Below are 57,671 nucleotides of genomic sequence, written 5' to 3'. Positions count from 1 at the left end.
CATAGAGCATGAGAGCTGCGTACGGGTAAGTAATAGTAAGATAGTGGTACCCTGAGTACCGCGAGGTCGGAGACGCCTTGTGGGAATCTGCCGGCACCATCCGGTAAGGCTAAATACTCCTGAGAGACCGATAGTGGACCAGTACCGTGAGGGAAAGGTGAAAAGAACCCCGAACAGGGGAGTGAAATAGAACCTGAAACCGTGTACTTACAAGCGGTCGGAGCACTGTAAAGTGTGACGGCGTGCCTTTTGCATAATGAGCCTACGAGTTACTCTTCTCTGGCAAGGTTAAGTGCTTCAGGCACGGATCCGAAGCGAAAGCGAGTCTGAATAGGGCGTATAGTCAGAGGAGGTAGACGCGAAACCTTGTGATCTACCCATGGGCAGGTTGAAGGTGCCGTAACAGGTACTGGAGGACCGAACCGATAAACGTTGAAAAGTTTCCGGATGACTTGTGGGTAGGGGTGAAAGGCTAATCAAACTGGGAAATAGCTCGTACTCCCCGAAATGTTTTTAGGAACAGCGTGATGGTAAAGTTATATAGAGGTAGAGCTACTGATTGGGTGCGGGGGAGTCAAATCCTACCAAATCCAGACAAACTCCGAATGCTATATAATATACATTGCAGTGAGGCTATGGGTGCTAAGGTCCATGGCCGAGAGGGAAAGAACCCAGACCATCAGCTAAGGTCCCCAAATTAACGCTAAGTTGAACTAACGAGGTCCGGCTGCACAGACAGCTAGGATGTTGGCTTGGAAGCAGCCATTCATTTAAAGAGTGCGTAACAGCTCACTAGTCGAGCGGCCGGGCATGGATAATAAACGGGCATTAAGCGTTATACCGAAGCTATGGATTACAATTAATTGTACTGGTAGGGGAGCATTCTAATTGCCGGAGAAGCAGGAAGGACAACTGACTGTGGAGGAATTAGAAAAGCAAATGTAGGCATAAGTAACGATAAGGCGGGAGAGAAACCCGCCCACCGAAAGACTAAGGTTTCCTGATCAACGCTAATCGGATCAGGGTTAGTCGGGGCCTAAGGTGAAGCCGAAGGGCGTAGCCGATGGACAACTGGTTAATATTCCAGTACTTTTTATAATTGCGACGCAGTGACGGAGTAGTGAAACTGGCGCGTGCTGACGGAATAGCACGTTAAAGGCTGTAGGTATAGGTTTGGTAGTTAAGTACGCCAGATTTGCTGAACGCTGATAGTACACCGAGCCTTCGGGTAAGGTGATAGCCCAGGTAACCAGGCTTCCAAGAAAACCTGCTAAGCTTCAGATTATAAAAACCCGTACCGTAAACCGACACAGGTAGTCGAGGAGAGGATCCTAAGGTGCTCGAGTGAATCATGGCTAAGGAACTCGGCAAAATGGCCCTGTAACTTCGGGAGAAGGGGCGCTGGTAGCAATATCAGCCGCAGTGAAAAGGCCCAGGCGACTGTTTAACAAAAACACATGGCTATGCAAAATCGAAAGATGACGTATATGGCCTGACACCTGCCCGGTGCCGGAAGGTTAAGAGGGGATGTTAGTCGCAAGGCGAAGCATTGAATCGAAGCCCCGGTAAACGGCGGCCGTAACTATAACGGTCCTAAGGTAGCGAAATTCCTTGTCGGGTAAGTTCCGACCTGCACGAATGGTGTAACGATCTGGGCGCTGTCTCAGCCATGAGCTCGGTGAAATTGTGGTATCGGTGAAGACGCCGGTTACCCGCAACGGGACGGAAAGACCCCATGCACCTTCACTACAACTTAACATTGATATCGGATACAGGATGTGTAGGATAGGTGGGAGGCTGTGATCTGGATTCGCTAGGATTCAGTTAGCCAACGTTGAAATACCACCCTTTCTGTATTTGGTGTCTAACTCTGCAAAGCGGAGGACATTGTTTGGCGGGTAGTTTGACTGGGGTGGTCGCCTCCAAAAAGGTAACGGAGGCTTTCAAAGGTAAGCTCAGTACGCTTGGTAACCGTACGCGGAGTGCAATAGCATAAGCTTGCTTGACAGTGAGGCAGACAAGCCGAGCTGGGTCGAAAGACGGATATAGTGATCCGGTGGTTCTGCATGGAAGGGCCATCGCTCAAAGGATAAAAGGTACGCTGGGGATAACAGGCTGATCTCCCCCAAGAGCTCATATCGACGGGGAGGTTTGGCACCTCGATGTCGGCTCGTCACATCCTGGGGCTGGAGAAGGTCCCAAGGGTTGAGCTGTTCGCTCATTAAAGTGGCACGCGAGCTGGGTTCAGAACGTCGCGAGACAGTTCGGTCCCTATCTGTTGTGGGCGTTGGAAGTTTGAGTGGGGCTGACCTTAGTACGAGAGGACCGGGTTGGACTAACCTCTGGTGAATCTGTTATGCCGCCAGGTGTACTGCAGAGTAGCTACGTTGGGAATAGATAAGCGCTGAAAGCATCTAAGTGCGAAACTAGCCACAAGATGAGACTTCCATTGAGGATCGTAGCAGACTACTACGTTGATAGGTTACAGGTCTAAAGATGGCGACATCAAAGCCGAGTAATACTAATAATCCGAAGCTTTCTCATAGCAGGTAAATAGGGTGGCGGCTCTGCCGCTGCCCGAACACAAAGCTGTTGTTTTCTCTCGAAATTACTTCTTTCAATAATATGTCAAGTTATAGTGAATGGAGAATACTTGATTGAGTGGGTAGTTATTGAACTCTACAACCACTCACCGCTTAACCCCTCACTACTAACTAAAAATATTCAGGTGCCTATATCGGCGGTGTCCACCTCTTCCCATTCCGAACAGAGAAGTTAAGCCCGCCAGAGCCGATGGTACTGCAGTAAAATGTGGGAGAGTAGGTCGGTGCCAACCTTTAAACAAGCCTTATGTAGAAATACATGAGGCTTTGTTGTTTTATACCCTTTTTTCATTCCTCACCGCTACCGCAAGCGTCCCCAGCTTGTGGGCAGTATGCAAGGTAGATAAGCAAGCATTACCGCTAAACATTCCATTCTTGTCCGTCTTTCATGGCTGTGGGCATATCTGACATTCGCACGTCTGTATCATCTCAATTTTGTTTATCTTTAACATATGAACCTCATCACAGATAAGCAAACCTTTCTCTTTGTAAAAGAACCCGATAACAAGTGGTATATCGACTTGCCCGATTATCCAGGACCGCACGCCGATTTGGAAATGGTAGAGGGTGCCGACACTATGCTGGAGTATGTGGGTAAAGGCAGCCCCGAGGTCAAGCTGACACTTTCGGAAACTCCGTTCGACGGAGCAAGTCAATTAACTCTTAAACATTCTTATTCGGAAGAAACCGGCGGGGGCGGTATTTATCTTTTAGCCGACTATGGAGGCGTACAGCTGGATCAGGAGATGTGGCTTTGCGACGTAACAGCCTGGTTGTTTGGCAAACTCCCGGCAGTTATTTTCTTCAAGCACGTAAGTTGATTCTTCGTTAGTATCAATTCCTATCTGTCGCCTAAGCGGTTAAATCCAAATAAATCAGAACCAAACACAAAATGGCGTGTTAGTTATAAAAACAACGTCATGAAAAATCCATTCAAAAAGCAAGATAACAGTAACAAACTTATTGCCGGTTTAGCACTTGGCGCAGTTTTCGCCGGTGTTATTACCTATCTGTACATCAAAAAGAAAGCTGTAATAGACGCTGAAGCTGCTGAGCTTAAAGAACACGCACAGGATTACCTTAAAGCAAAAGCCAAAAGAATTAAGAAGTTGAAAAGCGACGTAAGCGAACTGGCTGATTCTATTAAAGGTTAATAGCCTTCAAAAATCGTGTTGTATCGGCCTGTTTTCGCACTTGTCCAATTCTATTAATTGGAAAGGCTAAGCTGTTGGCTACACTTCGCAGCTCTATCGGTGAAATCAATCTTCATCGGTGTAATCATAAAAAATACTATCTTAACGGCAATTACAAACCTCACAAATTACCGTTATGAAAATTGCTATGCTGGGTACGGGCTTCATTGCGCGTTTCTATGCCGATTCGTTAGTGGCGCACCGCCGCTCCGACATTTTATATTCCGTTTACGGGCGTAGTGCCGATAAGGCAAAACAATTCGCTGCTGATTACAAATTATCGCATTACAGCACAAGTATGAAAGACGTGATCAACCACCCCGAAGTGGATGTGGTGGTTATTTCTCTTCCCAACGATTTGCACCTCGATGCTGTTAAAGCTTGCGCTGCTGCCGGTAAACACGTACTGTGTACTAAACCCCTTGGACGTACTGCTGCCGAGGCCAAACAAATGCTGGACGCTGTTGAAGCTGCCGGTATAATGGGCGGCTACCTGGAGGATCTTTGTTATAACCCCAAATTCCTGAAATCATTAGCCAGTGTTAAGGCTGGTGCCTTGGGACGTATCTTGTGGGCTAAAAGCCGTGAGGCTCACCCTGGCCCGCACAGTAATTGGTTTTGGAACAAAGAGCAAAGTGGTGGCGGCGCTATTGTTGACCTGGGCTGCCATTGCATAGAGATCGCCCGTAATTTTATTGGTAAAGATATTCGCCCGGTAGAAGTAATGTGTTGGGCGGCTACGCAGGTTCACCCTATTGATGCGGAGGATAATGCCATTGGTATGGTGAAGTATGCTAACGGCGCCATCGGGCAGTTTGAGGTGAGCTGGTGTTTCCGCGGTGGTATGGATTTGCGCGACGAAGTAATGGGCACCGAGGGCACCATCTGGCTAAACAATTTCCTGCGTACTGGTTTCGACATGTTCAGCACCGGTAAAGGCGGTGGTTATGTGGCCGAGAAAGCAGAGAGCAGTAGCGGTTGGCTATTCCCGGTCGGCGACGAAGTGAACGAACTGGGCTATAACCATATGTTTACCGATATGTTTGAGGCTATTGAAGCTAAACGCGAGCCTGCCGAAACATTTTATGACGGCTATGTAGTAAATGCTATTATTGATGCCGCCTACGCATCTGCCAAAAGCGGGGTTTGGGAGCCTGTAAAACTGGATGACTGGCGCGGCAGTACCGATACTAAAATAGCTTCCGAATTTGCCGTATACGACGAGCAGTATTATCTAATTAAAGAAGAGATACTGCCGCACGGAGATAAGAAGCTTATCCTGAAAGATAAAATAACTGGGGAAGTTATAGTGAGGGATCTTTAGCCCCCTAACCCCCTAAAGGGGGGACTAATAAACCATTTTGTCATTTCTTATGAGCGGAAGAGAAATCTCATTATACAGGACGGTATTGCTAAGTAGTAATACAAAACGTTCATGCGTAGTCGAACAAGATATCTCGCTTCGCTTCGATATGATATAGCTGTTTTAATATTTACAGTCAATGAATAGAAGAAACTTCCTATATAATAGCACTCTATTTTCCGCATCCGCTTTACTCCCGGCAGAATTGTTAGCTGCGTCCTCTAAATACGGCATCACACCCGGTATACAACTTTATATGCTGCGCGATGAAATGATGAAAGATACTAAAGGTACCCTGAAACAATTAGGCGCTATGGGCTACAAACAGCTGGAAAGCTATGGTAGTGATAAGGGCATCTTTTGGGGTATGAGCAATAAGGAATTTCAGAAACTTACAGCCGGTTACGGTATGCAATTGGTATCGGCACATCATAACCCTATGCCGGCAAAAGCGTTTGAAACCCTGGCAGCGCAGGCAGCAGAAATTGGGATGAAGTATTTGGTATGCCCCTGGCTTGGGCCACAAAAGTCGATAGACGTATTTAAACGCGCGGCCGATGACTTTAATTCCAAGGGCGCGATTTGTAAAAAGCACGGACTGCGTTACGCCTATCACCCTCACGATTATCCTTACAAACCCGTAAACGGGCAATTACCAATCAATGTTCTACTCGCAAATACTGATAAAGCGCTGGTGGACTTCCAAATGGATGTTTACTATACCGTAAGCGAGGGGCAAGACCCCTACGCTTATTTTAAGAACCATAAAGGCCGGTTTAAACTGATGCACCTGCGCGATGTATTGAAACAACGCCTGCCCAAAGGAAGCGAAGAAGAATCGGCCTGCGATATGGGCGAAGGCATCATCAATTTCCCTAAACTATTAACGGCAGCAAAGTCCGAAGGCGTAAAGTATTTTTTTGTGGAACAAAGCCGCTATTACCATGAAACGCCGATGCAAAGCGCAAAGAAGAATATTGTATTTTTGAAATGAGCCTAAAGCAAAAAGTCCAAAGCTTTAAGCATTTAATAGGTAAAAACTATTGCTGGCTTTTCGCTTTGGACTTTCTGCTTTGAGCTTAAGGCTCTACAACAAGTATATCTTAAAGAACTTCTTCCCGTATTCGCCCCAATCCTTCATAACGGTAGTTAGGGTGCTCAGCAAGGTTTTATAGTTTACAGGCTTGCCTTTGGTTGGCGCTTTTAGCGTTGTTTCGGCAACGGGCATATCGGTTACTTTGGTGGCAAACCAGGTAACGTTCTCGTGCGGCAGGGCAACGCCTAATATCATACCAGGCAGGCCGGTGAACGATTCGGGGCCACCCGATACCGGTATCTCATCCGAATAAAAGGCCACCACGTATATCGAATCCATCACAATAGCATTAGCACGGCGGCAGGTGTAGCCGGCAATGTCACGTGTTTCATCTGTTATTTTCCAGTTTATTCGGCGGGCGGTATCTTTTACCAGGAAGGCCTCGTCGAACACTTTTTTATTGGTAGTGCTAATATTAGTATTCAAATCGGTATAAACAGTGTTTATTTGCTGGGCAAGCGGCATATCGCTAAACCAGCTGTTGCTTGGCGGATCGTCAGACTCTATGGGTGTATAAAGTGTTTTGTTATTGCCGAAGGCCATTTGGCTTTTTAGTACTTTAAATTGCGGGTTATTCTTTTTGTACGATTCGAAGGCCGGGGTGTACCAGCTTTCGTTATCCTTATTAATAACCTTTTTTATTACTGCATACATGTTCACCCTTTTTTCGTACTCAATAGTGCCCGAGGTGGTGAAGTGCGCGTTTTGTGCCGATACTATGCTGCTGCTAAACAGGCAGGCCAGCATTATGAACAGGTACTTTTTCATGTTTCTTATATCTTAAATATCGTTTAGGTATCAATTATTTTTTTGGTGCACCGCCGCCCATGCCGCTAAAATCCCAGGTTACCGATAGCAGGAAGTAACGGCGTATGGTATTGTATTGGGTTTGCGTGATCAAATTGCTTGATGCACTGCGGCTAAAGCCCGAGTTTTGGTTCAGCAGGTCGTTCCCTCTTAGTATAAGCTTCAGGTTTTCGGCCTTGAAGAACGATTTGGTGATGCTGGCGTTAATGATGGTTTGGTTAAAATCGGTAGCGAACGATTGTGTTGCTGCCTTGTATTCGTACTGGCCATCGCTGCTTATTTGTATTTTAAATGGCAGGTATACGCTTATGTAATAATCGGCATTAAAACCACGGCCATTGTTGTTGATCTCGGGCTGTAGCGACGATTGGCCAATAGTATAATCGGGGCCGGCGTTAATATATACCTGGAATTTTTTCTCCTTGTATTTTGATAACGAAAGCTGGCCCGAATAACGGTTGGTGTGGGTGCGGTTAAGCGCCGAAGGGACAGACGGGGTGCTAACCATACTGTAGTAAACCTGGCCATTTGTAGATAGCCTTGCACCCAAGTTAAGCCCTATGGCCGTTATTTTGCGCCCCATATCAATGTTAATATTATAGTTATGTGGACGCTCGTTATTAAGGTTTATGGCCTGTATGGTGCTTTTACCTTGTTGTGTATCGGTAAATACATTGTTAACTATAGGGTTGGTAGTAAAGCTGTAATTACCGCTAAACCAGATAGATTGTTCGCTAAGCACTTTGTACATATTATACCATGCACTTACGCGGTGAGTGAATGATGGCTTCAATAACGGGTTACCCAGTACAATGTTCAGCGGGTCGGTGTTTACACGGATGGGTTGCAACTGATCCAGCGTGGGTTGCGTTTGGTTACCATAGTAATTAAAGCTGAAAGAGCCGTATGTAGAGATCTTGTACTGGTAATTAGCGCTGGGGTTCCAGTTGGTAAAGCTGCGTTTGCGCAGGCTGCCACCTATCAGGTCTTCCTGTTTAAAAGTTACATCGGCAACGTTGGTACCAAAGCGTAAGGTACTTTTACCACGCTTGTAGTTAAAGTTAAGCCCCCCACGGTTAGATACCTGGTTGAAGATGTAATGGTTGCTTAACGAATCGTTCAGGATATTATAAACACCCGGTGCCGATTGATCGTAAGAACGGCGGTCGGCGTTGCTATTGTTGAACGATAAGCCGTAGCTTACTATGGCCGAAAGGTATTTTGATAATGGCTCAGTATAAGTAGCTACCGTGTTTACCCTTGATGTTTTGGTATCATCGGTCTTCAACTGGTCTATCTTTTGGCTGGTAGTGGGCTGGCCCTGCAGGTTGTAGATCTCCAGATCTGATCGCAGGTAGCCGTTGGCATCGCTGTTATTAAAGCCGGTATTGAAATTGACAGATAAGGTGCGCCCTTTCTTTTTTAGCTTTTTAGTGTAAAAAACAGTTGCATTAAATTGCTCATTGTCTACATCATTATCAACATTACGTAGGTTCATGTTAAGCAAACTGCCATCGCCGCGGCGGCTTTCGGTATTGCTCCTGCTGTGGGTGGTACTGTTTTTAACGGTACCATCCACCGAGAATTTGATGTTTGATGTAGTATCTATCGCCAGGGTGAATGTTGCGTCCAGCTTCTGCCTGAACATATAATTGTTGCTGGTTTGGCTATTGTTGCTGTTGATGATATCTACATTACCTGCAGCATTTGCCGGCAGGTTTTGTTGCGATATGGTGTTACGTGTACCATCTATCGTTATCGAACCAATTTTGTAGTTGGTGTTCAGGGCATATTTGTCTTTATTCCATTTATTATCAAAGTGCAGGCCGCCACTGCGGGTAACCGGTATACCTTCTCCATAATATTGGCCGCCGAAAGAGTCGAGCCCGTTGTCGCCGCCACTTCCATCAAAGTAGGCCCCGCCGTCGTCGCTAAACTGCATGCCGCCGCCTGCGCCAAGTTTATTGTTATCGTCCCAACCCAACCCGGTTTTGCCTGTATTGCTGAGCGTAAAATAGGCCGACATTTTTTGCTTGCCTTTAAACTTATTGAAAAGCGATTGCCCCTCATAGTAGCCATCGTTGCCTACACCGGCGTTAAGTTTCCCAAAATAGCCGTTCTTTTTGTCTTCTTTTAGTTTAATGTTGATGGTTTTGGTTTTCTCGCCATCATCGATACCGGTAAAGGTGGCCTGGTCGCTTTTCTTATCGTAAAGCTGCACCTTATCAACCATATCACCGCGGATGTTTTTAGTAACCAGGGTAGGGTCGTCGCCGAAGAACTCTTCACCATCAACCAATACTTTTTGTACGGTTTGGCCCTGGGCGGTTATTTTACCATCCTTATCAACCTGTATGCCTGGGAGTTGTTTAAGCAGGTCCTCCACCTTAGAGTTGGGCTGAATTACAAAGGCTTTGGCGTTGTACTCGGTAGTGTCGCCTTTTATTTTAATAGCGGCTACGCTACCTTTAATAAGTACCTCTTTTAACAAGCGCGACTTAAGCGCCATATTAATGTTACCGAAAGAGCGTTCAGTATGTACCGAGTCTAAGGTGAATTTCTCCACATAGTCGGCATAATCTGGATAGGTTACCAACAGTATAAATTGGCCCTTCCCCAGGTTGCCGAGGTTGAAGCTGCCATTGGTAGTAGCGCGCATAAATTTGCGCAGGGTAGAGTCTTTTGCGTTTAATATACTTACTGATGCATTGTGCAAACCGGCGTTAGCCACCGAATCGCGCACGCTGCCTTTAACCAAGTAGGTTTTTTGAGCAGTTGCAGTAAGCGTTAAAAAACATAGAAGAATGAGTGTGGTAAAGGTGTGTTTCATTATTAGGCGTTAGGAGGCTGCAAGGTATAACTAAATACTTAGTAGAAGCGTTAAATAGTGTTAAAAATTGCTTTACAATTGTTAAATCACAATAATGTTACTGAATGAAAAATAGATGAAAATGTGCCCCGGCACTTTCACAAGACGCATAAAACAAAAAGCCGTTACAATAAATGTTGTAACGGCTTTGTTATCTGCAAGATAAATTTTTTAGTAGTTAAAAGGGCTTTGCCAATCGGCAAAAGAGGGGAGTATTTGGTCTTTGGCAGATACCACAGCCTCGGTTTCGGCAATGCCCCAGCCAATGGCCAGTTCGGGGCAATTCCAAAGCACGCCTGTTTCTGAGGCCTTATCGTAGTAGTTGGTTACTTTATAACTGAAGATGGTATCGTCTTCGAGCGTTACAAAGCCATGAAGGCAGCCCGCAGGTACCCAAAGCTGTAAATTGTTGGCGGCGGTAAGTTCAACAGCTACGTGTTTGCCGTAAGTAGGCGAGCCAACGCGGGCATCAACGGCCACATCCATTACACTGCCTTGTAATACACGTACTAATTTACCCTGCGCAAATGGGTTTGCCTGTGCGTGCAGCCCGCGTACGGTACCTTTTTGCGATTTAGATTGGTTATCCTGCACAAAATCGGCATCAATACCAACTTCGGCGAGTGTGCGTTTGCTGTAGCTTTCAAAGAAATAGCCGCGGTCGTCGGTAAATACGCGCGGTTCTAATATCAATACGCCGGGTATGAGGGTTTCGGTAACGGTCATGGCTGTTTAGTCTACGGTTTTCATTACGGTTGTAAAAAGCACAAACCTTTCGGCAAAGCGCTCCTGGTGTATATCCTGAAACTTGAACAGGTGCAGGCGGTAATATTCCTGAAACTGCTCCAGCGTATCGGCCATAAACTGCACGCAGTAGGTAATGCCTTCGTTTGGCGAATCCATAATGGTGAGTATCTGGTGCGAGCTAAAGCAACCCGTACCCATAATAGCAGGTACTTGTACTTCTTTTATCCAGCTAAGCCATTCCTGCTCAACGGTGTCTTCCAGTATAAAGGTTTCGTTGTAAACTATCATGGTGACAAAAGTAAACATGATTTCACCGATTTGGGGATGATTCCACTGATTTTTTAACAGGATTAAGGGATTGGCAGGATTATTCAGGATTATTTTTTGGATTACACCGATTGGGGAATGATTTCACCGATAACGCCCATTTTAACAGGATTACAGGATGGAGGGATTAAACAGGATTTATTTTGGGGGATTTTACCGATGTAGAGAAGATTTCACCGATTTATTTTGATTGGAATGAAACAACAAACTCAATTCAAAATTCCTACCAATGACCCAATGACCCAATGACCCAATGACCCAATGACCCAATGACCCAATGACCCAATGACCCAATGACCTAACTCGCGTCATTCTTATCGCCCCGTAGTATCCTGAAGCGTTTGCGGGCATCGTTTAGCCAGAGGCTGCCGGGGTAGTCGGTAATAATTTTTTGGTAGTAGGTTTTGGCTTGCTCGGGGTTGGCGAGTTGATTTTCGTAAATATCGGCTAACATAAACACGGCATCATCCGCCCACAGGTTGTCTGGGTGATTGTCTGCAATTTGTTTTAGCAGGGCTACTGCGCCGTTATAGTTTTTTTGTTGTATGAGTATTTTGGTTTTAGCCATCAGTACATCCGCAGCTAACATATTGCCGGGGTATTTGGTGTTCAGGCTGTCGAGGGTTTGTATGGCCTTGTCGGTCTGCTCGGCAAATATTAGTAAGTCGGCGCGGGCATACATTTTAAGGGCGCTGCCGGCACTATCTGCAGCAAGGTTATCGGTTATCAACAGCGATAAATTCAGGGCATCGTTAGCTATCAGTTGGGTGGTAGCAGCTTTTAGTACGTTTAACTGCCTGCGGGCAAGGTTAAAATCGCCTGTGTAGTAAGCCAGTTTAGCGTTACGCAAAAAAGCTTCCTGGGCAATATTGGTGTTGGGGTTGCCCAGTTCTACCTGGCTGTAGGTTAGGGTAGCATCCCAGGGCTGGTTGTTCAGCAGGTAAATATCGCCAAGGTCCATTTTACAATTGGCCAGCAGGCTGGGGCGTACATCGGTAATGGCAACGGCGCTTTCCAGCAGGGTTTGGGCATCTTTTAACTTATGCAGTTTAAATGCCTGCAAATTGGCCAGTTTTTGCATAGCAAACACCGTGCTGCGGTTGCGGCCAAACTCGGTAAGCAGGTTAAGATAATCCTGCTCAAGCCCTACCAAATCGGCCTGGGTGTACTTGCCCGATGTTACCTTTTGGTTTTTGGTGTTAATGAGTTCTATCTTGGCCGATACATAGTTAGGGTTATCTTTCCCTTTACCAATAACATATTCGTACCCGCGGATGGCCTCATCATAGGCCTCATTAGCAGTAAGTGTAGCGCAAAGCTCAAAAATGCTGCTGCCATCATCGTTTTGGCGGCGGCTAAGCGCCAGCGACTGGTTAAGCGCCTGCCCAAACTCTTTCTGCTGCATAAACTGCCAGGTAAGTAAGTTTACATAGATAATCTGTTGCGGGTCTTTCTGTATGCGTTTCAGTAAGGCGAACTTCAGTACATCATAATCTGCTGGGCCTTCGTAAACGGATGCCAGCATACTTTGCGCCTGCGACAGGAACGACGGGTTGGCCGGCAAAAAGTTCAGGTATTCTTCGGTAAGCCCGTTCTTATCGCGTTTGTAGCGGTACAGGTTTATCAGCTCGAAAGAAAACAATGCATCATTATGCAGCAGCTTGCGCCCCTGCTGAAATATCTTTACAGCATACTCCACATTGGCGTTTTTATAAAACTGCGATGCTATGGTCGAAATTTCGTTTTGATCGGCAGGCAGGTGGTTTATCAGGTCGGTATACACCTGGTCGGCTTTGTCGGTATTGCCTTGTTGGGTGTAGATGGTGCCGAGGGCAATGGTGTAATCGAAACTGCCCGGGTGTTTGCGCGCCAGTTTTTTTGTGATGCTTTCTGCATCGTCAAATTTTTTGGCGCTAAGCAGGGCGCTCAGGTATTGCTGGTAGTAGCCTTCGTTATCTTGCCGGTATAGTTTCTGGTAAATATCCAGCGCTTTTTGCATATCGCCGTTCTGTGCGTACTGCCTCGCCAGCTGCAAATCGTTATTTTGCGCAAAAGCCCCTGTGCAACAAGCCAAAAAGAATATAAGAGTGATGAAAAAACGCTGCATTCTTTTTATATATTTATACGCCTCCATGAATTGTATATAACGTTGTTACAGGGTAAAATTGTAGTGACATTTACTTTTGCCTGTTTTTAATTAAGTACTTTGACCCTGATTGTAAATATTAGACCGTAATTCATGCCCGGCCGTTTCAGATTTGTATTTCTCGCTCTTATTGCCCTGCTCTGTGCCTGTAAACCTAACGAGGCCAAGCGCATTCCTGTAAGCGATTTTTTTAAAACGCCCGAGAAAACATTCTTTAAAATTTCTCCCGACGGCAAATTTGTATCGTACCTTAAGCCTTATAAAGATAAGCAAAATATCTACATCAAATCGTTAGCTACCGGTGCCGAGCAAATGGCCACCTCATACACCGATTACTCGGTAAAAGATTACTCGTGGACCTATAACAACCAAATACTGTTTACCCAGGATATTATTGCCAGCGACGAGTACCGCGTATTTACGCTTGATGTTGCTACACTGAAAGTTAAGAACCTGTTGAATTTAGAAAAGGTGCGCCTGCGTATACTTAACCGTAACCGCATGCTGCCCGATGTTTTCACCGTAAGCCTTAACAAACGCGACCCCGGGATATTTGATGTTTATCGCCTTAACGTTAATACCGGCGACCTGAAGCTATACATTCAAAACCCGGGCAATATTACCCGTTGGTACTCCGACCCTAATGGCGATATCCGCCTGGCTAAAGCATCTGACGGTGTTGACGAAACCATTTTATACCGCCCTAACGAGCATACTGCTTTTAAGCCCATAATTGTAAATAACTTTAACGATAGGGTAGAGCCGGTGGCTTTTACCGGCGAGAAGAATTATTTCTACGCGCTATCAAACGTCGATCGTGATAAAACTGCTGTGGTGGTAATAGATGCTGAGAGTGGCAAAGAGGTTAAGGTTGTTTATGCCAGCAGCACGGCAGATATTATGGACCTTGCCTACTCCAAGAACAAGCGCCGTATTGAGTACGCTTACTGGGACGAGGCCAAACCGCAGAAACATTTCCTGAACGATGAGGTGGAGAAAATATACGGAAGTATAGCAACCCGCCTGAAAGGCGACGAAGTAAACATTGTTGACCGCGACAGCGCCGAAACCCGTTTTATTGTAAATACCTATACCGATAAAAACCCCGGCTCGTACTATTTGTACGAAAAGGCGGGCGATAAGCTGACTAAGCTGGCCGATATATACGCCGGTATGGACTCCAACGAGTTTTGCAGCATGCAGCCCATCGCTTATAAGGCATCAGACGGGCTTACGCTTAATGGCTACCTTACCCTGCCAAATGGTAATAAAACCCAAAACCTGCCCGTAGTGGTAATGCCGCATGATAATATATGGGGTCGCGACACATGGGGGTATGATGCCGAAGTACAGTTTTTGGCCAATCGCGGTTATGCCGTTTTCCAGGTGAATTACCGCGGATCGGCGGGCTATGGCAAGGCGTTCCGCAAGGCCGGTTTTAAACAAGTGGGCGGGCGCATACAACAGGATATTACCGATGGTACCAAATGGCTGATTGATAATAAAATTGCCAACCCTAAAAAGATAGCCATTTTTGGTGGTGGTTTCGGTGGTTTTTCGGCACTGCATGGCGTATCGTTCCAAAAGGGGATGTATAATTGCGCTATTGTGAAATATGGGTTGATCAACTTTTTTACCTACCTGAAGGATGCACCACCGTTTTTTAAGCCGTTCCAAAAAATGACCTATGAAATGATTGGCGACCCCGAAAAGGATGCTGAGCAATTGCGCGCTATTTCGCCGGTTTTCCATACCGATAAAATTAAAAGCCCGTTATTGATATTCCAGGGGGCGAAAGACCCTCGTGCCAACATCAGTGAATTGAATCAGTTTGTGCGTGAGTTGAAGAAACGCAATGTGCCGGTAATATACCACCTGAAAGAGAACGAGCGAGCATTTTTCCGCAGTGAACATAACCGTATGGAGATGTATGCCGAGATAGAGCAATTTCTGGATGCTAATATGCAGGGTAAACAGTAGCCGCTAAATGAAGGCGCCCAACAATTTATACCGCACCAACTTTACACTGATAACCGCCTTTTTAGTGCTGATAACGGTAACGCTTGTTATTGCCGTTTTTGTATCGTACAAGCTTACCTCGCGCTATGTAGAGAACGAGTTTGCCAACAGGAAAACAGAGGTGCTGGAACAAACTATAAAGCCCTATTACGATTTCTTCCAGATAAAAATCCCCGAAATAACCTCGTACCAGGGCTTTTTAGATTCGGCCTCGGCGGCTAATTACTCCGACACCGTTTTTAAATCGTACCCCTTTGTGCGTAAGGTGCTGTTTTACGATATACAAATTGCCAACCCCACAGCTGCGCAGCCCGATGGCGTAGGCATCAAATCCATTTATCGTTTTAAGCCCAAGAAAACAGGTATAGTAGGCATAAAGGACATGAGCAGCGTTAACGACGACGACTTTAAGCAAATGGCCATAAAGCTAAGTGCGTTTATCCGTTATGCCGATACCTCGCGTGTGCCTACGCAGGATGAGGTGTTCCGTACCTTTTACAACGTTACGCCCGATAAGATAAGTTACATCAACATTCCCCGTCGCGAGGACATACGCATATACCGCTCGCTTATACGCAGTAAACGCAGCGATGGCGTAGGTAAGCAAAATATGCTTACCTTCTCGCTCGATCCGCATTACCTTAAGGTACTGAATACCCACAAAGAACTTTACGAGGAAGTTACCATACAACCTGTGGTGTACGACCCTTTGGATGTGGCCAAAGAGAAGGTAATAACGGAGGCGGCGCTGCCGGGCGCTTTCTCTAACTTTAAATTGTATTTTAGTTCGGAACGTGCGCACCTGAACCGTGAGATAGACCGCCGGTATTTGCCAATCGGCGCTATATTGATGCTGATCTACTTCTTCCTGGTGCTGATCAGTTACCTCATCTACCGTAACCTCAATATCAACCTGAAGGTGTTTAAGCTGCAGTACGATTTTATAAACAACTTCACCCACGAGTTTAAAACGCCGGTAAGCGTTATAAAAATTGCAGGCTCTAACCTTAAAGGAGATGCCGAACTGAGCGAACGCCAGCGCAAGCATTACGGGAAGATATTGGATGAGGAAGCTGATAAGCTGAACGAGCTGATGAACAAACTGCTATCGTTTACGCAGTTAGAGAACCGCTCCATCATAGTAAAAAGCGAAGAGATAAACCTGCCCGAATTTGTGCAGGGCTACATCAATACTTTCAAAATAAAATATCCTGATTTTAAATTGGAAGCCACTGTAGGTGTAGATAAATTTAACAGCGACCCGGTGCTGATGGGGAGCGTTTTTCAGAATTTGATGGAGAATGCCTACAAATATTCGCACCCCGGTAAAAAGGAATTAGCTATAACAATAAAACAGGATAAGCGTAATATTGTATTCTCTTTTGCTGATAAAGGAATTGGCATGGCCAAAAACGAGCAGGGAGACGTGTTTAAGAAGTTTTACCGGATACAGAACCAATACAACCAAAACGGGAGTGTAGGTTTGGGTTTGGCATTTTGCAAAGAGTTGGTAAATTACATGGGCGGTACTATATTGTTGAACAGCAGGATAAACGAAGGTTCGACGTTTATAATTACCTTGCCAATGGAAAATTAGAGACGAAAACTGACATAGTTTACAAATGAACAAGGAAATTAAAATAGCGCTGATAGAAGACGACGAAAACCTGAGGTTTTTAGTCGCCGAGCGCCTGCAAACCGAAGGTTACAAAGTTTTAGAATCGGGCAACGGTATTGAGGCCGAAAGCATGATATTGCTGGAGCAGCCGGATATTGTTTTGCTTGACTGGATGCTGCCGGGCAAGCAAGGCTCGGACGTATGTGCCGCCCTGCGCGAAAAAGGCTTTGATAAGTTGGTTATTATGATGACCGCTAAGGCACAGGATATCGACAAGATAGATGCCTATAACTTCGGCGTGTCCGACTATATCACTAAGCCTTTCAATATGGATGTGCTGGTGGCCATGATAGACAGCAAGATAAAATTCTCGTTGAACAGCGGCGAAAAAACCGAATCGCACAAGTTTGGCGGTATGGAGCATTTGCCCAACACCCACCTGCTTATTCGCGATGGCCGTAAAACCGAGCTAACCATTTTGGAGAACCGTATACTGTTGTACTTCCTTAAAAACAAAAACAAGGTAATAAACCGCGAAGAACTGATGATGGAAGTATGGGGCTACAATGCCGATGTAAATACCCGCACGCTGGATATGCACATCGTTCGCCTGCGTAAAAAAATAGAGAACAACCCCGATTCGCCTACTTACCTGCAAACCGTGAGGGGGATAGGGTATAAGTTTGTGTATTAATTTAGTTTGTCATTGCGAGCGATAGCGCGGCAATCTCGTCGCTAAGCATTACCGCTGCGCTTACTATGTGATTGCCGCGTCGCTCTTGCGCGCATATCCTCCACGCTGCTCCTCGCAATGACAAAACTTTATAGAACCTTATTTCCTATACACCCTTGCCCCGATAAAACTTCCGTAAAAAGCCTTCTTCTTCAATAACCAATAGCCGTTAGAGGCGAAATGGCTGCCAATCTCCGGCAACCGCCACGATTCTACCCCGCACAATACTTTAAAGAAGAGCAGCATACTTTTCAGCATGGCATATTGCCACCATTTGCCTAATAACTGAAAATCGATATTAAGCCACAACCCGCTGGCTTTCAGCATTTGGTGAATATGGTTAAATGTTGGCCCAAGTGCTTTTTCGGTATAATTATCGAACAGGAAGGGCGTGATAACCACATCGAACCCCTCATCGGTAAATTCCTCAACTGCTTTATTTATAAAGGTTACCTTGTTGCCACCGGCATTCCTTTTTTGGGATAAGGCCATCATCTTGGCAGATATCTCTACATAAACAATTTCGAGCCCGCTTGGGTGAACTTTGGCGATCTCCTCCAGTATCCAGCCGGTTCCGCCGCCGATGATCAGCACTTTCGAATTGGGCGGTATGTCCGGCAGGTAATGCCGCTGTGCATTTACCAGTGCATTGCCAAATACCAGGCGAGACAAGCCATCATAAAAAGATGCAGAATTATCGTAATTGCTTGCCATTAATTTAGTTGTTCCCGGGCTTAATTAGCCAGTTTGTTTTTAACCGCAAAGGGCGCAAAGTGTTCGCAAAGAGGGCAAAGCCTTGCAAATTGATTAATAAGTTATGTTCAGTGCTAACCTTCGGTTTGGTGCCTTCGCGTGAAAGAATCTTTGTGCTCTTTGCGTTGATGAATATGCAAATCTTTGCGCACTTTGCGGTTAAATAGCCAGCTTTTAATATTGCGCCACTAAATTAAACACCACCAAAACCACATACTGCAATACCAGCACTCCATCAAGGTAAAAGAAATAGTAATACTCATTCTTCTCCCATTTAGAGCGGAAGATGAGCCAACCCATAAGTATTGCGGTAGTAGTTAACGCGAAGAAATCTACACTAAAACCATTGTTGCGGAACAAGAAGAGTAGCACTACATAACCGGCAAGTAAAAACTGGCAAAACAGGTAAGCATTTCTTTCGCCCCAAGCCACGGGGATAGTTTTTAAGCCCGATTGGCGGTCGTAAAACAAGTCGCGAATATCGAACGGTACTGTTAGTGCGCCTATGAACAGCGAGCGTTTGGCTATCAAAATCATGGTATCGCGCATGCTTACATCCGCCATATGCAGGTTTTCAGCTTCCAGTATCGGTAGTAGAACACAGCTTAGCGTCCATACTAAAGTTATCAGTATGGGCTTTAAACCAGGGATATTCCGCAAACCGAATTTGTGTTCACCGATAGTGAACAGGGGGATGCTGTAGCAAAAAGATAATATAGATAAAAATACCAGCAGCATCCTTGCCTCCATAGATAGCATAAAGAACAGCGGGATAAGCGACAATAACGATACAATGGTGAAGGTAACCATGAGCCTATAATGGGCAAAAAACCAGCGCACGCGGCGGTAGGGCGATTCTTCGGGTTTTACAGGTTTGGTTATCAGTATGCTGAAATTGTAGATACCAAGCGTGGAGGTAAACAATAGCCAGGTAACAGCCGGCACCGGTTTAGAGCCAATAAGATGGAAAGTAACCATGGCCTGCGTAACAGCACACAACGACATAAAAACGTTGCTGAACAAAAGGAAATCAAACGCAGGCGCGAGCAGTTTTTTCATGGGTAACCGTTAAGGTTTGCCTGCGGTTGTTTTAGGCTTTTAAAGATGGGTCTTCCGCAGCGCGTAATGTAAAAATAGTGATCTCCGGCAATATTCCAATTCTTCCGGGGTAACCTAAAAATCCGTAGCCAACATTTACGTATATCTGTTGGTGCTTTTCGCGGTAAAGCCCGGCCCATTCGGTATAAACATATTCGATAGGGCTCCACTGAAATTCGGGTGTGCGCACACCAAACTGCATGCCGTGGGTATGCCCGCTAAACATTACATCAATCTGCGGGTATTGGGGCAATACCTGTGCCCGCCAGTGCGAAGGATCGTGCGAGAGCAGTAGTTTTACGGGCAGATCATCAGTACCTACGATGGCCTTATCCATACGCCCGTATTTAGGGAAACGGCTCATTTCGCCCCAGTTGCCAATGCCCAATATGCCTATCTCTTCGTTATCAACTTTAAGGCGGCGGTTCACATCCACCAGCAGGTCCCAACCCAGTTCTTTGTGGGATGCTACCATGTCAGCATTGTTTTTGGCTTTAGCGGCAGGTGTTGGCCAATGACCGTAGTCGCCATAATCATGGTTGCCTAAAATGGAGTATACCCCCAGCGGGGCCGTTACCTTTTTAAACACATCCATATAGTATTTCACCTCCCAGGTTTGGCCGTTTACCAAATCGCCGGTGAAGAATATTACGTCGGCTTTTTGCTTTAACAGCATATCAACCCCAGCGCTCATCTGCCATTTGCTATGGAAGCTGCCCGAGTGGATATCTGATATTTGCCCAATGCGCATACCATCAAAAGCCTTTGGCAGGTTGGGCAGGTAAAGGTCTACGTTCTGTAACTGGTAATCGTAAAGCCCCTTGCTCATGTTGTGCTTAATGCCGTAGAGTGGTATCGCACCTGCCAATATGCCCGCCTTCATCAAAAACTCCGAACGCGGGATAGATTTGAAGGTGGGTTCTTCTGCGGCAGCAGGTGGAGTAGCGGCAGAAGTATTTGTATCTTGTGTAGTGGCAACAGCTTCCGGCTTCTTGTTTTTGCGGATGAGGTATACTACAAAACGCCGTGCATCATCTATCAAAATAAACAGTACGTAGAATATTTTAAAGATGAAGCAGATGAAAAACAGGAATAGCAAGGCCCCGCGCACGCCAACGCCGCCCATTTGCACATAAATAGCAGAGAAGAGCCCGGTAATTAAAAATATGGACGACCCCCAATAAAAGCGGTTGAACCATTTTTTGTGGATGAACTTCTTTTTTTTGAACGCCGTTTGCAGCCCGCGAAGAATATAATAATCGATGGCTAACAGAACGATGATGAGCAAAATGGTAGTTACCGGGCCCTGCATTTAATTTAAGCTTGTGAACGATTAGCTATTTAGTAACGGTCGTCGTCGATGTCCAGGTCATCGTCGTCGGGCTGCAAGTTAAACAAGCTATTGAACATATCCGAAAATGCGAAGCCATTATCTAAAAATCCTTTGTTCAGCTGCGAAAATTCCGCCAAGCCGTGAAGAATAAATTCCTGTAATAACAACGATTGGTTCTCGCTCAGGCGTGGGTGGAATTTCTTCACCAGGTCTTTTAATCCCGGTACGGCATTAAGTAATTTTTTATACTCCTGCGCAGGCAGCCCATCTACTAAAGCAATGCTGTTACCATCTCCGAACCAGTTGATGATCTCGGCATAGGGGTTAGGTGCTTTGGCTTTTTTGGCTTTCTCCGGATCAGGGAAGAACTGCAGCATCATGGTTTTAATAGCTTTGCCTATCAGGATATTGGCCACCTTGCCCGGGCCTTCCAGTTCGCCCTCATAAACCAGTTCTATCTTGCCGGTTATGGCAGGGATAACGCCCAGGAAATCGGAAATGCGCACAAAGGTGTTGCTCTCGCCGTTGATGATCATGCGGCGCTCGGCATTGCTGATGAGGTTTTCGTAAGCTGATATGGTTAAACGTGCCGATACGCCCGATTTTTTATCGATATATTCTGATGCACGCGCCTCAAAAGCTATCTGCTCTATCATATCCTTCACCAGTCCGTCGGCCTCCACGTTCTTACGCTGCTCGGGCGATAGCAAGGCCTCCTGTTGTGTTATTTTGCGCGAAATTTCTACCGAGCGCGGGTAGTGCGTAAGTATCTGGCTTTCTATGCGGTCTTTCAGCGGCGTTACTATTGAGCCACGATTGGTATAATCCTCGGGGTTGGCCGTGAATACGAATTGCAGGTCGAGCGGCAAACGCAGTTTAAAACCACGGATCTGAATATCACGCTCCTGCAAAATGTTGAACAGCGATACCTGTATACGTGCCTGCAAATCCGGCAATTCGTTTATTACAAATATACCGCGGTGTGCGCGTGGTATCAGCCCGAAGTGTATAACCCGCTCGTCCGAATAGGTCAGCTTCATGGTGGCTGCCTTTATCGGGTCAACATCACCTATTAGGTCGGCAACGGTAACATCGGGCGTGGCCAGTTTTTCGGTGTAGCGTTCGCTGCGGTGCACCCAGGCAATAGCGGTATCGTCGCCATTAGCTTCGATGGTGTTATGCCCGAACCAGCTGATAGGAGCCAACGGATCGTCGAATAATTCCGAACCTGCTATATACGGCACGTATTCATCCAACAGGTTAACCAGCAGGCGTGCAATACGCGTTTTGGCCTGCCCGCGCAAACCAAGCAATAGTATGTTATGGCGCGATAGGATGGCCGTTTGCAGATCGGGGATAACGGTATCCTCAAAACCTACAATGCCTTCAAAACCGCCTTCTTTTTTTTGTAATTGTGTGATCAGGTTAGCCCGCAATTCGTCTTTAACCGAACGGCTCACATAGCCCGACTGCTTTAACTGCCCAAGTGTGGTTATATTCAGTAATTTACTCATATTTCTGTTTGTTGTTCGGAAGTCGGAAAAGTCCGAAAGTCCGGAAGAAACTTCAATTGTTGTGTTATATATCTTTCGGACTTGCCGACTGCGGACTTCCGACTTACCTAACGTTCTTCCTTCTGTTCCTGGCGTAGTCTTCAAAAATGTATTCGCCAAGGTTGTTTAACGAGCTGTAAAATGCTTTGCCGCCGTTGGTTTCGGTAAACTTACGGACGAACTGCTGCAGGTAAGGGTCTTTAGCTATCATAAACGTGGTGATAGGTATTTTAAGCCTCTTACACTGCGCGGCCATGTTCAGCGTTTTGTTCACCACCTTCCTGTCAAGCCCTATACTGTTTTTATAATACTTGGTGCCTTCCTTCAAGCAGGTAGGCTTGCCATCGGTTATCATAAAAATTTGCTTGTTGCTGGTTTTGCGGCGGCGCAACATATCTGTTGCCAACTCCAATCCGGCGTAAGTGTTGGTATGGTAAGGGCCTACTTGCAAGTACGGCAAATCCTGCAAAGTAATGGGCCAGGCATCGTTGCCAAAAACCACAATATCCAAAGTATCCTTAGGGTATTTGGTGCGGATGAGTTCGGCCAATGCCATGGCTACTTTTTTGGCGGGGGTGATGCGGTCCTCGCCGTAGAGGATCATCGAGTGTGATATATCTATCATCAGCACCGTAGAGGTGAGGGTCTTGTAATCCATTTCCTCTACTTCCAGGTCGCGCTCGGTCATCATAAAATCGTTGCCGATGCCATGGTTAACTTGTGCGTTCTGGATAGATTGCGTCATGTCTATCTGATCCAGGCTGTCGCCGAACTCAAATTCGCGGCGCTCGGCGTTCTTTTCATCGCCCTGCCCGCTTTGCGGCGAACGGTGGTTGCCCTTGCCCGATTTTTTCAGCTTGCCAAATATCTCTTCCAGTGCCGACTGGCGTATGCTTTGCTCTGTTTTTGCTGTAATGCTTACTTCGCCGCTTTGTCCGTCTTCGTTCAGGTAGCCTTTTTGCTTTAGCTCGTCAATAAAATCGCCCATGCCGTAATCGTCATTGGTGAGGTTGTATTGCTTATCAAGCTCGTTGAGCCAGGCCAAAGCTTCACCAGCATCACCTGCGGTGTAGTTAAGCAACTCCAGGAAAAGTTTTAGTAATTCTTCAAACCCGCCTTTGGGGATCTGGTTAGGTGTGAACTTCGAAAATCCGTAACCACGCATGTTGTACCCTTTCTTACCCTAAAGTAACGGATAATTTTATTCAAAAGTTTAGCGCGCAACCCAATTAAAGCCAATTGTTAGGCTGAAATGACAAAGGGGTGTTAGGGGAGCTACTCGTATGCGTATTTGTTTGTACAGACGCAGTATTTTGCGTCTCCAGTAGGACAAGCGGCTAAACCGAGGCTATGCATGCCGGATTTGCACGGGGAGGCGCAAAGTATTGCGCCTCTACGGTAAAACGGATTTGCATGCGGGAGACGCAAAGTATTGCGTCTCTACGTAAAAAAACATCCTACAAAAACTTCTCTGCAACTTCCTCCACCTTATAAACTGGGTTGGCTCCGCGCTGGCTGGCCACGTAGGCGCCTACCGCGCATGCTTTTTCCAACAAAGGCTGCATAGGTGTATCGTTCAACAAACCGGTAATAAAGGTAGCCAGGAACGAATCTCCCGCGCCAACGGTATCGGCAACCTCTACGGTAAAGCCCGGGTGTTCGTAAAACTCGTAATCGTTCCAAATGATAGCACCATGGGCGCCGCGGGTAACGCAGATAATTTTGGTGTGGAATTTTTTCTGAAACTCGGTTATCATTTGTTTAAGATCGCCGCTGCCACCGTGGATAAGCATTTCGGCTTCCTCCTCGTTCATTTTTATAACATTGGCACGTGCAGCCAGGGTTTCAATTGTGCTTATGTCGAAATGCGGCGGGCGCAGGTTTACGTCGAATACTTTTAGGGCTTCGCTATCATCGAGTACATTCAGCAAGGTGTTAAAAGTAGCTTCTTCTCGGCAGGCCAGGCTGCCGAAAACTACCGCGCCAATTTGTTTGGTGGCTGCCTGTAGTTCATCGGTGTATTGAATGTTATCCCACGATACAGGTTGGGGGATAATATAGGTAGCGGTGTTATGCTCGTCAAGTTCTACGGTTACCTCGCAGGTGGGCAGGTTCTCGTCGCGCTGCAGCAGGTCGCTATACAGGCCGTTTTCACGAAGGAAATGGGTAAGCTCAACGCCCGATGGATCGATGCCTACACTGCTGGCAAAAAGTACATCGTTACCTTGTTGCACCAGGTGGCGGGCCACATTCATGGGCGCACCGCCTGCCTTTTTACCATCGCCAAATGCATCCCATAAAACCTCGCCGAAACATAGTACCTGTTTGTTCATAAAATTGGTTGTCCTGAAACTGTAAGATAAAGGCCTAAAGCTAAAAGGTTTTTTGGATGATTTATGTTTGAAACTTAAAAATCTGCTATAAAAAAAGAAATATTGAACTATAAATAAAATCAGTAATTTAAGCCTCAATAAAATAAGCCTTATCCAAACCCGAATATGAAAAGGTTCCTCATCGTTTGTTTGCTCTTTGTTACCGGCCTGGCCGCTGCGCAAATACCCCAGCCAAAGAAAAATACCTTTGTGAACGATTACGCCAATTTGCTTACCGCAGATGATATAAAGGCGCTGAACGAAAAGTTGTACGTGATACAAAAGCAAGCCGGCGTACAGGTAGCTATAGTATTGGTTAAAAAAGTTCCATCGGAGTTTACCATTGAACGGTTTGCTACCCGCATTGGCCGCAAATGGCATGTCGGCACCAAAAAACGCGGCGTGGTTTACGTGGCCGCAATTGATGACCACCTGCAGCGACTGGCCATTGCTGAAAACCTGCAAGCCTCATTAACCGACCAAAAATGCGAGGAGATACTGGCCGAAATGAAACCTTCGTACCGTAACGAGGATTACAATGGCGGACTAACCATTTTGGTGAACAGCATACACACCGAACTGATAGGGCCAATAGCTACGCCTGCTCCGGTTGCCAAACCTGTGGTAGCACAAACTGCCGCGGCGCGAGAGAACGAGCCTAATAAAATTGGCTTTATTATTATGGGCTTTGGCGTTTTACTGACCATTTACGGAATTATAAAATACTTTGTTAACAGGGGCCGCAACCGTATGGATGGCTATTACCGCCAGGGAGGTAACTACGGTGGTGGTTACGGCTATGGTGGCGGCACTGTTATAAATAATTATAACAATAACAACGGCGGGGGTAGATGGTACCGCAGGCCTTACGGTTTCTGGGGCAGCAACCGCTATAATGGTTATAGCTCGGGAGATTATTCTTCTACAAGTGAACCCCAAAATCGTGTGTCGGCAGATAATAACCCAAGCAATTGGGGCAACTGGGGCAGCGGCGATAGTGGTGACAGTGGTTTTTCGGATAGTGGCAGCTCATCAAGCAGGAGGTCGTCGTCATCCTCATCAAGCAGCAGCCGTTCCTCGTCTTCAGATAGCAGTGGTTTTTCTGATAGGGGAGGTTCTTCGGGTGGTGGCTCGTCGTCCGGTAGCAGCTCTTCAAGTGGCGGTGCTACATCAAGCTGGTAAGCAATGCGCTATCTGTTTAACCGAGGGGTATTTGCCTTGTTTAGACTGATGGGCGTTTGTGTGCTTTTTGTTTTAAGAGGCAGTAACAAGATTTTAAATTTTTTTTATTATTTTTTGTGGGAAAAAGCAAATCTGCTTTTGAGGAAACTCGAATAGTGCCAAGATGGCTTGAGGTAATCTTCATTATATTATTTATAATTCTTGTAACATATATTGGAAACTATTTGCTTGATAATTGGCCCGCGTATATTGTGCGGATGGGAAAATCTCAAGGCTTTGAAACAGTTTCTGGAACTATTGGTGACACCTATGGAGGGACATTAGGGCCTATTATCGCGTTCATTGCGGCTATTCTAACTTTTTTCGCTTTCTGGATACAGTACCAAGCGAATTTGCAGCAAAAGAAAGATCTAAAGGTTGAACGATTTGAAAACAAATTTTTCGAATTACTCCGGCTTTACAAAGAAACGGTTAGTGAAATGTCTATAGATGGATACGACATATCTATAACTTCTAAAAAAACATTTTCAAGAAATTCAGGAGAGGAGATTTTAGAAAGAACAGAGGAGTATGTCACTAAGATTATAACTGGACGAAAAGTGTTTGTAACAAATTTTTATGAGTTAAAAGCATTTTATGAAATATGTGAGCACGAACTCCATTTAGACATTATCAAAGATAAACCTCGCTATTTGATTAAATTGAGCTATATCTTGTTCTTTAATGGAGTAGGTAATCCTGTCGTGAAGAATATTGATAAAACCTTACCTCTAGATTCCGCTTATGTTCTTAGATGTAAAAATGCTCTCGACATCGCCCGCCAACAACATGTGCAGTCGCGTGGACAGAGTAACAGCTATCAGTTACCTGGCACCGAAAGAAAAGTAGGGATTCTAATTAAATACAAACCATTTTCAGGTCATTCAACTAAATTGGGGCAATACTATCGGCATTTATTTTACATGGTTAAATATGTTGTCGGTCAGCCTAACAACGTACTAAAAGGATATCAAAAGAGAGAATATTTAAGAATCGTAAGGGCGCAATTGAGTAGCTTTGAACAGTTAATGCTATATTTTAACTATTTAAGTGGTTATGGTAACAGATGGGAGGACGAAGAAAATTCTTTTTTTGCCGAATTTAGAATGATTCACAACATGCCGTTGGAATTGACAGATTTTACAATTGATCCACATGTTGAATTTGAAAAACAAATTGAAAAAATCAGAGCGAAAAACGAAGAAATGTTTGAATATGATGAATAGTACTCAGGCGGGTTTTTAGTATGAAACTGCCTGAGTGCTATTATGTATATTAATCTATTTTGAAGGATGCCGTTACTTAGAACGGCTTCCCCTCTGCCAGTTCTTTCTCCGCCCATTTAATGGCCAATTCTTCACGGTATTTGGCATATTTGCCTTTAAATGCCATTTTCAACAGGCTGTCTACGCCGCCTTTTACGGCAAGGTTGTATACGCTGGCGGCTTTGCGGGTAATGCTGGTATCCCAGGCACGCAGGCTAAGTGAGTACGAGCCATCTACATACTTCATCCAGTGCCAGTAGCCGGTAGGCATAAATAGTGTGTCGCCGTGTTCAAGGAAAACCTCGGTACCTTCTACGCCATCCAATGCGGGGAATTTTTTAATATCCGGGTTTAGTACATCATAATCCTCCAATGCGTAGGTAGCATTCGGGATACAGTAGAGGCGGCGTTTCCACTTGTTTTCGAATAATATAACGTGCTTGCGACCACCAAAATGCGTGTGGAAGATGTGCGGCAGGTCGATGTCGTAATGCAAAAACGTAACCGAATTGCTGCCACCGAAAAACATGGCCGGCATGCTCTCAAGGAAGCCACCCATCAGGTCTTTAGGTAATACAATGTCATCTAAAAGCTGGGGTGCTTGTTTAAATATGTTGAAGAAGAATATGCGTAGTTCGGTAGGTTGGCTGCGTATCAGGTCGATATACTCATCAAAGGGCATTTCCTTAGCTGATGAGTTTATCGGTTTTGATGGGTCGGCCTTTGAGTTATCATACAGTGGTACTACTTTTTTACCAACTACCTCTTTCAGGTATTCGGGAGTCCATTTTTCGCGGGCAGGCCAATTGCTGGTTAGCCCCTTTATCACTAATGGGCGGCGCGGCTTTAAGTAATTCTCGCGGAAATCTTCGGGAGAAATGGTATCAACAGTATCAATCGGGCCAAGTTTAAAGCTCATAGAGGTAAAGTATCGGATAGTTTAAATAACTGTTAATAAGACGCAGCTATTGCCCGAAAGGTAACAAAATAACACAATAAAAACCGCAAAACGCGTTACGCCTGTGTTAAAAATAGATTAAGCTACTATGGCTTGCCGGCGGCCAGTGCTTTGTTGGCGCGTTTTATAGCAAGGCCCTCTTTCCAATCCATATAGCGCCCTTTAAAGTTCTTTTTCATCACGTCATCAAACTTGCGCTGTATGGTGAGGTTGTAAAGGCTTTTTGCTTTTATGGCCCAGCTGCTATCCCAGGCGCGTAGCGAGATAGAGAACGAGCCGTCAAGGTACTTCATCCAATGCCAGTAACCGGTAGGCATAAACAGCGTGTCGCCGTGTTCCAGTATGGCTTCCTGCCCTTCTATGCCGTCTAAAGCCGGGAATTTTTTAAAGTCAGGGTTTTCAATATCGTAATCCTCCAAAGCGTAGGTTGCAAAGGGGATGCAGTAGAGGCGTTCGCTCCATTTCTGGTCGAACAGGATAACGTGCTTGCGCCCGTTAAAATGCGTATGGAAAATATGCGCCAGGTCGATATCGTAATGTAAAAAAGTAACCGAGCCTTTGCCGCCGAAGAACATGTTGGGGTATTTATCCAAAAAGCCACCCATCAGATCAGTGGGCGAGCGGTAATCGTCCAGCAGTTTCGGTGCATGCTTTATCGGGTCGAATAGAAATATGCGCAGGTCGGTAGGCTGAGTTTGTATCAGGTCAATGTAGTCGCCAAACTTCATTTCGGCAGCCGATGCATTGATGGGTTTTGACGGGTCGGCTTTGCTGCTATCGTACAGGGGCACAACAATATCGCCAACGGTTTCTTTTAAGTATTCGAAGGTCCACTTTTGCAGGGCGGGCCAGGTTTCGGTGGCCTTGCTGATGACAAGCGGCTTGCGCGGCTTTAAGTATTTATTGATAAAGTCCTCTTTGCTTATATGCTCAACTCTATCTATAGGGGAGAGAGAAATGCTCATGTTACCGGTAAATAACTTCAAAGTTAAATTAAATACACGGGCGGTTAATGTTCATTTGCTTTTTTGAAGTTATCATGACTGTTGCGTGTGTGGCTATTTTACCGCAAAGGCCGCAAAGTATTAGCGCGATGGTTAGCGCAAAGAGCACAGAGCTTTGCAAACTGACTAATGAGAAAAAAGTTACAGCATTAAAGATTGGACCGCTATCATTAGCTTGCTTAAAATAAAACGCAACATGAGCCTTTGCGCCACTTTGCGAAAACTTTGCGGCCTTTGTGGTTAAATGAGAAATAAAGGAAAACTATTCTCTACTCACAACTCACCAGCAATCTAATTTGGCACCAGCACCATATCCACCACATGGATAACCCCATTGCTTTGGGCAATATCCGCAAGGGTAATGCGGGCTTTGTTACCCCGCTCATCCAGCAGGTAAATGCGTTTCCCATCGGCTGTGGCAATAAGGTTGCCGCCGCTTACGGTTGCCAGTTCGGCTTTGCCGTTGCCGGCTTTTATTTTAGCGAGCAGGCCGTCGGCAGTTAAAATACCGCCAACTACATGGTAGGTTAGTAGTTTAGTGAGGGGGGCTTTATTTTCGGGTTTTACCAGCATATCCATAGTGCCGGCAGGGAGTTTATCAAAGGCTTCGTCGGTAGGGGCAAATACGGTGAAAGGGCCGGCCGATTGCAGCGTAGAACCCAGACCCGCTGCTTTTATAGCATGGGCAAACGTGGTATGCTCTTTTGATTTGCCTGCATTGGCCACAATGTTTTTTGTGGTATACATAGTTGCGCCGCCCATAGTTTGGGTTTGCGCAACGGCAGAGGGTGGAATGGCCATAACAGCCATTGCAAACACCCCGGTAAATAAGTTTTTCATAGGTAGATGGGGCTTATACTATATAAACGCTAAAAGTGTGCCGATGGTTTTGATAGCCATATAGTTATGTATACGTAAAACAAGCACAAAACGCTACGTCTAACTATTAGGTTTTTAGCTGTAATTTAAAAGAAAAGTTCTGCTGCAACAGCATCGGCATATAGCTTCCCTTGTTGGGTAAGAGTAATGGTATTATCGTTTCGTACCAGCTTTCCTTCTTCCAGGTAAGGGCGGGCTGCTTTTAGTACTTCGGCAGGAGCGCCTTTGGCAATGGCATCCAGTTTATCAAGGTCGAGGCCCCACATGGTGCGGAGCGATGTCATGATGTATTCGTTGAGGCGGTTTGCTTCGGTGAGGGTTTCTATCTCCGCGGGGACGCTGCTTTTCTCCAGCACCGATGCCATGTATTTGGCATTGTTGGCTACGTTCCATTGCCGTGTTTCGCCATTGAAAGAATGTGCCGATGGGCCAAGGCCAAGGTATTTTACGCCTCGCCAATAGTTAGAGTTGTGCCGCGAGTAATGCCCCGGCTTGCAGAAGTTGGATATCTCGTACTGTTCGAAGCCTTTGGCCTGCATGGCATCCGTCATCATCATAAAATGTTCGGCGCTTTGCTGCTCGTTCATGGGTGGCTGCTTTTTTTTGCTGATGAACGAGGCGAGGGCAGTTTGGGGTTCCACCGTCATGCTGTAGGCTGATATATGCGGCACATCCAGTTCGAAAACTTTGTTGAGGTTGTGTTTCCACTTGGTATCGCTCAGTAGGGGGTAGCCATATATCAAATCAACAGTAATGTTTTCGAAGCCCGCATCCTGTGCGCGCATTACCGATGCTTCGGCCTCGGCGCCGCGGTGTACGCGGTTCATCCATTGCAGGTCCTCATCAAAAAAAGATTGCAGCCCTATGCTGAAACGGTTGACCGGGGTGTTTCGCAACCCTTTCAGTTTATCAGCACCCAGGTCGTCGGGATTGGCCTCCAACGTAACTTCGGCACCGGTGGCTACCGGGTGCACCTGCGTAATAGCATCTATCAAGCGGTTAATCTCCTGCGGCTCCAGTACCGATGGTGTACCACCGCCAAAGTAAATGGTTTCGATGGTTTCGCCGGCCAGGTAATCTTTCTGTAAAGCAATTTCCTTTAACAGCGCCTGCAGCATCTCGTCTTTATACTTCAGCGAAGTGCTGAAATAAAAATCGCAATAATGGCAGGCTTGTTTGCAGAAGGGGATGTGGAGATAGATGCCGGCCATGGAGATGAATTAAAAATGCAAAGGTAAAACTTAGCATGCCAACAACACGAATTGTTTGATGTTTAGGCCGTGTTGTTGTCAGCCGGATTGCCTAAATTGGCAGCCTCAAACCTTTATCATCAATGAAGAAACTTCAATTTTTACTGTGTGCCGCGCTATGTATGTTATTCGCGTCTGCGCGTGCCGAGATCATTAACGGAACTGCAAATTTTTCTTTTAAGCCGGGCGGCCCGGTATTTGTTGCCTTGAAAGAAGGGATGGAAGTAGAATGCGGGCTTTTAGAAAACGGGCGGTATAAGATTTCGTTCACCGTGAAAATTACAAAACAGCAATACGAAGGCACCATGAAGAAGGTGGCAAAGCTTTATACCGCTGATAATAAGTTTATTGGTATAGCACTTGTGGACATCCCCGTTAGTTCGTCGGTTGCCGGTACCTATGGCGGGGTGAATGGGCCTGAGGAATACGACATGGAGATATTTGGGTATGTTACTAAAGCCAATATCAAAACAGGTTCAATTCCCGAAAATGCTTTGGAAACAGTCTTGAAAAACAAAGCAGGCAAGCTTCATTTTGACATGTTGAAGCCGTTTTTAATGAAACAAAGATACGAGAAAATGGACCTCATTAATAAACCCTACCGGCACTAAAACAATATTGCATATACGAAAGCACTGTTTTAGACGCATCGCCCGGGTATCGTATAGGCCTCTTTTTCGAAGGGAACAACCTAATTGCTATTGAGCATTCGCGCCCGCTCATCTTTGTTCAAGGCAAAGAGTATAGCCTTGGAAGCGGTAATAAGCTTTACGTTATACAACCGCCTAAGGGGATGTCTGTATCTGCCTTTGCCCGAAAAGTGAACGATGCGTACATAGGCGCAGATTAACAAAGCTGATCGTAATTTCTTGTCGCATCCGCCCCGCTAAAATGCCGTTATTGTCAATACATATTTGCTGCCAAGCACCTAAATTTGTTTTAAACAATTATAGCCATGCAAACAACGCTCGATAAAGCCACCCGTGATTCGCTTATTGCCCGCATTAAAACCCTGAACGAAGGTTCGCGCGCCGAATGGGGTAAAATGAATGTTTACCAAATGGCAAGGCATTGTAGGCAGTGGGAGGAGTTAACCAATGGTACCTTGCCTGCTAAACGCATTTTTATAGGGCGGATAATAGGCCCAATGATATTGAAAGCCGTTATGAAAGACGATGCCCCAATCAGGCGTAACTCACCCTCGGCACCGGAAACTATTATTACCGATGAGTCGGGCGACCTTGCGGCTGAGAAGACCCGCTGGATAGAATTAATGGAGTACAACGCTGCAAACCCTATCGATGGTTTTATCCACCCCTTCTTCGGTAAAATGACGAATGAGCAGATTTGCCGGTTGGCCTACAAGCATATCGACCATCATTTACGCCAATTTAACGCATAATTGAGCCTTTTGCTTAACATTTAACATAACCTTTGCATAAGCCCCAATAAATGAAGTACCTTTGCAGCGCCTAATATTGATAGATATTTAATGCTGCGGTTTTTATATAGTGTGCTTTTTGTTTTGGCCACCTGCGCCAGCGCTTTTGCCCAGCAAGATAGTACGGGTACCTTTACGCCTGTTGATACCCCAAGGCGCTACATCAGGCCCCCGCAACCCATGACCGTGCTCGATTCGGTAGCCCGGGCCATTGCCCTCGAAGAAAAGTTCGTGTCCGATTCGCTGTCAATGATGTACTTGCACCCTCCTGACAGCAGCAGCACCAATTTGTTTGTTGATAGTGTTTTAAAGGCCGGCGCTTATAAAGGCGACCATTTTTTGGGCCTTGCCGCCACCGCCAAAAGCCGCCCCAGTATAAAAGGCTACGGGCACGTACGCCCCCACCGCGATTATTGGGTTATAGCCATTATAGTAGCTTTATTGTTGTTTATACCTGTGCTCAATATTTATTCGAGTAAGGATATGAGCAACGTATTTATTGCTTTTTACCAACGGCGTACTGCAGCCCAGGCCGGTAAAGAAGATAGCCCCATAAACTTCTGGACCTTTGTGGGTTTGTTCGTGTTATTCGGGTTCACCCTCGGTATATTTCTATACTTACTTACTACCGGTTACTATAAAGTTTATTACCCTATTAGTGGCATACAGTTATTTGCCACATTGTCGTTAGTTATTATATCGCTGTTTGCCGGTAAGTTTTTAGTGCTTAAGTTTCTGGGCTTTGTGTTTGATATTAATAAGCTGGTGGGCGATTATATCAACACACTTTCGCTCACTTATTTCAACGTCACCTTTGTGCTGTTGCCCGTGGCATTGTGCTTTAGCCTCATTGCCGATAAATTTTTCCCTTACCTGCTGGCAATAACGCTGTTACTAACCGTAATTATTTTTGTGTGGCAGTACCTGCGCAGCAGCGTAGGCATAATTTCGAATTTTCAATTTCATAAATTTTATTTATTTATCTATCTTTGTGCCCTCGAAATTTGCCCGATATTAATATTGGTAAAGGCACTTAATATAGGTTTTAAATAGTTGGTTTTATAACGTATAGCATTGGAAGACAGAAAGAAAAAGGTTAAAAGCATTTTAGTTACATTGCCAAAACCTGAAAATGATAAAAATCCTTACGCTGAACTGGCTAAGAAGCTCAATTTGAAAATCGACTTCCGGTCGTTCATTCACGTTGAAGGTGTACCCGCAAAAGATTTCCGCAAGGAGAAAATAAACCTGGCAGATTTTACTGCCGTTATTTTCACCAGCCGTAACTCTGCCGACCATTTTTTCCGCATTTGCGAAGAGATGCGTTTTGAGGTGCCTGTAGAAATGAAATACTTCTGCCTGTCAGAAACTATTGCCCTTTATCTGCAAAAGTATATCCAGTACCGCAAGCGTAAGATCTTCTTCGGTAAACAAACCGCTGCAGATTTGGCTGAAGTATTGAAGAAACATTCGGGCGAAAAATTCCTTTACCCATGTTCGGACGTAGCTGCCGAAGAAACCCAAAAGTTTTTGTTGGATAACGGTTACAACTTTACGCCTGCCGTATTGTTCCGCACCGTGTGCAGCGACCTAAGCGACCTGGCCGATGTGTTTTATGATGTTATTGCATTCTTTAGCCCGTCGAGCATCCAGTCGTTATATCAAAACTTTCCTGATTTTAAGCAAAATAACACCCGCATTGCAGCATTTGGGGCTACAACCCACAAGGCCGTACAGCAGGCAGGCTTAATATTAGATATTCCTGCGCCCACCCCCGGGGCCCCATCTATGACGATGGCCATAGAGCAATACGTAAAACAAGTAAACAAATAATTTGTATTTTACAGTAGTGCTTCTGCAACATTTTTGTGGTATTAACGTATAACGTAAAAAACGAGTAGATAACACTTCATTCTTAACGAGTTAACGAATGTTTAATTATCGGCCGAATAATTGCAAACTTTTAACTAAGACAGCGTTTAATTTGGTTTTTTAAACATTTTTGCGCGGGAGTGAAGTATATTTGATATATTCGGGGGTGCGTTATGCTTGATAAATTGATAACGTGTTAATTGATTTTTGATACAAAAATGAAGCAATTTTACTTTCTGATAGTAGTTTTAGCGAGTTCTGTTTTAGCGGGTTGCAGCTCGGGCGGCGCCGGTAACGGCGAAGTAGTGGGTGTGCGCCAGCGCCCTTTCAGGGCCACAGCCCCTCTAAACATGGTGTATATTAAAGGCGGTACCTTCCTGATGGGGCAAACCGACCAGGATGTAACCTTTGCCCAGATATCGCAAACCAAGCAAGTAACCGTATCGCCATTCTTTATGGACGAAACCGAAATGTCTAACACCAAATACAAGCAATTTGTGCTTTGGGTACGCGATTCGATAGCTATCAGCAACTACCTTAACGATCAAAAGTATTATCTGCAACCTAAAAAAGGTGCTCCTGCCAATCCTAACGGCAAAAAATATATCAACTGGAACTACGTACGTAGCAACCCTGTATTTAGCACCCGTGGCAAAAACGCCAATGCTAACGCACAAAAATTGCAGGGTATGTTTTACCAGGGCGATGACCGCGTATTCGACCGTAACGAGATCGATACCCGCATGTTGAAATACAACTTTGCGATGATGATCTTACGCGATGCTTCTAACTACCGTAACGATAAAACTAAAAAGCGTTCGGATTTCATCCTGCGCGATACCGTTCCAATTTATCCTGACACACTGGTTTGGCTGAGCGATTTTTCATACGCTGCTAACGAGCCTATGGTTGAAGGCTACTTTTCGCACCCTGCTTACCGTAACTACCCTGTTGTGGGTGTTACCTGGCGCCAGGCCCGCGCATTTACTGCATGGCGTACCCGCCTTAGCGAAGGCGCAAAACATGCACGCGGCCTTGATGCCAACCTGCCTTACGAATTGCCTAACGAAGCTGAGTTTGAATACGCAGCACGCGGCGGCAGGATAGGTACCGACTACCCATGGGGCGGCCCTTATATTAAAAACGCAAAAGGTTGCTTAATGGCCAACTTTAAACCCGGCCGTGGTAACTATACTGATGATGGCGGCGCTTACACCGTTAACGTGCGCTCTTATTTCCCTAACGATTTTGGTTTGTACAACATGGCCGGCAACGTGGCCGAGTGGACCATGTCTGCCTACGATGAATCGGCAACAACATTTGTACACGACCTTTCTCCAACATTTAATTACGAAGCCAAAGCAAACGACCCCGAAGTGCTTAAAAGAAAAGTAGTTCGCGGTGGTTCATGGAAAGATATTGGCTATTTCTTGCAAAACTCTACCCGTAGCTACGAGTACCAGGACACTGCAAAATCGTACATCGGTTTCCGTAACGTAACCCACTTCTTGGGCCGCGATATACAGGACAAACGCTAAACAAACAAAACAAACTATAAAATCACTATTTATTAAAACGTATGGCTGGTAAGAAAAAACCTTTCGGTATAGGTAATATCATATCAATTGGAGCTACAGTAGTTATCATTGGCCTGTTGTTCAAAATTCAGCACTGGAAATTTGCATCTGAATTTATTACAGCAGGTTTGGGTACTGAGGCTATCCTATTCCTGATACTGGGTTTGCAGAGGGAAGAGAAAGAAGTGGATTGGGTGCGCGTTTACCCGGAATTGAATGAAGATTATGCAGGCGAATTGCCAAAATCATCAGCAAAACCGGTAGCCGTTAACAGTGGTTTTTCTAACACTGCCGCATTGGATAAAATGATGGCTGATGCAAAAATTGGCCCGGAACTGATCAGCAGCCTTGGCGATGGCCTGAGGAGCTTTGGCGACCGTGTACACGCTATTACCCGTGTTACCGATGCCGGCGAAGCTACTGTTGCTTTCACTAACAAAATAAAAGCAGCTACTGCAAGCTACGATGGTTTAAGCGTTGCATTCGAAAAAGCTTCGGCTAACTTAAACGAAATGGCAGCAACCAACCTCGATTCGAAAGCTTACCACGACCAGGTAACTAAATTGGCCCGTAACCTTGCCGACCTGAACGGTGTTTACGAACTGGAGTTACAGGATTCGAGCGCACACCTGAAAGCGATGAACAACTTCTATAAAAACCTGTCGTCTACCATGAGCAACTTTAACGAGTCGCTTGAAGATTCGCGCCAGTTTAAGGATGAAGTTGGCCGTTTGGCTAAAAACCTTGCTTCGTTGAACTCGGTGTATGGTAACATGCTTAGCGCCATGAACCAACCACGCGGTTAATTAAACAGATATTTGCAGCACCACATATAATATTATATAGATGGCCGGAGGTAAAGAAACCCCAAGACAGCGAATGATAGGTATACTATACCTGGTGCTTTTAGGGCTTATAGCCCTGAACGTACCGGATAGCTTACTGGATGCATTCAAAAATATTACGAATAGTTTAAATACCTCGAGTAAGAACGTAACTACCGGTATAGAGAATACCTACGATGCGTTCGAAAAAACTAAATTGAAAGAACAACCGGAGCGTGCAAAACCGGTTTACGAAAAGGCAAAGCAAGCCAGCGCTGCTGCTAACGAGTTGAGCGCATACATCGACCAGTTGACCGACCTATTGATAAAGGAAGGCGGTGGCATTAACCCCGAGATTGACGACGTTGACGCCCGCGATAACCTGGACATTTCGCCTCGTGTGATGATCACCGATAAAAATGCCGATCAACTACGTGCGAAGATAGATGCTACACGCGAAAAGTTATTGAGCCTGCTTACTGACAAAGAACGCACCGGCGTTAATCTGTCGTTAGTGGCTAACGATCCGCCAAAAGGACGCGATGGCCAAAAAACATGGCAACAGGGTTATTTTGGCGATGGCATACCTTTGGGTGCAGCTTTAACCACATTGGCTAAAATAAAAGCTGATACCAAAAATGCCGAGAACGAAGTTGTTAAAAAGATATTAGGTGAAGTTGACCAGGCGGTTGTTAACCTTGATAAATTCAGCGCGGTTGCTGTAGCTCCATCAAGCTATATTATTGCCGGCCAGCCTTACACTGCCGAAGTGTTCTTAACCGCTTCAGATTCAAAATCAAGCCCTTCAATTACTGTAAACGGCTCAAGCCTTGCTGTTGCTGATGGCCGCGGTAAATACAGCGTGAATACCGGTTCTGAAGGTGTGTTTACCTGGGTTGGTAAGATCAATGTAAAACAAACCGACGGTACAATGAAGGAGTACTCAACTGCTCCTCAAACTTATCAGGTTGCTCGCCCATCGGCAGTAGTATCGCCTGATAAGATGAACGTACTATACATTGGTGTTCCAAACCCTATTTCGGTTTCAGCGCCGGGTATACCAAAAGAGAAATTGCATGTAAGTATATCGGGCGGCTCAGTAAGCGGCTCGGGTGGTAAATATACTGCTACTGTTAACAATGCTGGTAATGCTACTGTATCGGTATCGGGGGAGTTAGCACCGGGCAAAAGCCAGGTATTGGGTTCTACCGAGTTCCGTGTAAAACGCATTCCCGATCCAAAACCTCAGTTTGCAGGTAAAAGCAGCGGTAGCACCAGTGCAGCTAACTTAAGGGGACAGGATAAAGTATTTGCAAGGTTAGAGAATTTCGAATTCGACGCTACTTTTAACGTAACCCGCTTCTCGATGATAATTATTAAACCACGCCAGGATGCCTTGAGGTTTTCTACCAGCGGTGCTGAATTGAGCAGTGCTATGAAAGCCGGTTTAGCAGGTGTTGTACCCGGTACTACCGTTGTTATACAAGATATTATTGCTGTAGGCCCTGATGGTACACAGCGTGGCCTTGATGCCATAGTACTAACAGCTAATTAAAGAGATTAGACCATGAAGACAAGATTATTAGCTATTGCGCTTTGCCTGCTTTGCAGCGTATCATTCGCGCAAACAAGAAAGAAGTCAACTGCTAAAAAAGCCCCTGCCAAAACTGCAGCTAAGAAAGCCGCGCCCAGAACGCAGATCAAGAATGCAAACGGTGGTGCCGGCCAGCAGCCTTCGGTATTAGATACTACCAGGAAGGTTTCTGCTGTGCCTGCAAAACCATTTGACCGCCCGCTGGATGGTTATTACAAAAAAAGTAATATCCTGAGCGCAAGGGTAACACCTTATGCTCACCTGCGCGAATCTGACGTGGCCTTTGCAAAACGCATTTGGAGGGAGATTGATACCCGCGAGAAAATGAACCAGTTTCTTTCTTCGCCTAAACAGCGTTTGATAGATGTTTTGCTTACCGCTATTGATAACGGCGAACTAACCGCTTACGACCCAACTCCGTCTAAAGATGACCCGAATGGCGATGGTTTTTCAAAACCGTTAACTGCTGGCCAGGCTCGTGGCAAACTCGCAGATAGCAGCGTGGTAGACCAGTTCGACTCTAAAACCGGTGAGAAAACTGGTTCTAAAGTTGTTGCCGGTGAATTTGCTCCTGATAGTTTGATCAAATTCCGTTTAAAGGAAGATTGGGTATTTGATAAACAACGCTCTATTTTCGAGCCGCGTATTATAGGTATTGCTCCGCTTATCCAAGTGAAAGCATCGGGTGTTACTAACTCTGAATACCAACCCGCTTTTTGGATCTACTTCCCTGAGGCAAGGCCTGTGTTGGCCGTTAAAGAAGCTGTTAGCCGCAATAACGACGCTACCGGTTTAAGTTTCGATGATATATTCATGAAACGTATCTTCAGCAGCTACATTGTAAAACAGTCTAACGATAAAGACGAACGTATCCGCGATTACGCACAAGGTATTGATAAGCTTTACGAAGCCGAAAGGATCAAAAAGAACCTGATGGATTGGGAGCTTAACCTTTGGAGTTACTAAGTTAGAGATAAGATGTTAGCTGATTAGAGGTTAGTTAAGTATCTTTTAAAATATTAAACGCCCTTGTAAGATGAACTTGCAAGGGCGTTTTGTTTATGAGATAGCTTGTGGCAATTACTCCGGGCTTTGCAAACCTGTAGTGCTGCTTACAGCCGGGTTAAAGTATTGTGATATTGCTTTTGCCTGTTTCAAGTTAACGACCTCCAACAGCATTTCTTCGGTGGCTTCGCGTATCTTCTTTACCGATTTGAAGTACTTTAAAAGCTTTTCGGCAGTGGTTTTGCCTACACCCTCTATCAGTTCCAATTCGGTGGCCAGCGTACCTTTATCGCGCTTTTTGCGGTGGGCGGTAATACCAAAACGGTGTGCCTCATCGCGCAGTTGCTGGATGATCTTAAGCGTTTCCGAACGCTTATCCAGATACATGGGGTATTGGTCGCCGGGGTAGTAGAGTTCTTCCAGGCGTTTGGCAATACCTATAACGGTTACTTTTGTATCTATCCCAAGCAGCTTTAAGCTCTTCATGGCAGATGACAGCTGACCCTTGCCACCATCAATGATGATAAGTTGTGGCAGTTCGGTGCCTTCATCCAGCATGCGGCGGTACCGGCGGTGTACTGCCTCCTCCATTGTTGCAAAGTCGTCGGGGCCAACAACGGTTTTCACGTTAAAAAAGCGGTAATCTTTCTTAGAAGGCTTACCATCTTTAAATACCACAATAGCCGAAACGGGGTACTTACCCTGGAAGTTAGAGTTATCAAAACACTCGATGTGGCGGGGCTGCTGGTTCAAACGAAGGTCCTTCTTCATCAGGTCCATCAACCTGTCGGTACGTACATCAGGGTTAAGTTTTTCGTACTGGTCTATTTTTTCCTTTTTAAAGAACTGCACATTCTTCTGCGAAAGGTCAAGCAGTTTGCGCTTCTCGCCCAGTTTAGGTACCGTGAACTTTATTTTGGCATCTTCCAAATCTATCTCAAACGGTACGATGATCTCTTTAGAATGGCTTTCGTACCGCATCCTGAACTCGGTGATGGCGAGCGTGAGCAGTTCCTCATCGGTTTCATCAAGGCGTTTTTTCAGCTCGATGGTTTGGGTTTGGGTGATGGTGCCGTTCATCACCTTCAGGTAGTTTACAAAGGCGTATTTCTCTTCGGAGGCTATGCTGAAAACATCCACATCGGTAATAGAAGAATTTACCACGGTAGATTTACTCTGGTAATTCTCCAGCAAGTCCGATTTGCGTTTCAACCGGTGCGCATGCTCAAAATTAAGCTCGCTTACGGCTTTCTCCAAGTCGCCCTTTAGGTTGCGTACTACCGCACCAATTTTGCCGTTCAGTATGTCTGTTATTTCGGCTATGCTATTGTTATAATCCGCTTCCGATTGGTAATCCTGGCAGGGGCCTTTGCAGTTGCCCAACTGGTATTCGAGGCATACTTTAAACTTACCTTTCTCAATGTTCTCCCGCGTTAGTGCAAGGTTGCAAGTGCGCAGGGGGTAAGTCTCTTTTATCAAACCCAAAATGGTATGCATCATGCTTACAGAAGCATAGGGACCAAGGTATTTGGACCCATCGCGGATGATGCGGCGCGTCCAGAAAATACGTGGGTAGTTCTCGTTCTTGATGATGATCCAGGGGTAGGTTTTATCATCCTTAAGCAGCACATTGTAGCGTGGCTGATGCTTCTTGATCATACTGTTCTCCAGCAGCCAGGCATCCACCTCGGTATCAACAATGGTGAAAGTAATTTTGCGGATCTTGGATACCAGCACGCGGGTTTTACCATTCAGCTGGGTATCCTTATTAAAGTACGAACCTACGCGGTTACGCAGGTCTTTGGCTTTGCCAATATATATCAGTTCGTCCGCAACATCCCAATACTGGTACACCCCCGGTTTGTGCGGGATGTTCTTTAATGCTTCGCGGTAGTCAAATTTGTCCATCTGCCCCCTAACCCCCTGAAGGGGGAACTCTTTCGTCAATATTATTAAGCAGCCTCACCTATTAATTCCCCCTTCAGGGGGTTAGGGGGCTAAAAGTCAAGTTTCTTCTCCACCTCGTTCGTGCCTTTTTGTTGCTGGCTGTAGGCACCGCAATCAATGGTGATGCTTACGCCGCTTTTAGGCGGAACGAAGTCTACATTCTTTTTAATGCCGAGTTTTTGGTTTTCGTAAACCCGTTTCATGTAGCCTGCAAATATAGGCAATGCGGTGTTAGCACCCTCGCCCAATCGGGTACTGCGGAAGTGGATATCGCGGTCTTCGCAGCCGGTCCATACACCGGTAACCAGTTGCGGGGTAATACCAATAAACCAACCGTCGGAGTTATCCTGCGTGGTACCTGTTTTACCGCCTATGGGGTTCATAATGTGGTAATCTCTGCGTAAACGGTAACCGGTACCTTCGTCTATTACACCTTTTAGCATATAGGTCATCACGTAGGCTATCTCAGGGTTAAGGGCTTGTACTACGCGTGGGGTATTATTATACAACAGGTTGCCGTTTTTATCTTCAATCCGTAACAGGAAGGTGGGTTCGGTCCAAACGCCTTCGTTGGCAAAGGCACTGTAAGCGCCGGTCATGTCAAAAACAGAAGCATTAAAGGTTCCCAAACATATCGACGGGTAAGCAGGTACCGGGCTGGTTATACCCATTTTTTTGATGAGGTCGGCCACGGGGGCTGGCTTTACTTCATTCATTACATAAGCAGTAACCCAGTTTTGCGAACGAGCCAAAGCTGTACGCAATGTAATAACACCCGGCACAGTTTCGGTAGGCGAGGAGCGCGGTGTCCAATCTTCGCCATAACCGGTAATGGTGATAGGCTCGTTGGCTACCTGCATGCAGGGCGAAAAACCTTCCTCAATACCCACCGCATAGGTAAACGGCTTTGCGGTAGAACCTACCTGGCGGGTACCCATTTTCACCTGGTCGTACTTAAAGTGCTCGAAGTTGGTGCCGCCCACCCAGGCTTTAATATAGCCGGTATTTGGGTCCATACTCATCAAAGCATTGCGCAACAGTAGTTTGTTATAAACAATGCTATCTATAGGTTTCATTACGGTATCAATATCGCCATGCCAGGTGAAAATGTTCATTTTGGCAGGCGTATTAAAATCTTCTTTTATCTCCTCGTCGCTTTTGTTCTGCAGTTTCAGGCTAATATAACGATCAGAACGGCGCATGCCTTTATCAAGCAGGCTTTTAAAGGTAGGGATAGATTTGTACAGGCTTATACCTTTCCAGTGAGCATTAAATTGTGCCTGCAGCTTCTTCATGTACTCTTTCTGCGCTTCCTCGGCATATTGCTGCATGGTGGCATCAATGGTGGTATATATTTTCAGCCCGTCGCGATCGAGGTCGTAGGGGGTAACACCATCGGGTTTGAGCACCTGCTTATCTACCAATATCTTTTGTACTTCTTTTTTCAAAACGGCCCTGAAGTAGGTAGCCATACCTTCGTTATGGTCGGTAACTTTAAAGTTGAGCCCGAGGGGTTTTGCTTTAAATTCTTCGGCTTGCCCGTCGCTCAGGTAACCTTCCTCGTTCATGCGACGCAGCACAAAGTTGCGGCGTTTTAAAGCGTTTTCGGGGTGGTTGATAGGGCTGTAAATACCGGGGCCGTTTATCATACCCATCAGCAAAGCCGCCTGATCGGGCGTTAATTTATCGGGCGTGGTATTAAAATAAGTGCGGGATGCAGAGCTGATACCGAAAGTATTGTAAGCGCCAAAATCTACCGTATTCATATACAGCGTCAGGATTTCTTCTTTGGTGTAATTGCGCTCGAGCTTTGCGGCGGTTATCCATTCCTGTAATTTTTGGATGATACGCTTTAGCGGGTTATGTGCCCTCTCCGAAAACAGGTTGAGCGCCAACTGCTGGGTAATAGTACTGCCGCCCTGCTTTTTACCGATGAGGTTATAAAGCACAATACTAAACGTACGCTGAAAGTCGATACCAGAGTGCTCGTAAAAACGAGCATCTTCTGTAGCCACCAATGCATTGATAACATTTGGCGAAAGTTGCTTATAAGTAACGCTGGTGCGGTTTTTAACATAGTAGTTACCTATAACCTGGTTATCCGACGAGATAACCTGCGAGGCCTGGTCGCTCTTAGGGTTCTCCAACTCGCGGAAGGAAGGCAGCGTGCCAAACACCTGGAAGGCGATGAGCAGTATCATGATAACAAAAAAAGCAAAGCAGCCAATTACAAAGCGCCAGATGTACCAGTTATAGCGCCTGAAATCTTGCGAGGTGATCTTGTTTTTGTTATTGCGGTTATTATTGGTGATGATGGTTGCCATTTACTAATAGTTCTTCTGGTAAAAATCGATATAACTACCTAATGTTTTTGAATCGGCTAATTTATCCAGATTTTCTTCGGTAATGATAAAAAAGCTGTATTTATCCCCGGGTACCTTCATAATATCCGGCAGCAGGGGCACTATACGGCGGGCATAATCTTTAGCCTTATCGAGGTTGGTAAAGCGGCCAACGTATATCAGTTGGTTATCTGCCCCGGCTGTTTTCAGCTTATGGTTAATAGGCGGGCCCTGGTATTGCACACGGTTAAATTGCCCTATGCCAAAACGCGAAGAAGCCAAATTAGTTGTACCCGAGTTTACATTCACTACAAAAAAGTAATGCGTACTATCGCGCAGGCTAAATATCGATGGCCTTTTGGCTAACGGCGGCTTAACTGTTACAACAGGTTGCTGCACGGTTGGCACCTGTAGAACTACGGGCTCTTTTACAGCTTCTTTAACTGGTTCGGTTTTCGCTACTTCAGGTTCTTTTACAGGCTCCTTGGCAGGCTCGGTTTTTGCAACCTCCGGTTCTTTAACGGCTGGTTTTACGGTGTCAACCTTGGCAACAATAGGTTCTTTTACCGGTTCTTTCACCACCGGCGCAGCCTCGGGTTGTTTTACAGGTGGCGGAACAGTTTCTTTTACTACTACAGGAGCCGGCGTTGGTTTTTTAGGCTCGGGTTTGCGCACATCGGGCACAATCTCAATAGGGCCGCCGGTGTAGGGCTTGCGGTATTCGGTTTCCTGTTGGTATACTATAGGTATAGTAAAGGTAGCCTCGTTAAGGTCGCGGTCGGTAAGTACCACAGGGCGGGCTGCCAATTCTGCCTGGTTTACATCAATATAGGCCAAATGCTCTTTTACCAGCGGAGTTATCAGTTTATCATCGGGGTATTTAGCGGCTATTTGCTGCAGGCTCGCCTTAAAGGGATCCAGTTTCTCCTGGTGCCCTGCCGAAAATACCTTCAGGTACTCTAACTGTGCAGAGAATTTGCCGCCGGGGTAAGTTTGCAGTAAGCCATCTGCCGAGGTAATAGTGGCAGTATAATTTTTGGAAGCATAAAGGTCGTAAACCTGGTTATATAATAAACTAAAGCCCGCGTCTTCCTCGTTCATGCGCTTGCCATAATCAGGATCGAGGATGGTTTTGGCGAAGGCGGTTTCGGCGTATTCTTTCAGCACCAAATCGCGGTATTTGTCTGATAGCGGTTTGTTGCTCTCGCTGTATAAACGGTACAAGTTATAATAAATAGCGGCCTTGTTGGTATTGTTAGGGAAAAGGGCCAGAACTTTCTCAAAAGCAATGGCCGCCTCTTTTTTATCGTCAATTACATCGCGGTAAAAATTGGCAATAGCCATGTAAGCATCATACCGGCGTGTGTTCGATTGTGCCAATAATTCCGGCGTAAGCGGCAGGTTTTGCAACAGGTCGTTTTTAAAGGCGCTGTTTTCTACCTCGGCAGGCGTGCGTTGCAACGAATCGGGCAGTGCGGCATTTACGTCAACATTCTTGGCAGTATTTAAAGTGTTGGTAGTAATGTCGGCATTTGAGCGGCTGCTACGGCGCCAGTTGTCTTCCAGCTTACGGTTACCCCACACGCGCTTAAAATCGCTGAAGCCCTGGCTTACCGCAGTTGTGTTATAAAAATAAAAGTTGCCACCATTTGGTACGCTAGCCACAGCAGTAGCAGGGTTATCTATATCGGCAAATGGGTTGTTGGCAGCGGCGGATGATGCATTTACATTAGCAGTAGCTGCTTGTTTTTGGATGGCCTGGCGTTTGGCCATTTCGTCTAATCGTTTTTGGCGGGTTGGCTCATCAAGCGCGGCCAGCATTTGCAGGGTGTCTTCGCGGGCAATTACCTTCAGGTTATCGGTTAGCAGTTGTAGGTTATCTGCCTTCTTTTTAATAGTGATATACCCCGGGTAGGTAGGTGGCAGCGTGGTGAGCGTGCTATCATAATAATCCTTAGCCAGCGTATAGTCTGTTTTGTTTTTAAAATAAACATCGGCCAGGCGCAGGTACGATAACCCTTTTTGGTTTTGGTTGCGGGTGCTATAGGCGGTTGATAGCTTGTAGCTTTTTATGGCATCGTCTATCTGGTTATCGGCATATTGCAGTTGGGCTATCTGGTAGTATACCTGGTCGGTGAAATCGGCGTTGTTTTGGTTTTTCAGCAGCGCGCGCAGGCGGGCAAGGCGGCTTACCTTAACGCCGTTTTGCATATCCTCAATACGTATGCGGTTGAGATCGGCATTGAAGGCCATATCAAAGCTCACATTACTTTTTGCTACGCGGGCGTAACTGGCCACGGCATCGGCGGGTTTGCTGTTAAGTTCCTGCAATTGGCCCTGGATGAAAGTCCAGCGCATGCGTTGCAGGTTATCCTTACAAAATTTAATGGCCTCTTTGGCTGCGGCTTCAGCTTCGGGGTATTCGCCCTGGTTTATATAGTACTGTAATTGCGTTGCATAAACATCGGCAGTAATGTTTTTTTTAGGGTTGATGTTTTGCAGGGCGCTATCAATAGTTTGTTTAGCTTCAGCATCTTTATGCAGGTAAAGCAGGGCGCGAGCCTTCCATACCAGGGCTTCTTGTTTTAACTGGGCTTGTTTGGTAGTAGCGCTCAAGCCTACGTAGTTAAAATACTCCGCCGCGTCAAAATAATTTGCACCTAAAAAGTTGGCCTTACCCAATACCAAATAAGCATCAGGTATGTAGTGGCTTTGTTCTTTTATGCTGATGATGGTGTTGGCGCGAGTTTTGGCCGATTCGAGGTCTTTATCAGGCTCGGTACCAACAGCGGCTGTATCCTGATATACCGAAAGCAGTTCGCTATAGTTATCTACAAAGCCGGCGGCATAACCTTCCTGTTTCTGGCGAAGTATTTCGCGGGCATTAAATAATATATTATAATGCGCCGTAAGGTTTTGCAGCCCGCGGTTAAGCGCACTCTTTTTTTCGAGCGAACAGCCGGCAATAATAAATGCTACCGTAAATAGCGCGGCTATATTTTGCTTTGACAAGAAATGGGTAGAAGTTCGCCTCAAGGTTTATATTGTTATTAGATAAGATTTAAAGTTATAGCGTTTCCGTTTCTGTCAACGGTTTTATCTTTTGTAAAGTATTCATGTCGACGGTTTATAGCGGAGTTTAGGCTATTATAAAAAGCAACGCTAATTTACTAAATAGTATGCAATAGGTTCAATAAATTTGTGCCATGGCAGAAAATGAACCAAATGGCTTAGATAAGGGCGCTAGAGAAGCAAGCTCGTACGCCAAATACATGGGCCTGGCCTTCCAGATGATAGCCGTAATAGGCATTTTTACCTTTGCAGGTTATAAGATTGACGAAAACACCGGGCATGATACCAAGTGGGTAACCGCACTTTTATCCCTCGCAGGCGTATTTGCATCCCTTTATTTAGTTATCCGCGCCGTACGCAAATGAAGTTTTTAACCATCATTTTGCAAACTGCCATCTTTATGGTACTGCTGGCGGTACTGCCCGTTTGCCTTGTTTATGTAGGCCATAACAACTGGCTTATCCCGCAATTTTGGGTGCTGTATGGCTTCTTTGGCGTTCTAACTCTTGTGGTACTCATGGGGATGCACTTTGTAAATGTTTTGAAGCCCGAAATGTATGCCCAAGCCTTCCTGATCACTACCATTATGAAGATGCTTTTGAGCATGGCTTTGGCGCTTGTAATTGTGTTGAAATTACACATAGAGCAGGGTGTTTTTTTGGCTAATTTCTTTTATCTATATTTTCTGAATACCGGCTTTGAAGTTTACGTGTTATTGCGTAACTTGCGCAACCAAAATTGAAAGTAAAAAACACTCATTCAATGTATTTTAGCCACGTTTTGAAATCAAAAAAAATTGCCTTAAGCCTCATTTTGGGCGTTTTTTTGACTTTTTGCACTTGTAAAACTTTTGCTATACAGCCCGAACACGCTGCCGAAACCGAACAACCTGCCCATGGTGAGCACGCCGCCGAAGGCGAGCACGAAGAGGCTTTTAACCCCAGTGAAGTTATACTGGAGCACATTGCCGATTCGCACTCTATACACCTGTGGGGTACCACCAGCATTGCATTGCCGGTAGTGCTTTATACCGACAAAGGTTTAGAAGTATTTTCTTCTGCAAATTTCGAGCACGGCCACAAAGATTTCGGCGGTAAATATTACACCTACCGTTTGGTAAAAGATAAAGTAGCCATAGTAGAAGGCGCTGACAGCTTATTGCCTGCTGCTACTTTACTTAGCCTGAATAAAAAACTGATCGATATCTCGATCACCCGTAACGTGGTGAGCATGTGGATGTCGATGTTGATCATTTTCATTATATTCCTTAGCGTATCTTCAGCTTATAAAAAACGCCAGGGTAAAGCACCTAAAGGCCTGCAATCTTTCATTGAGCCTATTATTATGTTCGTTCGTGATGATATTGCCCGCCCTAACATTGGTTATAAATACGAGCGCTTTATGCCGTTGTTACTTACCGTGTTCTTCTTTATATGGGTGAACAACCTTATCGGTTTGGTGCCATTCTTCCCGGGTGGTGCTAACTTAACCGGTAATATCGCTGTGACTTTTGTACTGTCGTTGATCACTTTATTGGTTGTTAACCTTAACGGTAACAAATACTATTGGAAGCACATTTTTGCACCTGACGTACCGGTTTGGTTGTACCCAATTATGTGGCCGGTAGAGCTGGTAGGTATCATTTCTAAGCCATTCGCTTTGATGATACGTTTGTTCGCCAACATCACCGCAGGCCACATTATCGTACTGAGCTTAATATCGTTGATATTTGTTTTCAAAGCTGCTTCGGTAGCATTTGTATCGGTACCGTTTGTGGTATTTATGGATGTGCTTGAATTGCTGGTGGCGGCATTGCAGGCATTTATTTTCACCTTGTTAACTGCGCTGTTCATCGGCACAGCTATTGAGGAGCACCACCACTAAGATTTGCAAATAACTATATATTATATATTCACTTTAATTTTAAAACAATGATTGGAAGTATCGCTGCATTAGGTGCAGGTTTAGCAGTAATTGGCGCCGGTATCGGTATCGGCCAGGTAGGTGGTAAAGCCATGGAAGGTATATCACGTCAACCAGAAGCTGCTTCAAAGATCCAAACTGCAATGATCATCGCTGCCGCTCTTATCGAGGGTGCTGCTTTGTTCGGTGTGGTTGTATCATTCCTGGGTTTAAAATAATCCAGCCCAAACATTTAACCGTAGGCTGTTGCGATTGGCCGCAGCTACGGTTATTTAACAGAAACTGACTTTAACTTATATATAGAAATGGAATTAGTTACCCCGGAAATTGGCTTAGTATTTTGGACCTCGGTATCGTTTTTTATCCTGTTCATCATTCTTGCCAAATTTGCATGGAAACCTATTATGGGTGCCATCAGCGAGCGCGAGCGTTCAATTGAAGATGCTTTGTTGAAAGCCGAAGCCGCTAAAGACGAAATGGCCCGCTTAACTAACGAGAACGATACCTTGTTGAAACAAGCACGTGCCGAGCGCGATTTGATACTGAAAGAAGCTAAAACGCTGAAAGACCAGATCATTGCCGAAGCTAAAGAAACTGCACAAAAAGAAGGTGCACGCCAGATAGAGCTTGCCCGTATAGAAATAAACAACCAAAAAACTATTGCAATGGCCGATGTAAGGAACCAGGTGGCTACCTTATCATTAGAAATTGCCGAGAAAGTGTTGCACAAACAGTTTGAAGACCAAAGCAAACAAGATGCATTGGTTGCGGAATTGTTGAAAGAAGTGAAATTGTAGTTAGAGAATAGTGAACAGAGAGTAGTGAATAGTTCAAAACCACTCGCCACTCTTCAATCACCAATCACATCTCCAAAAAAGATATGTCAGAAATAACAGTAGCAATAAGGTACGCAAAGGCATTGATCGACCTGGCCGTTGAGCAGAAAGCGCTTGACAAGGTGAAGGACGATATGGTGCTTTTTTATAAAACTGTAAAGGCAAACCCGCAGTTGAGCGCGGTATTGGCTAACCCAATTATTTCGCACAGCAAAAAAACTAAGATATTAACTGAAGTTTTTGGCAGCCGTGTAAGCGAGGTTACGCTTAAAATGTTCCACTTGATGGTGAACAAAGGCCGTGGCGAAGTATTGTTTGAAACATCGCACGAGTTTATTGCCCAGTACGATGTTAAACACAACATCACTTACGCTACTGTAACATCGGCAACAGCATTATCAAAAGCCAACGAGGCCGAAATGCTGAAGCAAATACAGGCCGCTACAGGTGGTACGGTAAAACTTCACACAGAAGTTGACCCAAGCCTGATTGGTGGGTTTGTATTAAAGGTTGGCGACAGGCAAATTGATACCAGTGTAGCCAGCACTTTACGTAAAATAAAAAAAGAGTTTGCAGCTGCTGCAACCATATAACATTAATTTAAATACGCTAAAATAAATTCAAAAAATGGTAGAAGTAAGGCCAGATGAAGTATCAGCAATTTTGCGTCAGCAATTAGCCGGCTTCAAGTCAGAAACTGAACTGGAAGAAGTGGGTACTGTATTGCAGGTAGGCGACGGTATTGCGCGTGTTTTCGGTTTAACTAAAGTACAATCAGGTGAGCTGGTTGAATTTGATAACGGTTTACAAGGTATCGTACTTAACCTTGAAGAAGATAACGTGGGTGTGGTATTGCTGGGTAGGTCTGACGATATCAAAGAAGGCGACAACGTAAAACGTACAAACCGTATCGCATCTATAAAAGTAGGTGAAGGTATGCTTGGCCGTGTTGTTGATACTTTGGGTAACCCAATTGATGGTAAAGGCCCAATTGTTGGCGAAACTTACGAAATGCCTTTGGAGCGTAAAGCACCGGGCGTTATCTACCGCCAGCCGGTAACCGAGCCGTTGCAAACAGGTATCAAAGCTATCGATGCGATGATCCCTATCGGCCGTGGCCAGCGTGAGTTGGTTATCGGTGACCGCCAAACAGGTAAAACTGCGGTTTGTATCGATACCATCATCAACCAAAAAGAATTTTACGATGCCGGCCAACCGGTAACTTGTATATATGTGGCTTGCGGCCAAAAAGCTTCTACTGTTGCAAACATTGTGCGCACACTGGAAGAGAACGGTGCTATGCCATACTCTATAGTAGTAGCCGCTAACGCTTCGGATTCTGCAACCATGCAGTTCTTCTCTCCGTTTGCCGGTGCTGCTATTGGCGAATACTTCCGCGATACTGGACGCCCTGCTTTGATCATCTATGATGACTTGTCGAAACAGGCTGTTGCTTACCGCGAGGTATCGTTGTTATTGCGTCGCCCACCGGGCCGCGAGGCTTACCCTGGTGACGTATTTTACCTGCACAGCCGTTTATTAGAGCGTGCCGCTAAGATCAATAAGAACGACGAGATCGCTCAGCAAATGAACGACCTTCCTGAGTCTATCAAAGGTATCGTTAAAGGTGGTGGTTCTTTAACTGCATTGCCTATCATCGAAACACAGGCTGGTGACGTATCTGCATACATCCCAACCAACGTAATTTCGATCACCGATGGCCAGATCTTCCTGGAGTCGAACTTGTTCCTGGCTGGTATCCGTCCCGCTATCAACGTAGGTATCTCGGTATCGCGTGTGGGTGGTAACGCTCAGATCAAATCGATGAAGAAAGTTGCCGGTACTTTGAAGCTTGACCAGGCTCAATACCGCGAGCTTGAGGCCTTCGCTAAATTCGGTTCGGATCTTGATGCTTCTACCAAAAACGTTATCGACAAAGGTGCACGTAACGTGGAAGTGTTGAAACAAGGCCAGTTCTCGCCTGTATCGGTTGAAAAACAGGTTGCCATTATTTACTTGGGTACTAAAAACCTGATGCGTAATGTGCCTGTAAACAAAATTAAAGAGTTCGAGAGCGAATACCTGAGCCAGTTAGAACTGCGCCACCCTGAAGTGCTTTCGGCCCTTAAGGCAGGTAAATTCGACGATCAGCTTACCGGCGTACTGGAAACAGTAGCTAAAGAATTGTCGGCTAACTACTAAATATGCAAATGTGCAGATTCCGGATGTGCAGATGATTTGCACATTCGGGATTTGAACATAAACAATAACCGTGTGATGTAGCAATTTGCACATCTGCACATTTAAAATTTGCACATCGTAAAGAATGGCTAATTTAAAAGAAGTAAGAAACAGGATAGCATCCGTAAACTCTACCCAGCAGATCACCAAAGCCATGAAAATGGTTTCGGCAGCTAAGCTGAGAAGGGCAACCGACGCTATTGTACAATTACGCCCTTATGCCAATAAGTTGAACGACCTGTTGGCCAACCTTTCGGCAACCCTCGAAGATGGTGCATCGCCATACCTGCAAGACCGCGAGCCCGTGCGTGTATTGGTAGTGGTGGTATCATCTAACCGTGGTTTGGCGGGTGCTTTCAATAGTAACGCAATTAAGACGGCTAACAACCTTATTGCCGAAAAATACAGCGAGCAGCTTAAAGCAGGCAATGTATCTATAGTGGCTATTGGTAAAAAAAGCCAGGAGTACTACGAGCGCCGCAAATACAACGTAATTGGCAACAATAACGACCTGTACCAGGAACTGAACTTCATTAACGCTTCGAAAATTACCGAGGCTATAATGGAAGGTTTCATCAACGGCCAATACGATCGTGTAGAATTGGTGTACAACCACTTCCGCAACGCGGCTGTGCAGTACCTGATAACTGAGCAGTTACTGCCGGTGCCGAAACCTGAGCCTAAGAAAGAGGAACTGAAAACCAAAACTCCGAAAATTGAAGCGCAGGTTGACTACATCCTGGAGCCATCGAAAGAGGAGATCGTAGAGCAGCTTATACCTAAAAATATTAAAATTCAGTTATACCGCGCGGTATTAGATTCTAACGCATCTGAGCATGGCGCACGTATGACCGCAATGGATAAAGCAACCGATAACGCAGGCGAACTGTTAAAATCGTTGAAACTATCATACAACCAGGCACGCCAGGCCGCCATCACCACCGAGCTTACCGAGATAGTAAGTGGTGCCGCAGCATTGGGTGGTTGATAAATGATAAGTTCACCATAACATAACAAAAGAGGCTTTCCTAATGGAAAGCCTCTTTTGTTATAGCTCGATTTGTCATTGCGAGCCGCTGTGGGATGGGATGAGTGAAAGGGCGGCGTGGCAATCTCGTAGCATAGCATTACAGTAATGCTTAACGACGAGATTGCCACGTCGCGCCACCGCGCAAGCCCCGCCCTGCTGCTTCTCGCAATGACAAAAGTGGTTATGTAGTGGGGCTCACCGCATACTCTTTCCATAACTCATCTACGCTTTTCCCGGTAACATCTTTCCAGGTATTATCGGTATAAGCATGCTTGCGCATAATGCCATCCAGCTTTTTAACAGTTCCTTTTTTAACTTTTGTTTCAACCCATAGCAAAAACGCAGCAGTTGTGCGGTAGGCGTTGTCGTAGTTTTGGGTGGCTTTGTAGGCCGGTAGGCGCCATTTTGCTGCCTCGTTAGCTACACCGTGTTCGTTACGTACATAGTCGGCAATGCCTTCGGTAAGCCAGCCGGGACCGTTGGTGTCGCCATAGTCTTGGGCAATGTGCATTACCTCGTGCGTTACCACGTCGATATCGTTCGGGTGTTTCATCATATAAGCCGGACTAAATACAACGCGGCCATTATCAGTAGCGGCTACACCGTGGTAAGCTGTATCGATAAAGAACTGTACTGTTTTCAGGCTTTTTTTGTTGTACTCCTTTACAATCTTGGGGTAAACAGTGAAGAAGGTGCTGATGAGTTTTTCTTTCAGGGCATTATCAAATGTAGCGTCGTTGCCCGATACAATTAGGGTATACCCATTTTTGGTTATGGTATCGATGCCGTTGCCGGCCTTAGCGATACCGCCGAACAGCCCAACTATCGATACAAATAGCAGTGTTAGTTTTTTCATGCAGCTAAAATAGTTATTTGACAAGCGCATGCCCGAAATAAACAGTAATGTTACAGCGATGCCTTTTTAGGGGGCACCTACGGAGCCCAACACATGAGGGGGGCTTCTTCTACAAACACAAGGCTACGCTGTAGCCATAGCTGCGTGTTCTTTGCTATTAAGCTGTGTTGGCACTCCGTTAGGAGTATCGTGTTTGTAGCTCAAAAGTGGCACCTACGCAAGGCTCCGTAGGTGCCGCCTATAAACCGCAGCGGCCTATGCTTCCGCCAGTTCCTTCACCTTATCTAATGCCGACGGCCAAACGCCGCGGAAATAATCTAACATATCTGCAGGCATTTCGCCGCCACTGAGCGATACCACCAGCAAGGTAGAATTATCCTGTGGTTCTAAAACATAACGCTCGGCAGCGCCGTCTACCGCTTTGGCACCCGGGCTATCGTAATCTTCTACGCCCTCTTTTAGTTCACCTTTACAACGAAATAGCATTTCTTTATAAGGATCTTTCTTTTCAATGAAAGCTATCATACCGCTTTTCTTTTGGTCTACGAAGAGTATTTTGCTACCCTCAGCCCAGTCGGTAATGGCTTGTGAGCCTTCAATGAACACTTAGGTCCATTTGGGATAATTCTCGTCGGTGAACAATACGTTCCAGATTTTTTCGGGCGTGGCCGCAATTTCGATGTCGAATGTTAGGTTTTCCATGGCGTTTTGGTTTTTATGATAACAAATATGCGGCTTAATTGCTTGAGCGATACGGGGCGAATGCGGCAGGATGAGGTAGTAATGCGCCTTAATAAGTAAGGATGAATTGATAATTAAACTACCTTAGCGGAGCATTGCGACTAACACACCAATGAATCAACTGAATTAATGAACAAAGTAATAGAGTGTGTGCCCAATTTTAGCGAGGGCATTGATATGGATATCATCGGGCAAATCGCCGATGACATTAAAGGAGTGGATGGCGTGAAACTGCTGAATGTAGACCCGGGTAAAGCCACCAACCGAACCGTGATAACATTTGCCGGCGAACCAGCGGCGGTCGTTGAAGCAGCCTTCCGCGCTATTAAAAAAGCCGGGGAGTTAATAGACATGAGCACCCAGAAAGGTGAACACCCGCGCATGGGCGCTACGGATGTTTGCCCGCTGATACCGATAGCCAACATCTCGATGGAAGAAACGACCGCCTACGCTACCCAACTGGCCAAGCGGGTAGGAGAGGAGCTGCGGATACCTGTTTATTTATACGAATATGCACAGCCCGACAAAAGCCGCAATAACCTTTCGATAATTCGCGCCGGTGAATATGAAGGCTTTTTTGAAAAGATAAAGCTACCGCAATGGAAACCCGATTTTGGCCCTGCCGAAAATGATGTAAAGCGAGGCGCTACGGTTATAGGTGCCCGCAATTTTTTAATTGCCTATAACATCAACCTGGCAACAACATCGGTACCGGTAGCCAATGCTATAAGCGCCGACGTGCGCGAGAGCGGCAAGGTGATGAAAGAAAACGGCGTGGTGCTGCGCGATGCGAACGGTAAAGCCAAAACCATCCCCGGCAGCCTGAAATATGTAAAGGCCATTGGCTGGTATATTGAGGAATACGGAGCGGCCCAAGTATCCATGAACCTCACCAATATCGAAGCAACACCCATACACATTGTGTTTGATGAGGTTTGCAAGCGTGCCGAAGTGCATGGCACCCGCGTAACCGGAAGCGAGTTGATAGGCCTGATACCCCTAAAAGCCATGCTGGATGCCGGCAAATACTTTTTAAGCAAGCAGGGGCTTTCCTTGGATGTGGAGGAAACGGAATTGATAGCCGCAGCCATCAGGATGATGGGCTTGGATGAATTGGCACCTTTTAACCCGCAGGAACGGATAATTGAGTATGTGCTGAAAGGATAGTAAAAAAGAATAAACAAAAAACGAGGCGCAAATTTCTCTGCGCCTCGTTTTTGTTTTTATAGGGTTTTGCTTTTAGAAGTGGTACCTCACAAAAGCCTCCATGGCGGCATACTCCGCCATACCCAGCTTATCGTAGCAGATGGCAGTTTCGCGGTTACGGTCCTCGGCGCGTACCCAGAACTCGCGGGCATCATCGCCGGGGAATACCGGGGTATCTTTCTGGCTTTGGTGCTTGAAGATCGCATCGCGCTTGCGCAATACTTCGGCAGGCGATAATGGTACAGCCATCTCAATCTCGTGGGTAGCAAACTCGTGCCATGCACCGCGGTACAGCCACATCCAGCAATCTTTTACCCACTCTTCGGTTTCTTTTAAGCGTTGCAGGGCAGCGAGGATAATGTTGAAGCAAACGATGTGCGTACCGTTAGGGTCGGCGAAATCGCCTGCTGCAAAAACCTGGTGTGGCTTTATTTTTTGCAGAAGCTCCATAGTTAACAGGATATCCTCTTCGCCAACGGCATTCTTCTTGGTTTTGCCTGTTTCGTAAAAAGGCAAAGCCTGGAAATGGATATTGCTATCCGGCAAGCCTGCGTAACGTGCACCGGCTATCGCTTCGGTTTTACGGATGAAACCTTTAACATTGCGTATCTCCTGCGTATCTACCTGGTTAGGTACTTTGTTCTCGATGAAATGGCGCATCTCGCCGTAAAGTTTTTTCAGCTCAGCAGCATCTTCGCCAACACTTTCTTTAAAGTCGATAGCGAACTCTACATAACGCAATACATCATCATCCCATACTGCAGTATTGCCCGATGTTTGGTATGCTACGTGTACATCATGCCCCTGGTCAACGAGCCTAATAAATGTACCACCCATAGATATTACATCATCGTCGGGGTGCGGGGAGAATACGATAGAGCGCTTGCGTGCCGGTTCGGCACGTTCGGGGCGCTGGCTGTCATCAGCACCCGGCTTACCACCCGGCCAACCGGTAATGGTATGCTGTACCTGGTTAAATATGTCGATATTGATATTGTATACCGGCCCTTGCTCCACGGCAAGCTGCGCCATGCCATGCGCATTGTAATCTTCTTCGGTCAGTTTTAAGATAGGCTTACCTACGGCGCCTGATAGCCAGATAACGGCTTTTTTAATTAAAGCATTTTCCCAAACGCAATCCTTAACCAGCCATGGGGTGTTAAAGCGCGTTAAGTCAGAAGCAGCACCCTGGTCCAATACGAATTCAACACTATCAGAAAGCTGCAGGAAGGTAGCAGGTACTTCGCCTGATATTTCGCCTTCTACAGCTTTTTGTACGATAGGCGCTTTTTTGGCGCTCCATGCCATCAGGATAATTTCGCGGGCTTTAAAGATAGTACCAACGCCCATGGTGATGGCTTTGGTAGGTACATTCTCTTTACCACCAAAATCGCGCGAAGCATCGCGGCGGGTAAGGTCGTCAAGCGTTACCAAACGGGTACCCGAGTTGGGTGCAGAGCCAGGCTCATTGAAGCCAATGTGCCCGGTACGCCCTATACCCAATAGCTGCAAATCCAAACCGCCAAGCTCTTCTATCTGGCGTTCGTAATCTAAACAGAAGGCAGCCACATCATCCTGTGCCAAGGTACCATCGGGGATGTGCACTAAAGCTTTATCGATATCGATATGGTCGAATAAATTCTCGTTCATGAAAGTAACGTAGCTTTGGGCAGCATCAGGCTTCATAGGGTAGTACTCATCCAGGTTGAAAGTTACTACATCCTTAAATGATAAGCCTTCTTCTTTGTGCAGGCGAATCAGCTCGGCATAAACGCCGATGGGCGTTACGCCGGTAGCCAAACCCAGAACGGTTTGCTGCCCTGCTGCCTGTTTGCCGCGTATCAGCTTTGCTATGCGTGCCGCTACCGCCAGCGATGCCTCTTTTTGGTTGGCATACACGCTAACGGGCAGCTTCTCGTACCTCGTCTCTTCCAATAAATTTAATCGTGCCATAAAT

At 45.8% G+C, this 57,671-nt stretch carries 47 protein-coding genes and 2 rRNA genes (1 of these 49 running past the window's edge); 28 read left to right on the top strand and 21 right to left on the bottom strand.

Going from position 1 to position 57,671, the window contains the following annotated elements; genetic code table 11:
* The 6 genes from BC343_RS17115 to BC343_RS17090 form a co-directional block, all read left to right on the top strand.
* Positions 1–2,544: ribosomal RNA gene (locus BC343_RS17115) — 23S ribosomal RNA — on the top strand; it begins 333 nt to the left of the window's first position.
* A gap of 180 nt (positions 2,545–2,724) precedes the next feature.
* A 5S ribosomal RNA gene (gene rrf / locus BC343_RS17110) occupies positions 2,725–2,836 on the top strand.
* A 219-nt stretch (positions 2,837–3,055) separates the two neighbouring features.
* A complete protein-coding gene (locus tag BC343_RS17105) occupies positions 3,056–3,424 on the top strand; it encodes a DUF6717 family protein (RefSeq protein ID WP_078349032.1) in 369 nt (122 codons plus the stop codon).
* Between the two features lie 99 nt (positions 3,425–3,523).
* On the top strand, positions 3,524–3,757 hold the full coding sequence (locus BC343_RS17100; protein WP_078349031.1) for a hypothetical protein: 234 nt from the start codon (positions 3,524–3,526) through the stop codon (positions 3,755–3,757).
* A gap of 175 nt (positions 3,758–3,932) precedes the next feature.
* Positions 3,933–5,120, top strand: coding sequence for a Gfo/Idh/MocA family protein (locus BC343_RS17095; RefSeq protein ID WP_078349030.1), 1,188 nt, complete (start codon positions 3,933–3,935; stop codon positions 5,118–5,120).
* 178 nt (positions 5,121–5,298) lie between these two features.
* Positions 5,299–6,153: a sugar phosphate isomerase/epimerase family protein gene (locus BC343_RS17090; RefSeq protein ID WP_078349029.1), complete on the top strand. Its 855-nt coding sequence runs from the start codon at positions 5,299–5,301 to the stop codon at positions 6,151–6,153.
* A gap of 93 nt (positions 6,154–6,246) precedes the next feature.
* Here BC343_RS17090 and BC343_RS17085 read toward each other — a convergent pair whose 3' ends face one another.
* The 5 genes from BC343_RS17085 to BC343_RS17065 form a co-directional block, all read right to left on the bottom strand.
* Complete coding sequence (locus tag BC343_RS17085; RefSeq protein WP_078349028.1) at positions 6,247–7,023, bottom strand: GLPGLI family protein; 777 nt, start codon at positions 7,021–7,023, stop codon at positions 6,247–6,249.
* 34 nt (positions 7,024–7,057) lie between these two features.
* Positions 7,058–9,892: an outer membrane beta-barrel family protein gene (locus tag BC343_RS17080; protein WP_078349027.1), complete on the bottom strand. Its 2,835-nt coding sequence runs from the start codon at positions 9,890–9,892 to the stop codon at positions 7,058–7,060.
* A 210-nt stretch (positions 9,893–10,102) separates the two neighbouring features.
* On the bottom strand, positions 10,103–10,657 hold the full coding sequence (gene rfbC / locus BC343_RS17075) for a dTDP-4-dehydrorhamnose 3,5-epimerase (protein ID WP_078349026.1): 555 nt from the start codon (positions 10,655–10,657) through the stop codon (positions 10,103–10,105).
* Positions 10,658–10,663: 6 nt separating this feature from the next.
* Positions 10,664–10,984, bottom strand: a complete 321-nt coding sequence (locus tag BC343_RS17070; RefSeq protein ID WP_078349025.1) for a DUF4286 family protein — start codon at positions 10,982–10,984, stop codon at positions 10,664–10,666.
* A 319-nt stretch (positions 10,985–11,303) separates the two neighbouring features.
* Positions 11,304–13,112 carry a tetratricopeptide repeat protein gene (locus tag BC343_RS17065; RefSeq protein WP_162276888.1) on the bottom strand — a complete coding sequence of 603 codons (1,809 nt, stop codon included), beginning with the start codon at positions 13,110–13,112 and terminating at the stop codon, positions 11,304–11,306.
* Positions 13,113–13,244: 132 nt separating this feature from the next.
* Between BC343_RS17065 and BC343_RS17060 the strand changes: the two genes are divergently transcribed.
* The 3 genes from BC343_RS17060 to BC343_RS17050 are packed head-to-tail and all read left to right on the top strand — an operon-like array spanning position 13,245 to position 17,482.
* Positions 13,245–15,131 carry an alpha/beta hydrolase family protein gene (locus tag BC343_RS17060; protein WP_078349023.1) on the top strand — a complete coding sequence of 629 codons (1,887 nt, stop codon included), beginning with the start codon at positions 13,245–13,247 and terminating at the stop codon, positions 15,129–15,131.
* A gap of 7 nt (positions 15,132–15,138) precedes the next feature.
* Positions 15,139–16,767 (top strand): sensor histidine kinase, encoded by a 1,629-nt coding sequence (locus BC343_RS17055; RefSeq protein ID WP_078349022.1) that lies wholly within the window; start codon positions 15,139–15,141, stop codon positions 16,765–16,767.
* Positions 16,768–16,792: 25 nt separating this feature from the next.
* On the top strand, positions 16,793–17,482 hold the full coding sequence (locus BC343_RS17050) for a response regulator transcription factor (protein WP_078349021.1): 690 nt from the start codon (positions 16,793–16,795) through the stop codon (positions 17,480–17,482).
* Positions 17,483–17,620: 138 nt separating this feature from the next.
* Here BC343_RS17050 and BC343_RS17045 read toward each other — a convergent pair whose 3' ends face one another.
* The 6 genes from BC343_RS17045 to BC343_RS17015 form a co-directional block, all read right to left on the bottom strand.
* Positions 17,621–18,235: a class I SAM-dependent methyltransferase gene (locus BC343_RS17045; RefSeq protein WP_078349020.1), complete on the bottom strand. Its 615-nt coding sequence runs from the start codon at positions 18,233–18,235 to the stop codon at positions 17,621–17,623.
* Between the two features lie 213 nt (positions 18,236–18,448).
* Entirely contained in the window at positions 18,449–19,333 is an 885-nt protein-coding gene (locus BC343_RS17035) for a UbiA prenyltransferase family protein (RefSeq protein WP_238381795.1), read from the bottom strand.
* Between the two features lie 31 nt (positions 19,334–19,364).
* Positions 19,365–20,684 carry a metallophosphoesterase gene (locus BC343_RS17030; RefSeq protein ID WP_078349018.1) on the bottom strand — a complete coding sequence of 440 codons (1,320 nt, stop codon included), beginning with the start codon at positions 20,682–20,684 and terminating at the stop codon, positions 19,365–19,367.
* A 29-nt stretch (positions 20,685–20,713) separates the two neighbouring features.
* Positions 20,714–22,219, bottom strand: coding sequence for a sigma 54-interacting transcriptional regulator (locus BC343_RS17025; RefSeq protein WP_078349017.1), 1,506 nt, complete (start codon positions 22,217–22,219; stop codon positions 20,714–20,716).
* A gap of 103 nt (positions 22,220–22,322) precedes the next feature.
* Positions 22,323–23,423, bottom strand: a complete 1,101-nt coding sequence (locus BC343_RS17020) for a vWA domain-containing protein (protein WP_078349016.1) — start codon at positions 23,421–23,423, stop codon at positions 22,323–22,325.
* Positions 23,424–23,715: 292 nt separating this feature from the next.
* Positions 23,716–24,591, bottom strand: coding sequence for a carbohydrate kinase family protein (locus BC343_RS17015; protein ID WP_078349015.1), 876 nt, complete (start codon positions 24,589–24,591; stop codon positions 23,716–23,718).
* A gap of 165 nt (positions 24,592–24,756) precedes the next feature.
* Here BC343_RS17015 and BC343_RS17010 point away from each other — a divergent pair, with 165 nt between their 5' ends.
* Together BC343_RS17010 and BC343_RS17005 are read left to right on the top strand one after the other, a co-directional pair.
* The gene (locus BC343_RS17010; RefSeq protein ID WP_078349014.1) at positions 24,757–25,812 is read left to right on the top strand and encodes a TPM domain-containing protein; all 1,056 of its coding nucleotides are present in this window, start codon (positions 24,757–24,759) and stop codon (positions 25,810–25,812) included.
* A 257-nt stretch (positions 25,813–26,069) separates the two neighbouring features.
* Positions 26,070–27,077 (top strand): putative phage abortive infection protein, encoded by a 1,008-nt coding sequence (locus tag BC343_RS17005; protein ID WP_143822242.1) that lies wholly within the window; start codon positions 26,070–26,072, stop codon positions 27,075–27,077.
* Between the two features lie 76 nt (positions 27,078–27,153).
* On the opposite strand, the gene BC343_RS17000 is transcribed toward BC343_RS17005, so the two are convergent.
* The 4 genes from BC343_RS17000 to hemW form a co-directional block, all read right to left on the bottom strand.
* On the bottom strand, positions 27,154–28,035 hold the full coding sequence (locus tag BC343_RS17000) for a cupin-like domain-containing protein (protein WP_078349012.1): 882 nt from the start codon (positions 28,033–28,035) through the stop codon (positions 27,154–27,156).
* 125 nt (positions 28,036–28,160) lie between these two features.
* Complete coding sequence (locus BC343_RS16995) at positions 28,161–29,039, bottom strand: cupin-like domain-containing protein (RefSeq protein ID WP_078349011.1); 879 nt, start codon at positions 29,037–29,039, stop codon at positions 28,161–28,163.
* A 330-nt stretch (positions 29,040–29,369) separates the two neighbouring features.
* The gene (locus tag BC343_RS16990) at positions 29,370–29,918 is read right to left on the bottom strand and encodes a fasciclin domain-containing protein (protein ID WP_078349010.1); all 549 of its coding nucleotides are present in this window, start codon (positions 29,916–29,918) and stop codon (positions 29,370–29,372) included.
* A 125-nt stretch (positions 29,919–30,043) separates the two neighbouring features.
* Positions 30,044–31,168 (bottom strand): radical SAM family heme chaperone HemW, encoded by a 1,125-nt coding sequence (gene hemW, locus BC343_RS16985; RefSeq protein WP_078349009.1) that lies wholly within the window; start codon positions 31,166–31,168, stop codon positions 30,044–30,046.
* Positions 31,169–31,290: 122 nt separating this feature from the next.
* Between hemW and BC343_RS16980 the strand changes: the two genes are divergently transcribed.
* The 8 genes from BC343_RS16980 to porN all read left to right on the top strand — a co-directional run bounded on the left by BC343_RS16980 (position 31,291) and on the right by porN (position 39,481).
* Complete coding sequence (locus BC343_RS16980) at positions 31,291–31,818, top strand: hypothetical protein (RefSeq protein ID WP_143822241.1); 528 nt, start codon at positions 31,291–31,293, stop codon at positions 31,816–31,818.
* Between the two features lie 344 nt (positions 31,819–32,162).
* Positions 32,163–32,609, top strand: a complete 447-nt coding sequence (locus tag BC343_RS16975; RefSeq protein ID WP_078349007.1) for a DUF1569 domain-containing protein — start codon at positions 32,163–32,165, stop codon at positions 32,607–32,609.
* Between the two features lie 90 nt (positions 32,610–32,699).
* The gene (locus BC343_RS16970) at positions 32,700–33,701 is read left to right on the top strand and encodes a DUF4271 domain-containing protein (RefSeq protein WP_078349006.1); all 1,002 of its coding nucleotides are present in this window, start codon (positions 32,700–32,702) and stop codon (positions 33,699–33,701) included.
* Between the two features lie 15 nt (positions 33,702–33,716).
* The gene (locus tag BC343_RS16965; protein ID WP_078349005.1) at positions 33,717–34,481 is read left to right on the top strand and encodes a uroporphyrinogen-III synthase; all 765 of its coding nucleotides are present in this window, start codon (positions 33,717–33,719) and stop codon (positions 34,479–34,481) included.
* Positions 34,482–34,738: 257 nt separating this feature from the next.
* Positions 34,739–36,058, top strand: coding sequence for a T9SS ring complex lipoprotein PorK/GldK (porK, locus tag BC343_RS16960; protein WP_078349004.1), 1,320 nt, complete (start codon positions 34,739–34,741; stop codon positions 36,056–36,058).
* A 41-nt stretch (positions 36,059–36,099) separates the two neighbouring features.
* Positions 36,100–36,903: a type IX secretion system motor protein PorL/GldL gene (gene porL, locus BC343_RS16955; RefSeq protein ID WP_078349003.1), complete on the top strand. Its 804-nt coding sequence runs from the start codon at positions 36,100–36,102 to the stop codon at positions 36,901–36,903.
* Positions 36,904–36,943: 40 nt separating this feature from the next.
* On the top strand, positions 36,944–38,476 hold the full coding sequence (gene porM / locus BC343_RS16950) for a type IX secretion system motor protein PorM/GldM (RefSeq protein WP_078349002.1): 1,533 nt from the start codon (positions 36,944–36,946) through the stop codon (positions 38,474–38,476).
* Positions 38,477–38,488: 12 nt separating this feature from the next.
* Positions 38,489–39,481, top strand: coding sequence for a type IX secretion system ring subunit PorN/GldN (porN, locus tag BC343_RS16945; RefSeq protein WP_078349001.1), 993 nt, complete (start codon positions 38,489–38,491; stop codon positions 39,479–39,481).
* 114 nt (positions 39,482–39,595) lie between these two features.
* On the opposite strand, the gene uvrC is transcribed toward porN, so the two are convergent.
* The 3 genes from uvrC to porW all read right to left on the bottom strand — a co-directional run bounded on the left by uvrC (position 39,596) and on the right by porW (position 46,821).
* Positions 39,596–41,428, bottom strand: coding sequence for an excinuclease ABC subunit UvrC (uvrC, locus tag BC343_RS16940; protein ID WP_078349000.1), 1,833 nt, complete (start codon positions 41,426–41,428; stop codon positions 39,596–39,598).
* 89 nt (positions 41,429–41,517) lie between these two features.
* Positions 41,518–43,791: a penicillin-binding protein 1A gene (locus BC343_RS16935; RefSeq protein ID WP_078348999.1), complete on the bottom strand. Its 2,274-nt coding sequence runs from the start codon at positions 43,789–43,791 to the stop codon at positions 41,518–41,520.
* Positions 43,792–43,794: 3 nt separating this feature from the next.
* Complete coding sequence (gene porW, locus BC343_RS16930; RefSeq protein WP_078348998.1) at positions 43,795–46,821, bottom strand: type IX secretion system periplasmic lipoprotein PorW/SprE; 3,027 nt, start codon at positions 46,819–46,821, stop codon at positions 43,795–43,797.
* A gap of 194 nt (positions 46,822–47,015) precedes the next feature.
* Between porW and BC343_RS16925 the strand changes: the two genes are divergently transcribed.
* The 8 genes from BC343_RS16925 to atpG all read left to right on the top strand — a co-directional run bounded on the left by BC343_RS16925 (position 47,016) and on the right by atpG (position 52,869).
* Positions 47,016–47,246 (top strand): AtpZ/AtpI family protein, encoded by a 231-nt coding sequence (locus BC343_RS16925; protein WP_078348997.1) that lies wholly within the window; start codon positions 47,016–47,018, stop codon positions 47,244–47,246.
* The gene (locus BC343_RS16920; RefSeq protein WP_078348996.1) at positions 47,243–47,623 is read left to right on the top strand and encodes a hypothetical protein; all 381 of its coding nucleotides are present in this window, start codon (positions 47,243–47,245) and stop codon (positions 47,621–47,623) included. The genes BC343_RS16925 and BC343_RS16920 overlap by 4 nt, the downstream gene beginning before the upstream one ends.
* Before the next feature lie 20 nt (positions 47,624–47,643).
* Complete coding sequence (gene atpB / locus BC343_RS16915) at positions 47,644–48,765, top strand: F0F1 ATP synthase subunit A (protein ID WP_078348995.1); 1,122 nt, start codon at positions 47,644–47,646, stop codon at positions 48,763–48,765.
* A gap of 47 nt (positions 48,766–48,812) precedes the next feature.
* Positions 48,813–49,022 (top strand): ATP synthase F0 subunit C, encoded by a 210-nt coding sequence (atpE, locus tag BC343_RS16910; protein WP_022830206.1) that lies wholly within the window; start codon positions 48,813–48,815, stop codon positions 49,020–49,022.
* A gap of 87 nt (positions 49,023–49,109) precedes the next feature.
* Positions 49,110–49,601, top strand: coding sequence for a F0F1 ATP synthase subunit B (atpF, locus tag BC343_RS16905; protein WP_078348994.1), 492 nt, complete (start codon positions 49,110–49,112; stop codon positions 49,599–49,601).
* Between the two features lie 83 nt (positions 49,602–49,684).
* Positions 49,685–50,233 (top strand): ATP synthase F1 subunit delta, encoded by a 549-nt coding sequence (gene atpH, locus BC343_RS16900; protein ID WP_078348993.1) that lies wholly within the window; start codon positions 49,685–49,687, stop codon positions 50,231–50,233.
* Positions 50,234–50,267: 34 nt separating this feature from the next.
* Positions 50,268–51,842: a F0F1 ATP synthase subunit alpha gene (gene atpA / locus BC343_RS16895; protein ID WP_078348992.1), complete on the top strand. Its 1,575-nt coding sequence runs from the start codon at positions 50,268–50,270 to the stop codon at positions 51,840–51,842.
* Positions 51,843–51,966: 124 nt separating this feature from the next.
* Positions 51,967–52,869 carry an ATP synthase F1 subunit gamma gene (atpG, locus tag BC343_RS16890; protein WP_078348991.1) on the top strand — a complete coding sequence of 301 codons (903 nt, stop codon included), beginning with the start codon at positions 51,967–51,969 and terminating at the stop codon, positions 52,867–52,869.
* A 223-nt stretch (positions 52,870–53,092) separates the two neighbouring features.
* Here atpG and BC343_RS16885 read toward each other — a convergent pair whose 3' ends face one another.
* Both BC343_RS16885 and BC343_RS16880 read right to left on the bottom strand, forming a co-directional pair.
* Positions 53,093–53,767, bottom strand: a complete 675-nt coding sequence (locus BC343_RS16885) for a basic secretory protein-like protein (protein ID WP_078348990.1) — start codon at positions 53,765–53,767, stop codon at positions 53,093–53,095.
* A gap of 255 nt (positions 53,768–54,022) precedes the next feature.
* Entirely contained in the window at positions 54,023–54,373 is a 351-nt protein-coding gene (locus BC343_RS16880; RefSeq protein ID WP_078348989.1) for an SRPBCC family protein, read from the bottom strand.
* A 264-nt stretch (positions 54,374–54,637) separates the two neighbouring features.
* Here BC343_RS16880 and ftcD point away from each other — a divergent pair, with 264 nt between their 5' ends.
* Positions 54,638–55,675, top strand: a complete 1,038-nt coding sequence (gene ftcD, locus BC343_RS16875; RefSeq protein ID WP_078348988.1) for a glutamate formimidoyltransferase — start codon at positions 54,638–54,640, stop codon at positions 55,673–55,675.
* Between the two features lie 72 nt (positions 55,676–55,747).
* Here the strand turns inward: ftcD and BC343_RS16870 are convergent, their stop codons facing one another.
* Positions 55,748–57,667, bottom strand: coding sequence for a glucosamine-6-phosphate deaminase (locus BC343_RS16870; protein ID WP_078349033.1), 1,920 nt, complete (start codon positions 57,665–57,667; stop codon positions 55,748–55,750).
* Positions 57,668–57,671 lie beyond the last annotated feature (4 nt).

Origin of the sequence: Mucilaginibacter pedocola (assembly GCF_002013915.1) — a bacterium.
Lineage (GTDB): Bacteria > Bacteroidota > Bacteroidia > Sphingobacteriales > Sphingobacteriaceae > Mucilaginibacter > Mucilaginibacter pedocola.
Note: the sequence above shows the minus strand (reverse complement) of the source record. Positions and strands in the feature narration are given on the sequence as shown.

Excerpts from the sequence above, each read along its gene's own strand:
- BC343_RS17105 (WP_078349032.1), top strand. The coding sequence starts at position 3,056 with ATGAACCTCATCACAGATAAGCAAACCTTTCTCTTTGTAAAAGAACCC.
- BC343_RS17100 (WP_078349031.1), top strand. The coding sequence starts at position 3,524 with ATGAAAAATCCATTCAAAAAGCAAGATAACAGTAACAAACTTATTGCC.
- BC343_RS17095 (WP_078349030.1), top strand. The coding sequence starts at position 3,933 with ATGAAAATTGCTATGCTGGGTACGGGCTTCATTGCGCGTTTCTATGCC.
- BC343_RS17090 (WP_078349029.1), top strand. The coding sequence starts at position 5,299 with ATGAATAGAAGAAACTTCCTATATAATAGCACTCTATTTTCCGCATCC.
- BC343_RS17085 (WP_078349028.1), bottom strand. The coding sequence starts at position 7,023 with ATGAAAAAGTACCTGTTCATAATGCTGGCCTGCCTGTTTAGCAGCAGC.
- BC343_RS17080 (WP_078349027.1), bottom strand. The coding sequence starts at position 9,892 with ATGAAACACACCTTTACCACACTCATTCTTCTATGTTTTTTAACGCTT.
- rfbC (WP_078349026.1), bottom strand. The coding sequence starts at position 10,657 with ATGACCGTTACCGAAACCCTCATACCCGGCGTATTGATATTAGAACCG.
- BC343_RS17070 (WP_078349025.1), bottom strand. The coding sequence starts at position 10,984 with ATGTTTACTTTTGTCACCATGATAGTTTACAACGAAACCTTTATACTG.
- BC343_RS17065 (WP_162276888.1), bottom strand. The coding sequence starts at position 13,112 with ATGCAGCGTTTTTTCATCACTCTTATATTCTTTTTGGCTTGTTGCACA.
- BC343_RS17060 (WP_078349023.1), top strand. The coding sequence starts at position 13,245 with ATGCCCGGCCGTTTCAGATTTGTATTTCTCGCTCTTATTGCCCTGCTC.
- BC343_RS17055 (WP_078349022.1), top strand. The coding sequence starts at position 15,139 with ATGAAGGCGCCCAACAATTTATACCGCACCAACTTTACACTGATAACC.
- BC343_RS17050 (WP_078349021.1), top strand. The coding sequence starts at position 16,793 with ATGAACAAGGAAATTAAAATAGCGCTGATAGAAGACGACGAAAACCTG.
- BC343_RS17045 (WP_078349020.1), bottom strand. The coding sequence starts at position 18,235 with ATGGCAAGCAATTACGATAATTCTGCATCTTTTTATGATGGCTTGTCT.
- BC343_RS17035 (WP_238381795.1), bottom strand. The coding sequence starts at position 19,333 with ATGAAAAAACTGCTCGCGCCTGCGTTTGATTTCCTTTTGTTCAGCAAC.
- BC343_RS17030 (WP_078349018.1), bottom strand. The coding sequence starts at position 20,684 with ATGCAGGGCCCGGTAACTACCATTTTGCTCATCATCGTTCTGTTAGCC.
- BC343_RS17025 (WP_078349017.1), bottom strand. The coding sequence starts at position 22,219 with ATGAGTAAATTACTGAATATAACCACACTTGGGCAGTTAAAGCAGTCG.
- BC343_RS17020 (WP_078349016.1), bottom strand. The coding sequence starts at position 23,423 with ATGCGTGGTTACGGATTTTCGAAGTTCACACCTAACCAGATCCCCAAA.
- BC343_RS17015 (WP_078349015.1), bottom strand. The coding sequence starts at position 24,591 with ATGAACAAACAGGTACTATGTTTCGGCGAGGTTTTATGGGATGCATTT.
- BC343_RS17010 (WP_078349014.1), top strand. The coding sequence starts at position 24,757 with ATGAAAAGGTTCCTCATCGTTTGTTTGCTCTTTGTTACCGGCCTGGCC.
- BC343_RS17005 (WP_143822242.1), top strand. The coding sequence starts at position 26,070 with ATGGGAAAATCTCAAGGCTTTGAAACAGTTTCTGGAACTATTGGTGAC.
- BC343_RS17000 (WP_078349012.1), bottom strand. The coding sequence starts at position 28,035 with ATGAGCTTTAAACTTGGCCCGATTGATACTGTTGATACCATTTCTCCC.
- BC343_RS16995 (WP_078349011.1), bottom strand. The coding sequence starts at position 29,039 with ATGAGCATTTCTCTCTCCCCTATAGATAGAGTTGAGCATATAAGCAAA.
- BC343_RS16990 (WP_078349010.1), bottom strand. The coding sequence starts at position 29,918 with ATGAAAAACTTATTTACCGGGGTGTTTGCAATGGCTGTTATGGCCATT.
- hemW (WP_078349009.1), bottom strand. The coding sequence starts at position 31,168 with ATGGCCGGCATCTATCTCCACATCCCCTTCTGCAAACAAGCCTGCCAT.
- BC343_RS16980 (WP_143822241.1), top strand. The coding sequence starts at position 31,291 with ATGAAGAAACTTCAATTTTTACTGTGTGCCGCGCTATGTATGTTATTC.
- BC343_RS16975 (WP_078349007.1), top strand. The coding sequence starts at position 32,163 with ATGCAAACAACGCTCGATAAAGCCACCCGTGATTCGCTTATTGCCCGC.
- BC343_RS16970 (WP_078349006.1), top strand. The coding sequence starts at position 32,700 with ATGCTGCGGTTTTTATATAGTGTGCTTTTTGTTTTGGCCACCTGCGCC.
- porK (WP_078349004.1), top strand. The coding sequence starts at position 34,739 with ATGAAGCAATTTTACTTTCTGATAGTAGTTTTAGCGAGTTCTGTTTTA.
- porL (WP_078349003.1), top strand. The coding sequence starts at position 36,100 with ATGGCTGGTAAGAAAAAACCTTTCGGTATAGGTAATATCATATCAATT.
- porM (WP_078349002.1), top strand. The coding sequence starts at position 36,944 with ATGGCCGGAGGTAAAGAAACCCCAAGACAGCGAATGATAGGTATACTA.
- porN (WP_078349001.1), top strand. The coding sequence starts at position 38,489 with ATGAAGACAAGATTATTAGCTATTGCGCTTTGCCTGCTTTGCAGCGTA.
- uvrC (WP_078349000.1), bottom strand. The coding sequence starts at position 41,428 with ATGGACAAATTTGACTACCGCGAAGCATTAAAGAACATCCCGCACAAA.
- BC343_RS16935 (WP_078348999.1), bottom strand. The coding sequence starts at position 43,791 with ATGGCAACCATCATCACCAATAATAACCGCAATAACAAAAACAAGATC.
- BC343_RS16925 (WP_078348997.1), top strand. The coding sequence starts at position 47,016 with ATGGCAGAAAATGAACCAAATGGCTTAGATAAGGGCGCTAGAGAAGCA.
- BC343_RS16920 (WP_078348996.1), top strand. The coding sequence starts at position 47,243 with ATGAAGTTTTTAACCATCATTTTGCAAACTGCCATCTTTATGGTACTG.
- atpB (WP_078348995.1), top strand. The coding sequence starts at position 47,644 with ATGTATTTTAGCCACGTTTTGAAATCAAAAAAAATTGCCTTAAGCCTC.
- atpE (WP_022830206.1), top strand. The coding sequence starts at position 48,813 with ATGATTGGAAGTATCGCTGCATTAGGTGCAGGTTTAGCAGTAATTGGC.
- atpF (WP_078348994.1), top strand. The coding sequence starts at position 49,110 with ATGGAATTAGTTACCCCGGAAATTGGCTTAGTATTTTGGACCTCGGTA.
- atpH (WP_078348993.1), top strand. The coding sequence starts at position 49,685 with ATGTCAGAAATAACAGTAGCAATAAGGTACGCAAAGGCATTGATCGAC.
- atpA (WP_078348992.1), top strand. The coding sequence starts at position 50,268 with ATGGTAGAAGTAAGGCCAGATGAAGTATCAGCAATTTTGCGTCAGCAA.
- atpG (WP_078348991.1), top strand. The coding sequence starts at position 51,967 with ATGGCTAATTTAAAAGAAGTAAGAAACAGGATAGCATCCGTAAACTCT.
- BC343_RS16885 (WP_078348990.1), bottom strand. The coding sequence starts at position 53,767 with ATGAAAAAACTAACACTGCTATTTGTATCGATAGTTGGGCTGTTCGGC.
- ftcD (WP_078348988.1), top strand. The coding sequence starts at position 54,638 with ATGAACAAAGTAATAGAGTGTGTGCCCAATTTTAGCGAGGGCATTGAT.
- BC343_RS16870 (WP_078349033.1), bottom strand. The coding sequence starts at position 57,667 with ATGGCACGATTAAATTTATTGGAAGAGACGAGGTACGAGAAGCTGCCC.